This is a genomic window from Megasphaera lornae, assembly GCF_000214495.1.
Taxonomy (GTDB): Bacteria; Bacillota; Negativicutes; order Veillonellales; family Megasphaeraceae; genus Megasphaera; species Megasphaera lornae.
In genome coordinates this window covers 57672-104968 of sequence record NZ_AFIJ01000029.1, presented here as the reverse complement: position 1 = coordinate 104968, position 47297 = coordinate 57672, and the positions used below count along the sequence as shown (strand labels likewise).

At 51.6% G+C, this 47297-nt stretch carries 45 protein-coding genes, 1 tRNA gene and 1 riboswitch (1 of these 47 only partly in view); of the genes, 42 read left to right on the top strand and 4 right to left on the bottom strand.

Annotated elements, in window-relative coordinates; all coding sequences use genetic code 11:
* The first annotated feature begins 103 nt into the window (after positions 1 to 103).
* The 7 genes from HMPREF1039_RS04425 (at position 104) to HMPREF1039_RS07995 (ending at position 2906) form a co-directional block, all read left to right on the top strand.
* Positions 104 to 352, top strand: a complete 249-nt coding sequence (locus HMPREF1039_RS04425) for a hypothetical protein (protein ID WP_007391182.1) — start codon at positions 104 to 106, stop codon at positions 350 to 352.
* Complete coding sequence (locus HMPREF1039_RS04420) at positions 324 to 857, top strand: N-acetylmuramoyl-L-alanine amidase family protein (RefSeq protein ID WP_007391190.1); 534 nt, start codon at positions 324 to 326, stop codon at positions 855 to 857. The genes HMPREF1039_RS04425 and HMPREF1039_RS04420 overlap by 29 nt, the downstream gene beginning before the upstream one ends.
* Positions 858 to 881: 24 nt before the next feature.
* The gene (locus tag HMPREF1039_RS04415; RefSeq protein ID WP_007391114.1) at positions 882 to 1079 is read left to right on the top strand and encodes a DUF1659 domain-containing protein; all 198 of its coding nucleotides are present in this window, start codon (positions 882 to 884) and stop codon (positions 1077 to 1079) included.
* A 32-nt stretch (positions 1080 to 1111) separates the two neighbouring features.
* On the top strand, positions 1112 to 1345 hold the full coding sequence (locus HMPREF1039_RS04410; protein WP_007391194.1) for a DUF2922 domain-containing protein: 234 nt from the start codon (positions 1112 to 1114) through the stop codon (positions 1343 to 1345).
* A gap of 188 nt (positions 1346 to 1533) precedes the next feature.
* Entirely contained in the window at positions 1534 to 2082 is a 549-nt protein-coding gene (locus tag HMPREF1039_RS04405) for an RNA polymerase sigma factor (protein ID WP_232217218.1), read from the top strand.
* A 213-nt stretch (positions 2083 to 2295) separates the two neighbouring features.
* Positions 2296 to 2733: a very short patch repair endonuclease gene (locus tag HMPREF1039_RS04400; protein WP_007391191.1), complete on the top strand. Its 438-nt coding sequence runs from the start codon at positions 2296 to 2298 to the stop codon at positions 2731 to 2733.
* Entirely contained in the window at positions 2733 to 2906 is a 174-nt protein-coding gene (locus HMPREF1039_RS07995) for a hypothetical protein (protein WP_007391172.1), read from the top strand. Before HMPREF1039_RS04400 ends, HMPREF1039_RS07995 begins: the two co-directional genes overlap by 1 nt.
* A 260-nt stretch (positions 2907 to 3166) precedes the next feature.
* Here the strand turns inward: HMPREF1039_RS07995 and HMPREF1039_RS04395 are convergent, their stop codons facing one another.
* Positions 3167 to 3598: a YbjN domain-containing protein gene (locus HMPREF1039_RS04395; RefSeq protein ID WP_007391148.1), complete on the bottom strand. Its 432-nt coding sequence runs from the start codon at positions 3596 to 3598 to the stop codon at positions 3167 to 3169.
* Between the two features lie 242 nt (positions 3599 to 3840).
* Between HMPREF1039_RS04395 and HMPREF1039_RS04390 the strand changes: the two genes are divergently transcribed.
* From HMPREF1039_RS04390 to HMPREF1039_RS04260, 24 genes are all read left to right on the top strand, one after another.
* Positions 3841 to 4806 carry an ABC transporter substrate-binding protein gene (locus tag HMPREF1039_RS04390; protein WP_007391139.1) on the top strand — a complete coding sequence of 322 codons (966 nt, stop codon included), beginning with the start codon at positions 3841 to 3843 and terminating at the stop codon, positions 4804 to 4806.
* On the top strand, positions 4803 to 5816 hold the full coding sequence (locus HMPREF1039_RS04385; RefSeq protein WP_007391155.1) for a FecCD family ABC transporter permease: 1014 nt from the start codon (positions 4803 to 4805) through the stop codon (positions 5814 to 5816). The genes HMPREF1039_RS04390 and HMPREF1039_RS04385 overlap by 4 nt, the downstream gene beginning before the upstream one ends.
* Entirely contained in the window at positions 5809 to 6597 is a 789-nt protein-coding gene (locus tag HMPREF1039_RS04380; protein WP_007391161.1) for an ABC transporter ATP-binding protein, read from the top strand. The genes HMPREF1039_RS04385 and HMPREF1039_RS04380 overlap by 8 nt, the downstream gene beginning before the upstream one ends.
* 36 nt (positions 6598 to 6633) lie before the next feature.
* Positions 6634 to 9153: a TonB-dependent receptor plug domain-containing protein gene (locus tag HMPREF1039_RS07675; RefSeq protein ID WP_007391141.1), complete on the top strand. Its 2520-nt coding sequence runs from the start codon at positions 6634 to 6636 to the stop codon at positions 9151 to 9153.
* A 124-nt stretch (positions 9154 to 9277) separates the two neighbouring features.
* Complete coding sequence (locus HMPREF1039_RS04365) at positions 9278 to 10993, top strand: ABC transporter ATP-binding protein (RefSeq protein ID WP_007391145.1); 1716 nt, start codon at positions 9278 to 9280, stop codon at positions 10991 to 10993.
* A 438-nt stretch (positions 10994 to 11431) separates the two neighbouring features.
* The gene (locus HMPREF1039_RS04355) at positions 11432 to 11737 is read left to right on the top strand and encodes a DUF2325 domain-containing protein (protein ID WP_007391156.1); all 306 of its coding nucleotides are present in this window, start codon (positions 11432 to 11434) and stop codon (positions 11735 to 11737) included.
* A gap of 351 nt (positions 11738 to 12088) precedes the next feature.
* Positions 12089 to 12877 (top strand): electron transfer flavoprotein subunit beta/FixA family protein, encoded by a 789-nt coding sequence (locus HMPREF1039_RS04350; RefSeq protein ID WP_007391186.1) that lies wholly within the window; start codon positions 12089 to 12091, stop codon positions 12875 to 12877.
* Positions 12878 to 12889: 12 nt separating this feature from the next.
* Positions 12890 to 13891, top strand: coding sequence for an electron transfer flavoprotein subunit alpha/FixB family protein (locus tag HMPREF1039_RS04345; RefSeq protein WP_007391124.1), 1002 nt, complete (start codon positions 12890 to 12892; stop codon positions 13889 to 13891).
* A gap of 186 nt (positions 13892 to 14077) precedes the next feature.
* Positions 14078 to 14473 (top strand): hypothetical protein, encoded by a 396-nt coding sequence (locus HMPREF1039_RS04335; protein WP_007391198.1) that lies wholly within the window; start codon positions 14078 to 14080, stop codon positions 14471 to 14473.
* A gap of 11 nt (positions 14474 to 14484) precedes the next feature.
* The gene (gene polA, locus HMPREF1039_RS04330) at positions 14485 to 17058 is read left to right on the top strand and encodes a DNA polymerase I (RefSeq protein WP_007391125.1); all 2574 of its coding nucleotides are present in this window, start codon (positions 14485 to 14487) and stop codon (positions 17056 to 17058) included.
* 10 nt (positions 17059 to 17068) lie between these two features.
* Positions 17069 to 17911, top strand: a complete 843-nt coding sequence (mutM, locus tag HMPREF1039_RS04325; protein ID WP_007391135.1) for a bifunctional DNA-formamidopyrimidine glycosylase/DNA-(apurinic or apyrimidinic site) lyase — start codon at positions 17069 to 17071, stop codon at positions 17909 to 17911.
* Positions 17904 to 18524, top strand: a complete 621-nt coding sequence (coaE, locus tag HMPREF1039_RS04320) for a dephospho-CoA kinase (RefSeq protein ID WP_007391119.1) — start codon at positions 17904 to 17906, stop codon at positions 18522 to 18524. Before mutM ends, coaE begins: the two co-directional genes overlap by 8 nt.
* Positions 18521 to 19102, top strand: a complete 582-nt coding sequence (locus HMPREF1039_RS04315) for a lytic transglycosylase domain-containing protein (RefSeq protein ID WP_007391149.1) — start codon at positions 18521 to 18523, stop codon at positions 19100 to 19102. Before coaE ends, HMPREF1039_RS04315 begins: the two co-directional genes overlap by 4 nt.
* A gap of 16 nt (positions 19103 to 19118) precedes the next feature.
* A tRNA-Leu gene (locus tag HMPREF1039_RS04310) sits at positions 19119 to 19203 on the top strand.
* Between the two features lie 9 nt (positions 19204 to 19212).
* A complete protein-coding gene (locus HMPREF1039_RS04305) occupies positions 19213 to 19938 on the top strand; it encodes a hypothetical protein (RefSeq protein WP_232217216.1) in 726 nt (241 codons plus the stop codon).
* An 84-nt stretch (positions 19939 to 20022) separates the two neighbouring features.
* Positions 20023 to 20481 (top strand): ribosome maturation factor RimP, encoded by a 459-nt coding sequence (locus HMPREF1039_RS04300; RefSeq protein ID WP_039891797.1) that lies wholly within the window; start codon positions 20023 to 20025, stop codon positions 20479 to 20481.
* Between the two features lie 14 nt (positions 20482 to 20495).
* Positions 20496 to 21614 (top strand): transcription termination factor NusA, encoded by a 1119-nt coding sequence (gene nusA, locus HMPREF1039_RS04295; RefSeq protein WP_007391175.1) that lies wholly within the window; start codon positions 20496 to 20498, stop codon positions 21612 to 21614.
* A 75-nt stretch (positions 21615 to 21689) separates the two neighbouring features.
* Entirely contained in the window at positions 21690 to 21884 is a 195-nt protein-coding gene (gene rnpM / locus HMPREF1039_RS04290) for an RNase P modulator RnpM (protein ID WP_176603344.1), read from the top strand.
* Entirely contained in the window at positions 21881 to 22195 is a 315-nt protein-coding gene (locus HMPREF1039_RS04285; RefSeq protein WP_007391121.1) for a L7Ae/L30e/S12e/Gadd45 family ribosomal protein, read from the top strand. The genes rnpM and HMPREF1039_RS04285 overlap by 4 nt, the downstream gene beginning before the upstream one ends.
* Positions 22196 to 22208: 13 nt before the next feature.
* Complete coding sequence (gene infB / locus HMPREF1039_RS04280; protein WP_007391128.1) at positions 22209 to 24635, top strand: translation initiation factor IF-2; 2427 nt, start codon at positions 22209 to 22211, stop codon at positions 24633 to 24635.
* A 14-nt stretch (positions 24636 to 24649) separates the two neighbouring features.
* The gene (gene rbfA / locus HMPREF1039_RS04275) at positions 24650 to 24997 is read left to right on the top strand and encodes a 30S ribosome-binding factor RbfA (protein WP_007391195.1); all 348 of its coding nucleotides are present in this window, start codon (positions 24650 to 24652) and stop codon (positions 24995 to 24997) included.
* Between the two features lie 3 nt (positions 24998 to 25000).
* Positions 25001 to 25945: a DHH family phosphoesterase gene (locus HMPREF1039_RS04270; protein ID WP_007391204.1), complete on the top strand. Its 945-nt coding sequence runs from the start codon at positions 25001 to 25003 to the stop codon at positions 25943 to 25945.
* Entirely contained in the window at positions 25942 to 26820 is an 879-nt protein-coding gene (gene truB / locus HMPREF1039_RS04265) for a tRNA pseudouridine(55) synthase TruB (RefSeq protein ID WP_007391142.1), read from the top strand. Before HMPREF1039_RS04270 ends, truB begins: the two co-directional genes overlap by 4 nt.
* 13 nt (positions 26821 to 26833) lie before the next feature.
* Positions 26834 to 27796 carry a bifunctional riboflavin kinase/FAD synthetase gene (locus HMPREF1039_RS04260; RefSeq protein WP_007391136.1) on the top strand — a complete coding sequence of 321 codons (963 nt, stop codon included), beginning with the start codon at positions 26834 to 26836 and terminating at the stop codon, positions 27794 to 27796.
* 81 nt (positions 27797 to 27877) lie between these two features.
* Here the strand turns inward: HMPREF1039_RS04260 and HMPREF1039_RS04255 are convergent, their stop codons facing one another.
* Positions 27878 to 33376, bottom strand: a complete 5499-nt coding sequence (locus HMPREF1039_RS04255; RefSeq protein WP_007391151.1) for a TonB-dependent receptor plug domain-containing protein — start codon at positions 33374 to 33376, stop codon at positions 27878 to 27880.
* 297 nt (positions 33377 to 33673) lie between these two features.
* Positions 33674 to 33751: riboswitch (ZMP/ZTP riboswitch) on the top strand.
* 51 nt (positions 33752 to 33802) lie between these two features.
* On the opposite strand from HMPREF1039_RS04255, the gene HMPREF1039_RS04250 reads away from it, so the two are divergent.
* A complete protein-coding gene (locus HMPREF1039_RS04250) occupies positions 33803 to 34978 on the top strand; it encodes a phosphoribosylaminoimidazolecarboxamide formyltransferase (RefSeq protein WP_007391130.1) in 1176 nt (391 codons plus the stop codon).
* Positions 34979 to 35169: 191 nt separating this feature from the next.
* Here HMPREF1039_RS04250 and yfcE read toward each other — a convergent pair whose 3' ends face one another.
* The gene (yfcE, locus tag HMPREF1039_RS04245; protein ID WP_007391107.1) at positions 35170 to 35721 is read right to left on the bottom strand and encodes a phosphodiesterase; all 552 of its coding nucleotides are present in this window, start codon (positions 35719 to 35721) and stop codon (positions 35170 to 35172) included.
* 88 nt (positions 35722 to 35809) lie between these two features.
* Complete coding sequence (locus HMPREF1039_RS04240; protein WP_007391196.1) at positions 35810 to 36328, bottom strand: DUF4231 domain-containing protein; 519 nt, start codon at positions 36326 to 36328, stop codon at positions 35810 to 35812.
* A 220-nt stretch (positions 36329 to 36548) separates the two neighbouring features.
* On the opposite strand from HMPREF1039_RS04240, the gene HMPREF1039_RS04235 reads away from it, so the two are divergent.
* From HMPREF1039_RS04235 to murD, 10 genes are all read left to right on the top strand, one after another.
* The gene (locus HMPREF1039_RS04235) at positions 36549 to 37220 is read left to right on the top strand and encodes an HAD hydrolase-like protein (RefSeq protein ID WP_007391126.1); all 672 of its coding nucleotides are present in this window, start codon (positions 36549 to 36551) and stop codon (positions 37218 to 37220) included.
* Complete coding sequence (locus tag HMPREF1039_RS04230) at positions 37220 to 40141, top strand: insulinase family protein (RefSeq protein ID WP_007391205.1); 2922 nt, start codon at positions 37220 to 37222, stop codon at positions 40139 to 40141. Before HMPREF1039_RS04235 ends, HMPREF1039_RS04230 begins: the two co-directional genes overlap by 1 nt.
* Positions 40142 to 40154: 13 nt before the next feature.
* Positions 40155 to 41105, top strand: a complete 951-nt coding sequence (gene gluQRS / locus HMPREF1039_RS04225) for a tRNA glutamyl-Q(34) synthetase GluQRS (RefSeq protein WP_007391168.1) — start codon at positions 40155 to 40157, stop codon at positions 41103 to 41105.
* Positions 41106 to 41265: 160 nt separating this feature from the next.
* On the top strand, positions 41266 to 41706 hold the full coding sequence (mraZ, locus tag HMPREF1039_RS04220; RefSeq protein WP_007391188.1) for a division/cell wall cluster transcriptional repressor MraZ: 441 nt from the start codon (positions 41266 to 41268) through the stop codon (positions 41704 to 41706).
* A gap of 8 nt (positions 41707 to 41714) precedes the next feature.
* A complete protein-coding gene (gene rsmH, locus HMPREF1039_RS04215; RefSeq protein WP_007391167.1) occupies positions 41715 to 42647 on the top strand; it encodes a 16S rRNA (cytosine(1402)-N(4))-methyltransferase RsmH in 933 nt (310 codons plus the stop codon).
* Between the two features lie 39 nt (positions 42648 to 42686).
* A complete protein-coding gene (locus HMPREF1039_RS04210) occupies positions 42687 to 43070 on the top strand; it encodes a septum formation initiator family protein (RefSeq protein WP_007391166.1) in 384 nt (127 codons plus the stop codon).
* Positions 43071 to 43168: 98 nt separating this feature from the next.
* Positions 43169 to 44668 carry a UDP-N-acetylmuramoyl-L-alanyl-D-glutamate--2,6-diaminopimelate ligase gene (locus tag HMPREF1039_RS04205; RefSeq protein ID WP_007391108.1) on the top strand — a complete coding sequence of 500 codons (1500 nt, stop codon included), beginning with the start codon at positions 43169 to 43171 and terminating at the stop codon, positions 44666 to 44668.
* A gap of 2 nt (positions 44669 to 44670) precedes the next feature.
* Entirely contained in the window at positions 44671 to 46047 is a 1377-nt protein-coding gene (locus HMPREF1039_RS04200; protein ID WP_007391165.1) for a UDP-N-acetylmuramoyl-tripeptide--D-alanyl-D-alanine ligase, read from the top strand.
* A 5-nt stretch (positions 46048 to 46052) separates the two neighbouring features.
* Positions 46053 to 47030 carry a phospho-N-acetylmuramoyl-pentapeptide-transferase gene (gene mraY, locus HMPREF1039_RS04195; RefSeq protein ID WP_007391137.1) on the top strand — a complete coding sequence of 326 codons (978 nt, stop codon included), beginning with the start codon at positions 46053 to 46055 and terminating at the stop codon, positions 47028 to 47030.
* A 28-nt stretch (positions 47031 to 47058) separates the two neighbouring features.
* Positions 47059 to 47297 carry the start of a UDP-N-acetylmuramoyl-L-alanine--D-glutamate ligase gene (gene murD, locus HMPREF1039_RS04190; protein WP_083811856.1) on the top strand. 1126 nt of this gene lie beyond the right edge of the window, so 239 of the gene's 1365 nt are visible here — the first part of the coding sequence; its start codon is at positions 47059 to 47061; the stop codon falls past the right edge of the window.

Genomic DNA, 47297 nt, shown 5'->3' with positions numbered 1-47297 from the left:
TTCGGGGCCTGTCCTATCGTCCGACCGGAACGGCTTCCTGCCGCCTGTAATGCGGACCGGTTCGTAGACCGGAAATCTGATGTAGTCACAGAAAGGAGAAGGAATGAACAAATTTTTTGAATTTTTACGTACGCCTTTGGCGGGAGCCGTGATTTTTCTGCTCCAACGGCTCTTGGGCAGTATGGCCGAAGCCGGACAACGTGCCGGCAGACGGCCGGAAAATTCTCGGGAAGGGGATGTCACGGGCATTGCCGTAGGCGGCTCGGAAGCCGCCGTGCATATGGCGGTGCAACAAACCCGGCAGGAAGAGAAAGGAGCGGCGCATGAAAATATTTCTGAACCCCGGGCATGATCGCCGCCTGGATTCCGGCGCCGTCCATCCCACGCGCGGCCTGCGGGAATGCGACTTGGCGTACGCGTTGGGAGAACGGGTAAAACACTATTTGGAAGCGCGGCGAATGACGGTGCTGACGGAACAGCAACATAATTTGCAGGCCGTTTGTGCCCACGCCAACGAAAGCGGCGCGCATATCTTTGTTTCCCTGCATTTTAACGCCTTTAACGGCCGGGCCGGCGGGACGGAAACCTTGGTGGGCCGTTCGGCGGCGGCCGTCCTGTTGGGACATGCCGTGCAAGCCCGGGTGCAACAGGTATTACAATTGCCCGATCGGGGTATTAAAGAACGGCCGGACTTATACGTCCTGCGGGCCACCCGCATGCCGGCTATTTTAGTGGAAACTTGTTTTATTGACAACGATGCGGATCTGCGGCGGTACGAAGGGCGGGAAGACGCCTGTGCGCGCGCCGTTGCCGACGGCATTTGTCAATATGGGGACGCGGCGGGGTTCCGCGTCTAAGCGACGATGAAAGGAGGTGATAGGATGCGTACACAACAGGTGAGCGCCAAAATGAAGGTCATCATGAATCGGGACGGCAAATCCCGGACGTTTACGATGAGCAAACTTCGCAGCGGCGCCGAGGCTGCCAACGTGTACACGGCGGCCAAAGCGGTGAGTGCCTTGCAAAAAGGCGACTTGGCCGCCGTACACATGGTAGTGGACACAAAAATTGAAGCGTAAGTCATGACGCGTACAGGAAAGGAGGTGAGACCATGGAAGAAAAAACCGTAACGACGCTGGCTCTGTCCTTTGTGACGGAACAGGGGAAAATCGCGCGCTACAGTCTGCGCGAACCGAAAGACGGCTTGTCCCGTGCCGACGTGGACGCCGGCATCAAGGTGTTGTTGTCGGCCGATATTTTCGCCGTCGGCGAGGATCGCTTTCGGGCGTTGAAAGACGCGGCCATTGTGCAGCGCAGCGTACGTAAGCTGACGACACAGGCGTAAGCCGTACGGACGGCAGGACGGGCGCCCGCCCTCGGGGGAACGGGCCCGTCTTTGTCCGTGTTCGTACCGGTATGACGCGTGCCGGGAAGCGGCCGTACGGATCTGCCGTAAGGCGACCGCGACGGCATACATGGCAACGAAACAAACGGCCCGACCGGCCGGACAACTATATTGAAGAGGTGAATATTATGAAATCGTTACGAGATGATATTATGGCGTATCGTCAGGGAAATCGGCAAATTGCCGCGGACCTGATACAACAAGTGGCTCCTTATATCCATAAATTGCAACGAAGATATACGTATTGTATGGAACGGGACGAAATTTTTAATATTTGTTTCGATGCCATGCATACGTTTTTACAAACGGCGGATTTGCAACACGCGGACTGTACGGTACGGCAAGTCCTGGCGGCTCTGCACAATGCCGTACGGCGGGAAGGCTATCAGGTGCGTCTTATGCAAAGCAAATTGCGGGACAACTTTGCCGCCGTCTGTTCGGCGTACGGCGCTGTCGTTTCGCCGGATACGTATACGGTGTTGCGGCTGCACTTGCAGGACCTTTTGCGGCAGGAACCGCCGCTTACGAGGAGGCTGTTGTCGGATCGGTATAGTTGGCAAATGAACTATGCCGAATTGAGCCGCAAATACGGCATGAGCGAACGGCGTATTCGGTATATGATACGGCGGCATGAAGCGCGCTTGCGCGAACAATTGCGGGAATGGCAAGAATCGTAGGTCCTTGCGGCGTCGCCGCTTTCGGAGCGGCGGACCGGCGCGGGTAGGTAGGAAACAGGCCGACGGCTCTCGTAGGCGAGGGTCGTTCGGCCTTTCTTTATGACCGTCGTCGTCCGTACCATTTTCTTTCCCCGGGACCTGTGCTAGAATAGGAACCGGAAGGCCGCAGCCGCACGACGGCAAGCGGCAGGGCGCACAGGAAAGAGGCGGATCATGAAGCGTAAGAGACCCATGACCAGAAGTGAAAACATGGCAAGAGTTAAAAGTAAAAATACGAAACCGGAGATTTTTCTGCGCAAACGCTTGTGGCATCAAGGTTTGCGTTATCGCTTACATGAGAAGAACCTTCCCGGCACTCCCGATCTGTATATTCCCAAATACCGAGCGGCCGTCTTTGTGAACGGCTGTTTTTGGCATCGGCATGAACATTGCCGGTATGCTTCTCTTCCTAAACACCATCACGCGTTTTGGCAAGAAAAATTGACGGGCAATGTCATTCGGGATCAACACAACTACCGTCGATTGGCAGACATGGGCATTCGCGTCATCGTCGTTTGGGGCTGTACGATCAAGCAAATGATGAAAGACGAAACAACGGCGGACCGGACGGTGGCGCGGCTTATGGACGAAATTACCCGGCAGGGCGAATAGTGTCGGCAGTAAAAAAACGCTTATGCGTACAAAACAACTACCGCCGCCCGGCGGACCCGGGCATTCATGTCATCGTCGTTTGGGGCTGTACGATCAGGCAAATGATGAAAGACGAAACAACGGCGGACCGGACGGTGGCGCGGCTTATGGACGAAATTACCCGGCAGGGCTGAGCGATGCTGCCGTAAAAAAATCCCCCGCCTATGCGTACAAAACAACTACCGTCGCCCGGCAGACCCGGGCATTCGCGTCATCGTCGTTTGGGGCTGTACGATCAGGCAAATGATGAAAGACGAAACAACGGCGGCACGGACGGTGGCGCGGCTTATGGACGAGATTACCCGGCAGGGCTGAGCGGTGCTGCCGTAAAAAAATCCCCCGCCTATGCGTACATAGGCGGGGGATGGTGCAGGTCGGCCTGCAAAGCCGGCGATTATTCCAAAATAATTTTCATCAAATCTTTATACGCCGTTTCCAAATGGTCGCTAATGGTTTGATACAACGCATATACGAGTTCTCCGTCTACCGTGTCGCCCGTATTTACCATGCAAAGATCCAAAATCAAGTTGCCGTCCGTATCGGTAAAGTACTTGAACGCTTTGTAGGTCATGTTGTATTCATTGATTAATTTTGTCAAGGCGTCGCGATTCTTTTCGGTTTGCGCCTGCGGGGCGACAAATACGCGAATCATGCTGTACACACTGTCGTCCAAGACCAAAATGGTATTCAGATTGTTGCCGGTTACGGTTAAATACGAACGAAAGACGACGGCATGCAAGTCATCTTCTTTCATTTCTTCAACGACAAAGTCGTTGATTTTTTTTTCATCCAAAAACTTTTTAAATGATTCGGCTTTTTTGTTCATTGTAAAAACTCCTTTATTATATGATAGTTTCAGTATAGCACATATTTATAAAATGAAAAAGTGATAGTGACTATTAAATTACGTATTCGGCATTGTCGGTGTTGTCGGCAGGCGGATTTTTTTTGAAAAAAATTTGTTCGGCCTACGTATTTTTTGTAAGGAAAGACCGGATTTTATCGGTTCATATGTGCTATACTATGTGATAGTGATTACCATTATCTATAATAAAAAGGAGGGCTATAGTGAAAAAAGTCATTTTGGGTATCGTCGTGATTGTTTTAGTATGCGTCATAGGCGGGGCGGTATATCGGCAGCAGGGCGTGACACAGGCGTCTACTGCGGCCATGCGTACGGTGACGGACAGTACGGGGACGAAGGTGCAAATTCCGATGCATCCGAAACGGGTGGTATTTTTAAATGTATCGAATATGGATTTGTATGTGACTGCCGGGGGAACCGCGGCGATTGCGGGCAAACCGACCTCGCATGCGATGTCGCCGGAATTACAAAAAGCAGTGGCGCAGGTTCCGGAAGTGGGGATTATTCATTCGCCTAATGTGGAAAAAATTATTTCTTTAAAACCGGACTTGGTCGTAGGGATTAATGTACCTTTTCATAATCAGATTCGCAAGACGTTGCAGGATAACGGGATTCCTTTATATATTAATTCCTTGGACAATTATGAAGATACGATAAAAACTTTACAGTTTTTCGGTTCCTTAACCGGTGATGAAAAGGGCACACAAGAAAAAATCAAAGCTATAGATGCCAAATGTCATGCCGTGGAAACCTTGAAGAACGGCCGGGCAAGTCCCAAAACGTTGATTATTTTCAGTTCTCCCGCAAGTAATAATATGGCTACGGCAAACAGTTTTTCCGGCGATGTGTTGCGGCGTATGGGCGGCACGAATATTGCCGATTTTGACGCCTCCTTATCGGCCCCTTATGTGCCGTTGAGTATGGAGTATGTGGTGAAACAAAATCCGGATATTATTTTTATCATTTCTATGGGCACTTCGGCGCAGATGAACGACGAATTCCGCCATCAAATGCAGGTTGCTTCTTCGTGGCGGCAAGTGAAGGCGGTGCGGGACCATCGCATTTATGAGTTGCCGATGGATTTGTTTACGGTCAATCCGGGAAGTCGCATCGGCGATGCTATGTTGTATATGGCGCATTGTTTGTACGGTCGGGGGGAATCGTCGTGATAGCGGGACAAAGCCGGGAAAGGCGGGAAGCGATTCGTGTCGGTACGCTTTGTGCGGGTATTGTTCTGTTGTTGGGCGTTATGGTAACGGCTTTGGCGATCGGGGCGGTGCCGATTCCGTTACGGGAGGTGTTGCGCCTGTTCCTCTTTTCCGGGGATGCCGATACGGTGCGCATTATTTATACTTTGCGGTTACCTCGGGTTATTTGCGCTTCGTTGGCCGGTGCCGATTTAGCGCTGTCCGGATGTATTTTGCAGGGAATTTTACGTAATCCCTTAGCGGATCCGGGGATTATCGGCATCTCCGCCGGTGCCGGGTTGGCGGCTATGCTGCTCATGTTAACCGCGCCGACTTGGACGGCGTTTGTACCTATGGCGGCGTTTGTCGGGGGGATAGCCGCCGCCGTTATTGTGTTTGCGCTTTCCTGGCATCGCGGTATTCAACCGTTACGGTTAGTATTGGCCGGCGTTGCGGTGGCCGCTTTTTTCGGCGGCGGTATGACGGCTTTGTCCGTGTTTTTTTCCGATAAAATTCAAGGCACGGTCGCGTGGATGGCCGGCGGCTTTGCCGGCAGCAGTTGGGAGTATGTGCGGATGATTTTGCCGTACAGCCTCATCGGTATCGGCGGCACGTGCTGTTGCTTTCGGCAATTGAATGCGTTGCAGTTGGGCGATGAAGTAGCCAAGACATTGGGCGTACATGCCGCACGGACCCGGACGATTCTGATTATTTTTGCGGCTTTATTGGCGGCGGCGGCCGTGAGCGTCGCCGGCTTATTAGGCTTTGTGGGACTGATTATTCCGCATGTCATGCGATTGATTGTCGGTTCCGATTTTGAAACGCTGTTACCGGCTTCGGCCATTTTCGGCGCCGTGCTGGTGGTGGCGGCGGATATTGCGGCCCGTACGGTGTTAAGTCCTATGGAAATTCCGGTCGGCATATTTATGTCTTTTGTAGGCGCCCCGTTTTTTCTCTATTTATTACAGCGGAGGATGCGGCACTATGAATAAGCTTTCTGCGCTTCATTTGCGATTGCAGTATGGAGAGCGTGTGATTATTAAGGATTTGACCCTTGCCTTTGATAAGCCGGAAGTAATTTCCATTATCGGTCCTAACGGCTCGGGAAAGTCGACCTTGCTGAAAGCGTTGGCCAAGTTGCTGATCCCGACAGCGGGAGCGGTATATCTGAACGGCGGGGATATGCGGCATATGTCGTTAACATCGTTGGCCAAAGTGTTGTCCGTATTGCCGCAATCGGTGCAGGCGCCCGGAGATATGACCGTAACCGACCTGGTCTGCTTCGGTCGTATGCCGTATCGGGGCCGATTTTCTTCCCTGACGAAGGCGGATTGGCGGAGTATAGAGGAGGCGTTGGCGGCGACGGAACTGTGCGCGTTGCGCGATCAACCGCTTACGGCGTTATCCGGCGGAGAACGGCAGCGGGCGTGGCTGGCCATGGCCTTGGCGAAAGAACCGAAGATTTTGTTGTTGGATGAACCGACGACGTATTTAGATATTCGGCATCAGTTGGATATTATGGAATTGGTCGTCCGCTTACATCGGGAATTGGGCATTACGGTTATTATGGTAATGCATGATTTGAACCATGCCGCACGATACAGTCAACGGCTGATTGCGTTGAAACAGGGAGAAATCGTGGCGGACGGAACGGTGGAAACCGTGTTCCGGGAAGACGTGTTGGCATCGTTGTACGGTATTCGCGCCATGGTTACGACGGTGGGACGGGGCACGGAGAAGCAACGGATTTGTCTGCCCTATGCAACGATATAATATATTCATGATGACAGGAGAGGGGATGTAGTATGTATGAAGTATCATAAATTTTGGCAAAACACAGGATTCATATCGGCAGCGGTACTGCTTTCGCTGACATCTTCCCCGGCGGCGGGCGCAACGCCCGTGCAGACGCGGGACGTAGTGGTTACGGCGTCGAAAACGGCAACGGAAGTACGGACGGTGCCGCAGGCCGTAGAAGTGATTACGGCCAAGGATATTCAATTGTTGGGATGTAATGATTTGCGATCCGTATTGGCGTATGCCGCCAATCTGAATCTTTCCCGGGCGGTTATGACGGGTAATGCCGTGTCCCTTCGCGGGATGAACACGGATCATACGTTGATTTTGGTAGACGGACGGCGTATTGTCGGGGAAGATACGAAAGAAACACAGAATGTGTATGCGTTTCAACGCTTGAGTCCGAATGATGTGGCGCGGATTGAAATTGTTCGCGGTCCTTCCTCTTCGTTGTACGGTTCGGAGGCTATCGGCGGGGTTATTAATATTATTACTAAGGCGCCGCAGAAAGAGGGCGTTACGGTCGGGGTGAATACGGGTACCGATAATACGGCCGTTTTTGTGCACGCCGATTCGGGAAAACACGGCAAATGGTCCTCCTCCGTGGATGTACGCTTGGACCGGATTAGAAAACAAACCCGTCATGTGTATGAACGGGTAGAAGAAGGGCAAGGCGGTATGTCGGGACATGGCGATATGCAAGGACATGGCGATATGCCGGGACATGGCGATATGCCGGGACACGGCGGTATGCAAGGACATGGCGATATGCAAGGACATGGCGATATGCCGGGACATGGCGATATGCAAGGACATGGCGATATGCCGGGACATGGCGGTATGCACGGGCACGGCGATATGCCGGGACATGGCGATATGCCGGGGCAAGGCGGTATGCAAGGGCAAGGCGGTATGCCGGGACACGGCGGTATGCAAGGACATGGCGATATGCCGGGACAAGGCGGTATGCCGGGACAAGGCGGTATGCCGGGACATGGCGATATGCCGGGGCAAGGCGATATGCCGGGGCAAGGCGGTATGCCGGAACATGGCGGTATGCAAGGACATGGCGATATGCACGGGCACGGCGGTATGCCGCCTATGCGTAGAGGGCATATTACGGACGGCGAAGCTTCCAACATGTACGGCATGCATCGACGCATCCATGTGACTGCCGTCTATGATTTTGAAAATAAGGAGCATAATAAGTTCCGCGTGGATCTGGGGCATATGAATGATGATTTTCATGCCCAATATCCGTATACAACGGGATTGGAACCGTTGCGTTTGGTGTATAATAAAGATAAAGAAGAATGGTATCATAATACGCAGAATGATATCAGTGCGGAATACACCGGGCGAACGGCGGCTCATGATTATCAAATTCGTACGTACTACACCACATTAAAGAAAGAATCGTATTTAGTGAATCGCAGACCGTTGCTCCCGAAATTCGGCCCCATGGATTTTGAACGCATGTTGGGCATGATGCATCCTAAAGTAGATGTGGATGCGGCGGATTATCATACGTGGGTAGTGGAAGGAAAAAATACCCGGTATATAGGCAATGCGCATAATGTGACGTATGGCGGGGAATACAAAAATGTATTTTATGAAGGCACCCGGTTGGGCGGTTCGCAGGCCGGCGCGCAGAAAGTGAAAAAAGCGCATGCCGTAAGTTCCTATGCCGGGTTTATAGAAGATTTGTGGCAAGTCAATGAGAAACTCCTGGTAGTGCCTTCGCTTCGCTATGAACATAACAGCCGCTTCGGGTCCGTCGTTACGCCGAAAATAGGCTTGACGTATGAAGCGACACCGCATATTCGGTTTAAAGCGAATTACGGCAAAGGGTATAAGGCGCCGACCATCAGTGAATTATATATGAATATGAACCATGCCATGGGACCGTATGTGGTCAGCATTATAGGGAATCCCGCGTTACAGCCGGAACATGCGAACTGCTATGATGTGAGCGTAGAAGGAGAAGACGGCAAGCTCTTTATGAAAGCGACGTACTTTACCAATCGGGTCCATAATCTGATTGAAGGCAGAACGGTGGAATGGTATCAGAATCAGAAGACACACGAAAATATCATGCCTAAGCGGATTCAATATGATAATATCGGCGAAGCGCAAATTAACGGTACGGAATTCATGATCGGCGCGCATCTTACGCCGGCTTGGACCGTGAAAGCGCAATATAATTATCTTGATGCGGAAGACGTGGGCGACGGCAGTCGTTTGAGCAGGCGACCGGAAACGACAACGACCGTACAAGTTCGGTATGATGATCGGCGAGCCGACGGCATAGCTGCCGTTTTGTCGGGACGGTTTATCGGCAATTACGGACAAGCGGTCGGCAGAGGGAGCATAAAAAATTATTCGTACCATATATGGGATATTATGATGCAGAAAAAATGGCGCAGCGGCGTTACGCTTACGTTCGGCATTGACAATTTGGCCAATATGAAGAATGATAATTTGTCTATCGGCGGTAGAGCGTGGCGGCTTGCGGGGCAGTGGAAACTGTAAGCGGGCAAGCGCGGCGGCAGAGAAGGGACGGTACTTCGCAGGAAGGGCGGTCCCTTCTTTTTTACGTAGGCGCCGTATGATATACTGGGATATATAGAATGCGGCAAGGGGAAAGGAGCGGACAATGAGAAAGTTATGGGCCTGTTATCGTTCGTATTACACACAGGTGCTGTATATTCTGCTCGGGTCGTGTGTGACGGCCGGGTTGGATATTACGTTTCCCATGGTAGTACGGAATATTTTGTCCACCGTGTTGCCGGCGGCGGATATGGCGCGGCTTTGGCGGTTGGGCGGTATCTTGTTGGGATTGTATGCGATTTCGTTTGTCGTGTCTTGGGGCGTGTACTATGGGGGAAAGAGTATGGGCGCCGCCATTGAGCACGAGTTGCGCAGTCGTTTATTTCTGCATTTGGAAACGATGGATTTTTCTTTTTTCGACAATGTGCAAACCGGGCAATTGTTGTCGCGGCTTACCAACGATATTTCGGAAATCGGCGATTTGCTGTTTCAATTGCCGAATTTATTGGTCGTCTGTTGTATTACCATGGTAGGCAGTGCGGGGCTGCTGTTTTATATTAACGGCACGCTGGCCGCTTCGGTTCTGGCGTTATTGGGAATTAAAACGGCGGCTACGATTTATTTTAACGGGCAGTTGAAAGTTACGTATCAGGAAACGCGCACGATTACCGGCGCCCTCAGCGCGCAGGCCGGGGAAAGTTTACAGGCTGTACGCCTGGTACAGGCTTTTGCCCGGGAAGCGACGGAGTACGGCAAATTTGTCCGCCTCAGTCGGGAGTTGCGGCGGGCCAAGCAACGGACGTTCCGCATGGGCGCTTCCATGATGAGCAGTGTGCTGCTGTTTTCCAATTTGATCAACCTGGTCATTATCGCTATCGGCGCGTGGCTGATTTTGCAGGGGCGTATGCAGATCGGGGATTTAGTGGCTTTTTTAATGTATTTATTGGTGTTTATTAAACCGATTTTTCAATTGACCGCGTTGACCGAACAATACCAACGCGGTTTGGCGGGGTATAGGCGCTATGAAGAAATGATGGCGTTGACGCCGCGGATTACGGATCGGCGGGATGCGCGCAGGATGCCGGCACACAGCGGGACGATTCGTTTTTCCCATATTTGCTTTTCTTACGTCGCCGGCGAACCGGTATTGCAGGATGTGTCGTTTTCGGTAGAGGCCGGGAAAACCGTCGCCATTGTCGGGGAAACGGGCAGCGGGAAATCCAGTTTGGTGAATTTGCTGCTGCGGTTTTATGAACCGCAACACGGTACGATTTATATAGACGACGTGCCGATTCAGGACTATACGTTGGCGTCGCTGCGGCAACATATAGGGATCGTACAGCAGGACGTGTTTCTGTTTTCCGGTTCCGTGCGGGATAATATTGCGTACGGGTGTGACGGGGCCTCGCCGGAGGCGATTGAACGGGCCGCCGTTGCGGCCGAGGCGCAGGCGTTTATTACGGCGTTGCCCCGGGGCTATGACAGTACGGTGGGAGAGCGGGGCGTGAAATTATCGGGCGGTCAAAAACAACGGCTGGCCATTGCCCGGGTCTTTTTAAAAAATCCGCCCGTGCTGATTTTGGATGAAGCTACGTCGGCCCTGGACAGTGCCACGGAACGTCATATTCAAGCGGCGTTGCAACGGTTGACCCGAAACCGGACGACGCTGATTATTGCCCACCGTTTAGGAACGATACGCCGGGCGGATCGGATTTTGGTGCTGCACAAGGGGCAAATTGCGGAAAGCGGCACGCATGAAGAGCTGCTGGCGAAAAAGGGAAAATATTATATGTTATATATGTCGCAGTTTAAGAAACCATAAGGGGTGGCGGTAATTCGGGTGCCGGTTTCCCCGATTCGGTCCCGGCGTAACGGGATGCCGGCCGGTTGTTCGGGGGACTGTCGTTTTTTTAGGGTACCCGCCTATAGGGGAAAATAGGCGGGTACTGTTTTTTTTACGACAGATGATGTTGAGAATAACGAGTGTGTTTTTTTTTAACGACAAAAGTAACAAAATATATTGAAATTATTTTCAGCACAAACGTTACGCCTGCATGTATACAAAACGGTAAAAATAAAGGATTTTTCTATGCCGACGGAATGACAATCGGTAAAATTACGGTTTATATTAGAGAATTTGTTAAAAAAGCATTGACAATGTTTATAACATCTTCTATAATGTAATCAAGTTAATGAATGTGAGTTTCAAAATCAAATAACGGCACATTTCATATAGAGGAAGAGAAAAGGGGAGAGGGACATGAGTGTTGTTATTGTAGGCGGTAATGACTGTATGGTTTGCCAGTACAAGACAATTTGTAAAAAGTATTCGTATAAAGCGAAGGTATTTACACAGGTACCGAGTGATTTTAAATCCAAAATCGGGTCGCCCGATTTGGTCGTGTTGTTTACCAGCACGGTCAGTCACAGCATGGTACGGTGTGCGTTAAAAGAAGCGCAACGCAAGAATGTGGAAGTGGTTCGTTCGCATACGAGCAGTTCCAATGCGTTGAAGTGTATTTTGGAAGCACGGCATACGTGCGGCGCTTGTGCGGTGCAGGCGTGAAGCAGGTGTTTCGGGACCGCATATAAGAAGGGGAATCTTATAGACGGTCCGGAGGGTTGAGGAGAATAGAAAGAAAGTTGCGTATACGCAACTTTCTTTTTTTTTGTGTGCACCCGGGCCGGACGGGGGCTCCGTACGGCTTGTCCGGCGTGCAGGGGAACTACGCGGCAGGGGGGAAGGAAAAAAAGCCGGATTTTTTACGGCCGGCGACGTATAATAAGAGGCGATTTTAGAGGGTGTATGCCCTCAAATAAAAATCATTACTAATAAAAAAGAATAGTTGATAAAAAAATAAAAATGTGACATAATAAAGAAGATATTTATAGTCAACTATTAAAGGAGGTCGGGAGTATGAATATCGTGGTTTTAGTAAAACAAGTACCGGCGATTTCAGATATCCGGTTAGATGCTGATGATAATAATTTGGTGCGTACAGGGGCTCCGTCCATGTTGAATCCTGTAGACAGGAACGCCGTGGAAGCGGCCTTGGCCGTAAAAGATGAACAGCCCGAGGCGACGGTTACGTTAGTGACCATGGGGCCGGCGACGGCGGGCGATGCCCTGCGTGAAGGGATTGCTGTCGGCGCGGATCGGGGGATCCTGATTTCGGATGAACGCATGACCGGTTCCGATACGGTGGTTACGGCGCGTATTTTGTCCAAAGCTGTAGAAAAATTGGGCGGTGCCGATTTGATCTTTACGGGCCATCGTTCGACCGACGGCGATACGGGGCAGATTCCTCCGGCTATGGCGGAAAATTTGGGCATGGCGTTGGTATCGTATGCCGATTCGGTCGTGTTGCAGGGCAAGGTCCTGAAAGCGACCCGGGCCAATCATGGCGGCATAGAAGAAGTGGAAGTGCCGTTGCCGGCCGTATGTTCGGTTACGGAAAAAGCGAATGCGCCCCGGCAGCCGCGCATCAAAGGAAAGATGGCCGCCAAAAAAGCGGTGTTCGATGTATGGCGTACGGAAACGTTGGGATTGACTCCGGACGAAGTGGGCGTGGCCGGTTCGGCAACCGCAGTTACGGCGTTATTTGCGCCGGAAGCTCATGCGGTCGGTAAAATGGAACAGGGAGAAACGGTACCCGTAGCGGTAGATCATCTTATAGACGACTTGGTTGCGGAAAAGTTGATGTAAGGAGGCCTTACGATGGAATTAAAACAGAGTATTTTTGTTTATACGGAAGTAGAAGAAGGAACACTGACTAAACTCAGTGTGGAACTATTGGGAAAAGCGCGGGAATTGGCGCAATCCTGTTCTAAAGCGGTCATTGCGTTGGTTATCGGGGAACACGTGCGGGAAGCGGCCGGACAGGCGATCGGCTATGGTGCCGATGCGGCGGTAGTGGCGGAAGGACCGCAGTTTGCCGGGTTCGATTCTATTTTGTATGCCCGGGCGGTGCAGCAGGTGATTGCCGCGTATACGCCGTCCGTATTTTTGTTGGGCGCCACGAAGGACAGCCGCGATATAGGCGGTCGCGTATCGGCGGCGCTGCAACTGGGATTGGTGGCGGATGTGACGGGCGCCGAAATGAAAGACGGCGATGATACGGTAACGTGGATTCGTCCGGCCTATACGGGCAAAGTGTTTGCCGCTATTCGTACGAAAACCCGGCCCCAATTGGCCACTGTCGGGGAAGGCATTTTTCTTCACAATGCGTCGGATCCGTCGCGGAAGGGAGAAATTATTACGGCGCCGCTCTCGCTTGACGGCGTGACCGGAAAGCGGCGGCGTACCGGATTTACGGCGGTGGCGCCGGAAAAGATGGCCCTGTCTTTGGAAAATGCGGAAATTATTGTCGGCGCCGGCAAGGGCGTAGGCGACAAAGCGGGCATGGAACAGGTGCAAGCCTTTGCGGAACGTATCGGCGCCGGTTTCGGCGTTACCAAACCGTTGGTGGACGACGGGTGGATTTCTCACGATTCGCAGATCGGGATTACCGGGAAAAAGGTAGCGCCCAAAATTTATATTGCCTTGGGTATTTCCGGCGCTTTACAGCATAAGTTGGGCATTAAAGACGCGAAGATTATTGTAGCCGTCAATAAAGATCCGGATGCGCCGATCTTTAAATTTGCCCATTTCGGCATTGTAGGCGATTTGTTTGAAGCCATGCCGGCTTTGGAAAAACGGATAAAAGCGTTGCAGGCATAAGGGTGACAGTACCTGCACATATAGACCTTATACGGTTCGTTGCGGCAGCGGCAACGAACCGTATTTTTTTGCATAGCCGCCGGCGTGTTGCCGGAACGGGAACAAAGCCGACCGTGACGGGTCCCGGCGTTTCATGGTATAATACAGATAATAGGTAATGGGGGTTTCCGGTAAGGAGGAATTCGGATGAAATGTCGTTTTTGTAATCACGACGCCATATATACGGACGGCTTATGTCGCGCGTGTCATGAAAAATATCATCTGCACGACGCCAAGATTATGTCGCAGGAAGAACGGGACGGCTTTTGCGGACAAACGATCAATGAAGACGGGTCCGTCCATGAAGAGAAGGGGCGCACGTCGTATGAGCAAACGGCGACCGGACCGGGGATTCATTTGTATTCCCGCGGTCTTTCGTGGCGTGCCAAACTGGCGCTCGGCTTTATTTTGTTTTGTGTGGCGGCCGTCATTATCGGCATTTTGGGGCTGATTGTGCAGGGGATTCCGTTTTTGGCGGCCTTGTTGGCGCTCTACATCCTGTATACGATATTGAAAGCGGTTGTACGCCATTGGCGCAGTTAGGAGCGGGACGAATGAAAGAAAAATTAGTGATTATTGACGGCAGCAGTTTGTTATATCGGGCGTTTTATGCGATTCCCACGTTGACCGACAGTCAGGGACGGTATACGAATGCCGTGTACGGTTTTTTGAATATGCTGTTGAAATTATATGAAGAATTGGATCCGCACTATGTAGCCGTAGCGTTCGATAAAGATAAGCATACCTTTCGCCATACGTTGTACACCGACTATAAAGCGACGAGAAAACCGGCGCCGGAAGAATTGCGGCCGCAGTTCGCTCTTATTCGGGAGGTCCTGGAGTGCTTGGGCATTCACGTGTTGGAAAAAGAAGGGTATGAAGGGGACGATATTCTCGGGACGGTGGCCCGACAAAGTCAGGCGGCGGGCCTGGAGGTCGCCGTCGTAACGGGCGATCGGGATGCCCTGCAGTTGGCGGATCGGGCGATTACCGTGTATTTGACGAAAAAGGGGATTACGCACATGCAGGCCGTCACGCCGGAAGTGATGGCGCGGGAATACGGGTATACGCCGGCGCAGGTCATTGATATGAAGGCGCTCATGGGCGATACGGCGGATAATATTCCCGGCGTTCCCGGGGTAGGGGAAAAAACGGCGTTAAAGTTGATTCAGGAATTCGGCGGCGTCGACGGCGTGTATGCACGACTGTCGGAAGTGAAAGGCGTGAAGTTGCGGGAAAAATTGCAACAGTATCGGGAGTCGGCCATGCTGTCCAAACAGTTGGCCGCCATTTGTTGCGACGTGCCGCTGACGTATACGAAAGAAACCTTTTTACCGCAACCGCGGGAAGAAGAAGTGCGCGCCTTATTTCAGCAGTTGGGATTTCGGCAGTTGTTGACGCGGTTTGCCGCCTTCGCCCGGTTTGCACCGTGCGCGCCGGCGGCGGCCGTCGCCCCCGTGCTTCGGGAAGCGGGGACCGATGACATTCCCCCGGCCGCGCTGGTCGGCGCCCGGGTGGCGGTAGCGGCCGTGTATGATGAGCAGGTGCCGGTACCGCAAATCCGGGATATGGCGGTGGCCGTAGACGGGCAGGTCGTGCATCTTTCGGCGACCCATATTCCCGCGTATTTGGAACGGTTGCCGCAGGCCGCGCAGATTATTACTGCCGACGGCAAACGGCTGTATAAAGTGTTGCGGACGGGGAAGCGCCCCGCACCCTTTCCGGCGGATGTGGTTCTGGGGGCGTACTTGTTGGACCCGACGCGTACGTCGTACGCGTTGTCGTATTTAGCGACCCGGTTCGAGGTGCCGCTGCCGGAAGGCGCGGCCGCTTCGGTGTGTGACGAGGCGCTGTTTGCGGCGCAAGTGTGGGAAAAAGAAGAAGCCGCATTACAACAATTCGGCCTGACGGATCTGTATGAACGGATAGAAGCGCCGCTGCTGTATACGTTGAGCGTGATGGAAACGAACGGCTTTACGGTGGACACGGCGCGGTTGCAAGCTATGAAAACGGCGTTGACGGCACAAGCGGCGGCGCTGGAAAAAGAAATTTATGAAGCGGCCGGCGCCGCGTTCAATATTAATTCTCCCAAACAGTTGGGGCATATGTTATTTGACGTACTGCACCTGCCGGTCCGTAAAAAGACGAAAACCGGCTATTCTACCGATGCGGAAGTGTTGGAGTCGTTGCGGGATACCCATCCGGCGGTGGAGAAAATTGTGCGGTTTCGCGCTTTGAAAAAGTTGATTTCCACGTATTTGGACGGGTTGGAACCGTTGATCGTGCCGGCTACCGGCAGGGTGTACACTTCGTTTCATCAGACCGTGACGGCCACCGGGCGCCTGAGCAGTTCCGATCCCAATTTGCAGAATATTCCCATTCGCACGGAACAGGGGAAAAAAATTCGCTCCTTATTCGTGCCGGGAAAAGGGTATGATTATATTCTTTCCGGCGACTATTCGCAGATTGAATTGCGGTTATTGGCTCATTTATCACAAGATCCGACGATGATCGACGGGTTTAAAAAAAATCAGGATATTCATCGGCGCACGGCGTCGGAAGTGTTTCATATTCCCTGGGAACAGGTGACTCCGGAAGAGCGGTCGCATGCCAAAGCGGTTAATTTCGGCATTATTTACGGTATCAGCGATTTCGGGTTGGCGCGCAATATCGGCATTAGCCGCGCGCAGGCCAAACAATATATTGAATTGTATTTTGCACGGTACAGCACGATTCACGGCTATATGGAAGAATTGGTGCGGCAGGCGAAGGAAACCGGCATTACGCGCACCATGTTCGGGCGCATGCGGACGCTTACGGATATTAACAGCAAGAATTTTACGCGTCGCTCGTTAGCGGAACGCATGGCCATGAATACGCCCATTCAGGGCAGTGCCGCGGATATTATCAAATTGGCCATGAACGCCGTGCAACGGGAGTTGGAACAGCGGCAATTACGGAGTCGTTTGTTGGTACAGGTGCATGATGAATTGGTGCTGGAAGTGCCGGCGGATGAATTGGAGCTTGTAAAAACGCTGCTGAAACGGACCATGGAAGAAGCGGTTACGCTGTCGGTGCCGTTAATTGCGGATCTGCATTACGGTAAAAATTGGGAAGAAGCAAAGTAGGTGACGCACGATGCCGGAATTGCCGGAAGTGGAAACCGTTCGCACGCACTTGGCCCCGTATGTGGTGGGAAAACGTATTGTGCAGGTCGAAGTGAACGCGCCGAACGTATTGAAAAATACTACGGTTCCCGGGTTTCGGAACCGGGTGGTCGGGAAGCGGATTGAAGGGCTCGTTCGCCGCGGCAAGTATTTGCAATTTTTGCTTTCCGGGGAACAGGCTGTGTTGGTGCATTTGCGAATGACGGGAAAATTATTGTATCGGCCGGCGTTGCAGGAAGAACCGCGGGCGCGGTTGCGGCTGCACTTACAGAAAGGCCTGTTGGTATATGAAGATGTGCGGACGTTCGGCGGCTTTTGGCTGGTGCCGAAAACCGGTCCTACCGGCGTGCCCGGGTATGATACGCTGGGACCGGATGCGGCGGGCGAAGCGTTTACGGCGGCGTATTTGCGGCAGTGTCTGGCGGGAAAAAAGCGGATGATTAAAGCGCTGCTGTTGGATCAGCACGTGGTGGCGGGACTGGGCAATATTTATGTCGATGAAGCGCTGTTTGCCGCGCATATCCGCCCCGATCGGCAGGCCGCGACGATTAGCCGGACGGAAGTCGGCAAGCTGCATGCGGCGATCGGCCGGGTGCTGGCGCAAGGGTTGGCGCACGGCGGCACGACGATTCGGGATTTTGTCGACAGCAACGGTCGGGAAGGTACGAATCAATCGTTTTTACAAGTGTACGGTCGCGAAGGCATGCCGTGTCCGCATTGCGGCACCCGGCTGGTATATACGAAGGTGAGCGGTCGCGGCACGCGGTATTGTCCGCATTGTCAGCGCAAAAGGAGACGAACGCAACATGTATAAAATCGGGTTGACCGGCGGTATCGCCACGGGGAAAAGTACGGTAGTCAAGATGCTTCGCACGTACGGGGCCGCCATTATCGACTGTGATGTGTTGGCGCGGGAAGCGGTAGCGCCGGGCTCGCCCGGGCTCGCCCGGGTGGCGGCCGTTTTCGGCAACGAGTATGTGGACGAAACGGGCGCGTTACGGCGGGAGAAGCTGGGGAAAGCGGTGTTTGCCGAGGCGGCGAAAAAGCAACAATTGGAACGTATTTTATTTCCTTATATATATGAGGCGATTGCCGTCGCCGTACGGCAGTGGGAAGCACGCGGCGCGGCGGTGGCGGTTCTTGACATGCCGCTTTTATTTGAGGTAGAATATCAAAAGTATGTCGATGAAGTATGGCTGGTGTATGTGACGCCGGATATACAGTTGCGGCGGCTGATGGCGCGCAACGGCTACGATCGGCATACGGCGGAAGCCAGAATTCACGCCCAGTTGCCGATTGACGATAAAAAAAAGGCGGCTCGAGTCGTGATCGATAATACGGGAACGTTGGCGGCTACGGCGCGTCAAGTCGTCGCGCAGTGGCGGCTGCTGCAAGCGCGCACGGCAATGTTCGGGAGGTCGGTTTGAGCAGAACAACAGGAAGCGGTGCAGGGATCAAAATAGGCATTGCCGTGCTTATTCTTTGTCTGTGCCTGACGTATTTTCAGACGTGGAAAAAGGATTTGATGCGGCAATTCGTATATCCTCTGCAGTATGATTATATGGTGCGGCAATACGCGCATGCCGACGGCGTGGATCCGGCGTTGGTGGCGGCCGTTATTTTGGCGGAAAGTAAGTTTAATGAAACGGCCGCTTCGCATCGGGGCGCGCAAGGCTTAATGCAGATTATGCCGGAAACGGGGACCTGGATTGCCGAAAAAATGAAATGGCGGGACTTTACGCCGGCGCAGCTGGCCGATGTACGGACGAACATTCGTATGGGTACCTGGTATTTGGCGTACTTACTGAAGGTATATCAAGGCAATACCGTGTTGGCCCTGGCTGCGTATAATGCCGGGAGAGGTACGGTGGACGGATGGCGGGAAACATACGGTTGGCCGAAAGATTTTTCAAAAATTGAGGAAATTCCCTTTTCAGAAACGCGGGAATATGTTAAAATGGTATTGCTGAATGAGCAGCAGTACAAAGCGTTGTACGATTTTTAGTTTTTTATTTTTTTTTGCGGTTGTGGCGGAACGGCAGACGCGCTGTCTTCAGGCGGCAGTGATCTTTGATCGTGTGGGTTCAAATCCCACCAACCGCACCATTACTAATTATGGATAAGACATTGATTGAAACCCTCAAACAATGGAATATCACTTCTGTTCTCCCACCCTCCGTGGGAGCTTTTCAATTATCGGCAGAATTTCAGACCGTATACCGGGAGGGCGATGAAGAGGAGTTTTGTCTTTTTCGCTATCGGTTGGCGGCGAAGCCGTGGTCCGTACGGGCCGTATACACGCCGTCGGCGGCGGAATTTTCCGTGCGCACGGATTTGGGTATGCTGGAATTTGCCTTAATTGATTTTATTACGGACGATTGGGAGCGGTTCCGACACTTGGTGGCAACCCGGTTGGTGCGGATCATGACGGATTATTATGTGCATTGCGAACATAATTTTACGGCAATTGTCAAGGAAAAAGGCTTGCCGGAGGTACGGTGGGACAGTTTTTTGCCGTCCACGTATGAAGGATTTATACGCTATTTGCAGCCGTGCGAAGCGGTGCGGATTGTGAACGGGTCGTATATGATTCTTTCCTATTATGAGGCGGCCACCGAGAGCGGCTTGTCGCTGATGTATAATGTATTGCGCGATGATTTTTTTGCGGAGCAGCGGGTATATAATTTTCCCCATTCGGTACATGATTTTGACAGTACTTCGGTGGCGGATTTGCAGGACGCGCTGCAAACACGGCTACTGCCCGTATTGACACGGATACGGCGGGAGGTGGAAGAAAAACGGGCGGCAATACGTACGACAAAGACAACGGATGTGATATAAATGGCGGCGATTGCCGGGATCGGAGAGTGGGGTGTACCCACTCTTATCTTTTACACGGTGTATGGGAGATGTAAGATGGGGCAAATGAAACGGGAACAGATTGAAACATGGGTCACGGAAAAGGCGGAACAGCTGTTGGCTTCCACGTCGCTGGAGTTGGTGGATGTGGAATATGTACGGGAAAAAGATTGGTATTTGCGGGTTTTCATCGACAAAGAAGGCGGCGTCGATTTGGAAGACTGTCAGCAAGTTAGTGAAAAATTGAGCAAAGTGTTGGATCGGGAAGACCCGATTCGGGATAATTATTTATTGGAAGCGTCCTCGCCGGGATTGGATCGGATTTTGAAAAAAGATAAAGATTTTCTCCGGTATGCCGGCAGAACGGTGGACATTCATTTTTTTGCTCCCCGGGAAGGCAAAAAAGATTGGGTAGGCGAATTGGTAAAAAAAGACGGGCCATGTCTGGTGGTGCGTATAAACGGCACGGAAACGCCGCTGGATTATACACAAATCGCGCAAGTTCGGTTGCATATTGATTTTTAATGGAGGTTGTACACGTGAATAAAGAATTGCTGAACGCCATCGCGTTTTTATCGAAAGAAAAAGGAGTTTCTCCCGATGTGATTTGCGATTCGCTGGAAGCTGTATTAATAACGGCATACAAAAAAGAACCGGAAGCGAATCCTATGGCGGATGTGGAACTCAATCGTGAAACCGGCGACTATCGGATTGTCGCGGCGAAGACGGTGGTTGCCGAAGTGACGAATGAAAATGAAGAAATTGTCTTGGCCGAGGCGAGAAAACAGAATGCCGCGTATGAAATCGGCGACATGGTGAAGGTGGATGTGACGCCTCATAATTTCGGCCGTATTGCGGCGCAGGCGGCCAAACAGGTGATGATTCAGCGTTTGCGGGAAGCGGAACGCAGCATTGTGTATGACGAGTTTTATAATCGCACGGACGATATTATTACCGGGTTGGTACAACGCATTGAAAATAAAATCGTGTATGTCGATTTAGGGAAGGCGGAAGCGGTGTTACCGGTGTCGGAACAAATTGCGGAGGAACAGTATTATGTCGGGCAGCGCCTGAAATGTTATGTCGTGGAAGTGCGAAAAACGACCAAGGGCGCGCAAATTTTAGTGTCCCGCACGCATCCGGGATTGTTGAAACGGCTGTTTGAACTGGAAGTGCCGGAAATTTATGACGGCGTGGTGGAATTGAAGTCGGTAGCGCGGGAACCGGGACGGCGTTCCAAAATTGCCGTATTTTCCCGGGATACGAATGTCGATTGTGTAGGCGCCTGTGTAGGACCGAAAGGCGTACGCGTACAAAATATTGTCACCGAATTGCAGAATGAAAAAATTGATATTGTCAAGTGGGATGAAGATCCGGCAGTATATATTGCCAATGCGTTGAGTCCGGCGCAAGTGGTTTCCGTCACCATTGACGAAGAAAATAAAATGTCCGCCGTGATTGTTCCGGATTATCAGCTTTCGTTGGCCATCGGCAAGGCCGGGCAGAATGCACGGTTGGCGGCAAAATTGACGAATTGGAAAATCGATATTAAGAGTGAAAGTCAGGCGAAAGACGGGAATAGCAAGGACAATGAGGGGGAACCGGATATTTTAAGTGAATTATCCGTGCCCGTTTCCCCCGCAGGAGATACGGAATAGGAGGTTTTTTATGAAACCGAGAAAGTTACCGCTCCGGGTATGTGCCGGCTGTCAGGAACAAAAAGTAAAAAAGAAATGATCCGGGTTGTTCGTACGCCCGAAGGCGAAGTGGTCATAGACGACACGGGGAGAAAAGCCGGGCGGGGCGTGTACTTGTGTCGCCGGTTGTCGTGCCTGGAAAAGGCCTATAAAGAACATCGGTTGGAACGTTCTCTGAAGACGGACGTAGCGGCGGAAATTTATGAAAAATTGCGGCATGCGTTGCTATGACGGGACGGGAAAAGATTTTAAACCTGTTGGGCATCGCCTATCGGGCAAGAAAAGTGTTGTGCGGCGATTTCGCCGTGTCCGCATATGTGCAAAAGAGCAAGGTGCCGCTTTTATTTTTGGCGTCGGACAGCGGCAAGGATAATAGGGAAAAGTATCGGCATTGGTGTGCACAAAAAAATATTACGATTATTGACATATATACGAAAGAAGAATTGGGACGAGCGGCAGGCAACAAGTATCATGTAGTCATCGGCGTGACGGATGCGGGTTTGGCACGGGCGATGCGGAAAGAGCGGCAAGCGATGGTATAAAGGGGGTAAGCAGATGAGCAAACGAGTATATGAAGCGGCTAAGGACTACAATGTACCGGTAAAAAAAGTGCTGGATGTATTAAAGCAACATAATATTAAGGCGACTAATTTTTCCGGTGTAGATGCCCATATGGAAGCGATCCTTACTAAAAATTTTTCACCTACAGGACAAGCGAAAAAAAAAGCAGGAAAAATAGAGACGGAAGGAACCGGTCATCACGTGAAGGCGAGTCAACATAAACAAGAAACGGTACAACCCATAAAAAAGAAACCGCATACGGGGACGATGTCCGCCAAGGCGGCAAGCGGCGACGGCAAACCGGGATCACCGCAACGGAGTGGCGAACAAAAGCACCGGGAACAGCATAACGGAGCCAATCGGCAACAGGGAAAACAGCAGGCGGAGACGGCGCAGCGGAAGCAGGCCGAAACGGCATCCCCGCAAGGGAAGCAGGGCGAAGGCAAACGGACCAAGTTTTTCGGCCATTCCCGGGGGGAAGGCGCGCAGAAAAACGACGGCAGGAAAAAGCGCGGGCAAGGCGGCAATCAAAACGGGAAAAATAATCGCAACGGCAATGCCCGTCCGCATACGTTGTTGTCCAATGTTTTGGGAAAAGGTAAGCATAAGAATCGGCATGCCTCCAAAAATGCGCATCCTGTAGAAGGAAACGCGCCGGCAACGAAGAAGAAAACGTATCCTACGGAAGTGTCCGTTCCGGAAACGATTATTGTGAAAGAGTTTGCCGAACGGTTAGGCCGGGAAGTGGGCGAAGTCATCAAAAAATTATTGCTCGGCGGTATTATGGCGACGATTAATCAGGAAATCGACTTTGATACGGCCGCGTTAATTGCCGATGAATTCGGGGTTACGGTGACGCCGGAAGAGGCGCCGGCGGATCCGACGGAAATTGAAGAAATTGTGGACGCGCCGGAAACGTTGAAAGTGCGGCCGCCGGTGGTGACGATCATGGGCCATGTCGACCACGGTAAAACCAGTCTGTTGGATGCCATTCGGCAAACCAATGTTACGAGTCATGAAGCCGGCGGGATTACCCAACATATCGGGGCGTATCAGGTCAGCTATAACGGCAAAAAAATTGTCTTTATGGATACGCCGGGGCACGAAGCTTTTACGGCCATGCGGGCGCGCGGCGCGCAAGTCACGGATATTGCCGTCCTGGTGGTGGCCGCCGATGACGGCGTGATGCCGCAGACCGTCGAATCCATTAACCATGCCAAGTCGGCAGGCGTGCCGATTATTGTGGCCATCAATAAGATTGATAAAGAAGGCGCAAATCCGGAATATGTCATGCAACAATTGACGGAATACGGACTGGTCGGCGAAGCGTGGGGCGGCGACACGATTATGGTGCCGGTGTCGGCGCATAAAAAAATCGGCTTGGACGAATTGTTGGAAAACATTTTGGTCCTGGCGGAAGTGTCCGAATTAAAAGCCAATCCCGATCGGCCGGCGCAAGGGGTGGTTATTGAAGCGAAGTTGGATAAGGGCCGCGGCCCGGTGGCTTCCGTATTGGTACAAAAGGGCACGTTACATGTCGGCGATACGATTATTGTCGGCCCTTGTTTCGGCAAAGTGCGGGCCATGACCAATGAACGGGGCGAACGGATGAAGAAGGCGGCACCGTCCATTCCGGTAGAGATTCTGGGCTTAAACGATGTGCCGGAAGCCGGCGATATTTTGGATGTGACCGATGAAAAAACGGCTCGTTCCGTGGCGGAAAAGCGGCTGGAAAAGAAACGGTCGTCGGCTTTGCGTGCCAATGCCAAGGTGACGTTGGATGATTTGTTCAGTCAAATTCAGCAGGGCGAGTTGAAAGAATTGCCGATTATTATTAAAGGGGATGTGCAAGGCTCGGTGGAAGCGTTGCGGCAATCGTTATTGGGCATTAAGAGTGAAGAAGTGCGGATTGCCATTGTACATGCCGGCGTCGGCGCTATTTCGGAATCGGACATTATGCTGGCTTCCGCTTCCAATGCCCTGGTTATCGGTTTTAATGTGCGCCCCGATGCGGCGGCCCGCAAGGCGGCGGAACATGAAAATGTGGATATGCGTATGTATCGCGTGATTTATGATGCCATAAACGACGTGGAAGCGGCGATTAAAGGCATGTTGGAAAAGAAGTATGAAGAAAAAGTAATCGGCCGTGCCGAAGTGCGGAAAGTTATTTCCACTCCGAAAGTTATTGTCGGCGGTTCGTATGTAAAAGAAGGAAAACTTACCAAAACCGCCAAAGTTCGCCTGATTCGCAACGGTATTGTCGTGTATGAAGGGGAAATCGACAGTCTTCGCCGGTTTAAAGATGATGTCAAAGAAGTGGCGGAAGGCTATGAATGCGGTGTTACGTTGGATAAATATCGGGATATTAAAGAAGGCGATGAAATAGAGGCCTACGAAATGGTGGAAATTGCTCCGGAATAAGGGAGGAATACCCTATGGGGGAAGTACGTGTACGAAAAATTCAGGAATTTATAAAACAGGAAGTATCGGCCATGTTGTTGCGGGAAATAAAAGATCCGCGGGTCGGTTTTGTGACGGTCACGGATGCCAAAATTACCGGGGATTTGCGGGAAGCTACGGTGTATGTCAGTCTGTACGGCAGTCCCGAAGAAAAACGGGCAACGTTACAGGTATTGCGGCAGTCGGCGGGATATTTCCGGACGGCTGTGGGCAAGCGGTTGGGAATTCGCTATGCACCGTCGATTACCTTTGCGGAAGATACATCGCTGGATTACGGCATGAAAATTGATCGCCTGCTTCGGGATGTGGAAAAAAAGGAGTAACGTATGCAAATACATCCGCAGGATATAAAAAAAATTTTACAAACCTATGACCATATTCTGCTGACGGCACATGTCAGCCCCGACGGCGATGCCGTCGGCAGTGTGCTGGCCTTGTACGGTTGTCTTTGTCAATGGGGCAAACACCCGGTTCTTGTGATTGATGACGAAATAGAAGAAAAATATAAGTATTTGCCGGCGGCGGCGCAGATTCGGAAACCGCAGGAGGTGCAGACCGACGCGTCGTGGCTGACGGTCATTTTAGATGCGACGGATACGGCGCGTATCGGGCGTACGGCGGCGTTAATTAAAGGCAAGGTCCTGAACATTGACCATCATATTTCCAATCGTCATTTTGCCGATTGGGAATATGTATTGCCTGCGTATGCCGCGGCGGGAGAAGTGCTGACCGAGCTTTTTTTACAGTGGTCCGTGTCGATTACGCCGGAAATGGCGGATGCTTTATATACGGCCATTGCTACGGATTGCGGCTTTTTCAAATTCGGCAATACGACGGCGCATACGTTGCGCATGGCCGCCGCGGCGGTAGCCGCCGGCGCGCGTCCCGCCCGGATCTCGGAATCGCTGGAAGCCCGCGATTTTGCGGACCTGACCGTCCTGTCGGAGGTGCTGCGACATATCGAACGCTTTGCGGACGGCCGTATGGCGGGGATTGTCTTTACGCCGGAATTATTGGCCCTTACGGGGGATCACACGGGGAGTTATATCGACTATGCCCGCATTATTAAGGGCGTAGACGTGGCCTTTACGGTTCGCTATGTGACGGCGACGGAAACGCGGCTCAGCCTGCGTTCCAAACACACGGATGTCAATGCGATTGCCGCCGTTTTCGGCGGCGGCGGGCATATACGGGCCGCCGGCGCTACCGTGTCGGGATCGTTGCAAGAGACAAAAGAAAAATTAATAAAGGAAATTATTAACGCCTTATGATGCGAGGAATTGTAAATGTTATTAAACCGACGGGTATGACCAGCCATGATGTGGTAGGGTGTTTGCGGCATCTTTACGGCATCAAAAAAGTGGGGCATGCCGGGACCTTGGACCCGTTGGCGGCCGGCGTATTGCCCGTGTATTTGGGAAATGCCACCCGCTTAATTGAATACGGCGACAGTGATTGCAAAACCTATCACGGTGAATTTATTTTGGGACTGGCGACGGATACGGAAGATATTACGGGCACGGTCATAGAAACGCGGCCGCTGCCGCCGTTGACCTTTGCGGACGTGGCGGCGGTCCTGCCCGCTTTTTCCGGGACCATCCGCCAACGCCCGTCCGTGTATTCGGCAATTACTATTGGCGGCGTCAAGGCCTATACGTTGGCCCGAAAACAAGTGCCGGTGGTCATGCCCGAACGACAGGTGACCATTCATGCGATTCGCTTACTGGCGTATGAAGGGGGACGGGGCCTGCTTGCCGTTACGTGTTCCAAGGGCACCTATATTCGTTCGTTAATCCGCGATATAGGCGAAGCGTTGGGCACGTGTGCCTGTATGTCCTATTTAGTGCGCGTACGCGCCGGAATGTTTCATATTGAAGATGCCGTTACATTGGAAGCCTTGGCGACAGCGCCGGAACACTATGTCTTACCGGCCGATCGGGCGATCGGCCATTTGCCGCCGGTGTATTTATCGGCCGCACAATGCCGGGACCTGCGTTGCGGTCGTGCGGTTCCCGTGCCGGAAACCCGGGCAGTGGAGGAGACGGTTTTACGCGCGTACGGAGAAGACCGGCAGTTGATCGGCATTGTTCATTTTGATAAAAAACATCATCGTTTGCGACCCCATAAAATGTTTATGGAAGAATAGTTGAGGTTAGTATATGGAAGTATTTCATTCCTTTCAGGAAATTACCGGATGTCACGCCGCCGTAGTGGCGTTGGGCACCTTTGACGGTGTGCATATGGGCCATCGCGCCGTCATGCGGGCGGCTATGGCGGAAGCGAAAAAACTGCACAGGAAAGCGGCGGTGGTCACCTTTTCCGCCCATCCGCTGTCGGTGTTGCACCCCGAAAAGGAACCGCTGCGATTGGCGACTACGGCACAAAAAATTCAATATATTGCCGATGTGGGCGTTGATGTGTTGGTGCTGCTGCCGATGACGAAAGAACTTATGGCGGAAACGCCGACCGCATTTTGTCGGCAGTTGCAGGAAACGTTCTGTCCCGCGGCGATCGTCGTAGGAGAAAATTTTACGTATGGCGCCGGTGCCGGCGGCAATACGGAAACCTTGGCGGCGTATATGAAGAAGCATCGTACGCCGGTACAGGTGCTGCCCCTGGTGCCGGATCCGCAAGGCCTCGAACCGATTAGCAGTACAAAAATACGGCAGTTGATTGCCTGCGGCAACGTGGAAGAAGCCGGAAGATTGTTGGGGCGTCCGTTTGCCATGACCGGGACGGTGGCGGACGGCGATCGGCGCGGGCGTACCATCGGCTTTCCTACGGCCAATCTTCATTTAGCCCCGCATATGGCCGTACCGGCAGACGGCGTGTATATTACGGAAGTGAGTCGGCAGGGGCAATGGTTGCCGGCGATGACCAATGTAGGTGCCAATCCGACGTTTACCCGCCAGTATCGACGGGTGGAAACTCATATTTTGGATTGGCACGAGGATATATACGGCCAAGATATTACGGTGTCTTTTTTGCGGCGTATACGGGAAGAAAAACAGTTTCCTACGGTGGCAGCGTTGATTACGCAAATGCAACAAGATAAAGAAGTAGTGCGACAATATTTTCTCACTCGGCAGGCGTTACAGGATTTGGAAACGGTGAGTTTATAATTTCTGCAAAAGAACCGCCCCATGCGGTTGCGCATGGGGCGGTTCTTTTTGTATGTTGTAGAGAATAGAGAGAAAGCGGAATCAGAATTTATACGTAAGTTGCAGGCGGGTGTAATTGCCGAGTTTGAATTGTTCCGGCCCGTATAACGTATCCCGCTTGCCCGTACTTTGGGCATCAAACGTATAGTAAGCTTCTAAGAGCATATTCTTTCTCGGTACATAGGCACCGCCGAGCGTGAAGCTCTTGACGCCGTCCAAATAGCGATCCGGCAAGCCTTCCGTACCGTTGCCGCCGAAGAAGGCGCCGTGTTCAAAATACTTGTAGTCGCCGAAGGCGCTCCAGGAGCCCGGCAGACGGTAATCGTGGCGACCGAAGTCAAAACGAATATCGAAGAATTTGGGATTCTTGCCCAAGGTTCGACCGTTCATGAGGAACCGGGACGTATAAACGGAGCTGTTCGGATCGGAAATACTCGGATCGATATATTGTTCACTCTTGGTGTTCCCGTTGAGATACCGCCCCAACTCGGAGCGGTTTATTCCGAAATCGAAGGAAATAGAGGAGAGGGAGGTTACTTGATACTTCGCCCCGATAGCAAAGACATTGACCGCTTTGCGGAACACATGGGTATCGTTGCGATTATCGACAATTTTATGCCCCATTTTGTCATAGTCTTTGAGATCATAGTCGGCAATTTTGTATTGCTGTTCTTGATTGCCGACAGAGCGGAAAAACCATGCCGTAAGGCCGAGACGATTGGTCGCTTTACGACGATATTGGAAGAATATAGCCCGCTTAATCGGAGCAATCGTATCGCGGCGCAGCAGATTTCCCTTGGTCAATATGGGGCGACCTATTTCTTTTTCAAATGCTTCCCGAGGCAGCGTACTGTTTCCGTCCCCTTCGGTAAGGGCAGCCTGAATACCTTTAAAGTAATTGGCAATGACAGAAGAGTGCTCTCCGTCAAAAAGGCTATTATAGGAGGCTGTTTTTGTGAAATTTTCTTCGTATAATTTATCGACATAATGCATGTCATCGAGATCTTTTTCCGTCAGTTGCTTTATTGTTATGTTAGTATGATTATTGTCCGCGGCCTTACTTTCAGCGAGTTCCTTTATCTTGCTGTTATAGTACGTAAGGAGCTGCGTTTTGTGGGCTTGATACCATTCTTGTAAGTAGGCTTTTCCGTCCGTGAGCATGCGTGTTTCATCTAAAGACACTTCATACTTCTTTCTCATGGCGACATCTTCGGGGGCTGTGTTATTCGGCTTAGCATAGCCCGGAACGGTAAAGTTTTCCATATCATCATAGTCTTGGCCCGTATCCTCATCATGGGTCTTATGGGTATACGATGCCGTTAATTCAGGAGTTTCTATAAAATATTTTTTAGTATGCAATTCTTTGCTGTAGGTTTTTTTAGCCAAGGATTGCAAGCGTTGTACTACTTCGAGCCGGGTCGATAAATCATGCGGATATAATTCTTTTTCAGCCTGCTCTATTTTTGTCTTCAGTTCTTCTGCTTTGGCTAACTCTTTATTCATTTTTGCATCGTAGTCTATACATTCCGGATCCTTGCCAGCGTTGTTTAAACCTATTTTATCGGCACGTTCACTGTATTTTTTATACCACTCATTGGCTGAGTCCTCGGCCTGTTGTTTTTCGGCTTTTAATTGGTTTAAGGAAGAAGCTTCCGCATCTCGTATGTTGGCAAGTTGCCGATAGTAATTGAGTTTGTTCCCATAGGTTTCTTTAGACTCTGTAAGTTTAAGCTGTCCGCCCTCATAGTGCACACCCATTAATTCGTTAACTGTCGGTGTACGGTAAAATACATCGTATTCGGCATGCGTATAGGCGGAGTCCGTGACTCCCGTACTGTGGGAAAAGTCGCCGAACCCGACACGGAATTGCGAATTTTTGTCGGTGTATAGTAGGCGGGCACCGTCGAAAGATTGATTAAACCAGTACCCGGTGATGCCCATTTTTTCGTTCAGCCGTCCGAGGGATACATCCCAAGCAGCCGTATGGCGGGTAATATCGGCTTTTTCAATCCGTACTTTGTTGATACTGCGGTTATCGACGGCGGTTTGGGCCGTATCCGTTTCTTTTACTGCGGCAGCACTGCCGACAAGTGTCAGGTGCGTATGGGCAGCTACTTTTGCGTGGAGACCTAAGCGTATCCGCTGAGAGAAACCGTGGTCCGCTTTATTTTGCAGGGCTTTTACGGCGCCGTCGTCAATGGAACTGGATTCGGTAACGCGTACGGCAGGACGGTTTTCCCCGAGGTGGCTGTCCATACGGGCACGATAGTCGCCGAAGATGCGGATAGCAGTCGTTTGACCGGCATCAAACGGACGATCTAAAAATCCGGCGAGCAGTAAGGGAGAAATCTTTCCTTTTAATTCTTTCGGTATGAAATCTTCCAATTTTTGCTTCGCACTTAAGTCCAGTTTGAAGTTGGCGCCGAAACGGAAGGTGCGAGCGGAAAAGGCACGGTCATCGTCACGATGGTTAAAGAGGTTGTCAATACCGAAGTAGACGAGGGAATCTTTATTTATTTTCTTTTGGATCATAATATTCCATATGCCGTAGGTTTTCCGTTGATACATGTCGACGGTTTTTTTGTCGAGAATGTCATAATGCAGTTTAGCTTTATCAAAAAGAGAATCCCCGGTTTGTTTGGGATTTTTTATGCGTTCCGTCGTTAGCGTATTTTTATTGCCCGCCACGGAATTGCTGTCGAGCATGTTAATATAGTATTCTCCCCAGATACTGCCGCTCCAACCGGTTTTTTTATTTTCATAATCCAAGCCTATATTGATTTTATGTTTGGGTTTATCTAATAATTGACGAGGCATGGTAGGATCGCTGGTGTTAATGGCATGAAGCCAGGTATAGCCGATACGACCTTTGAGGGAAGTGTTAAATTGATGTTTGATTTCCAGTTCGGCACCGGTAATTTCGGCACGACCGATGTTTTTGAAACTGTAAATACGATCGGGTGCATGGAAATATTTGAAAATACCGAGAATGGTCGATTCATCCGCTTCGGGATTAAAATCGATTAATTTGCCCGTATTATAGAGGGTTAAATAATTATCAATCTTGTTGTGGAACAGGGTCAGTTTCGTGTAGGTTTTCGCATTTTCTCCTTCAATGGAAACATCCACATTAAAGCCTTTTTCCGGTTTTAAGTCGGGATTTCCCTGCCAATACCAACCGAGACGAGCCGTACCGCTGCCGTCGGGATTGGCTTTTAACACATGCGGCCCGAACATTTCCCAACAATAGTATAATTCGCCCAACCCGGGAGCCGTGTAGGAGGTGCCGACATTGGCTTTAAAGCGACGATGCACATTACCGCCGAGAGTATGGGTCACGCCCATAGTAAAGGATACATTATTGCCGAAAAGGTTCGTGTGATCCAAACGGATAATGGGGTATAAAATGGTATTTTCATTGAGTTGCCACGTATCTTGCAGGAAGACGTGCGCTTTATTGAGTGCCGCTTTGCCGACGAGTTGTTTATTTTGATTTTGATTATATTCTTCCCGGAAAATTTTACCGTTGGCCTTCATGAATGCCGAAGGGAAGTTCCACGTCGTGCCGTAGTACAAGAGGGCGTAATAATCTTTCAGATCATTTGTGCCGTAATTATCGGTGAGATCTTTAGCATTCCCGTAGGTTGTCCCATAATCTTTCATAGTGGGCTTATAATTTTCAGGAAATGCATTATGTTTTTTGACATAATTGAGGATATATGTTTCGTATTTTTTTTCGTTGCCGCCGAATTCCGTGTCTATAATATATTTATTATAGGCTTGGCGTGCTGTTTCCAGATTTTTTAGCGTTTCATTAAAGGCTTTGTACCGATAGTAGGCGTCGGGATTGCGGGAAAATAAAGAACGCCGTTCTTTATCCGTATTTGTACCGTCACCGCCGGTGAGTGTCAGATGAGAAGAGGAACCTTTACCGGCAAAAGAGGGATCTAAGTATTGTTTCCATTCTTCATAGGTAAACTGGGGTAAAAACTTACGTTCCGTATCATAGCCCCACGGTTTGGTAGTATCTACAAAGGAATAGGCTTTATAGCGATCGGGATTTTGGGCGAGCATTTGTTTGGTTTCCGCCGCATTGCCGATGGGCTCCCCCCAATTGTCCGGCACTCCCATATTCCGCTCCTCTTTGGCGGTCATTTCGGGTTTGTAGCTTTCATCATAAGGGGGCTGTTCTTCCCCGTGATATCCATAATATTCGGATTCTTTATCCCAGATGAGAGAACCGTTTTTATCAATTTTTAAATTATGCTTATGTATTTTAGAAGACGCTTCGCCATGATGTACATACAAACTTTTATCGTAGTCATACGGGTTGATGGAACGAAGGTAGGTTTCAGGCGCCATTTTTACACGGCTGCCTTCGCCGTCTTCATGGGCATAGCCGAAGCCGTAGGACAGAAGATGCTTGTCGTTGACTTGGCGATTCATGGTAAATTCGCCCTTCCATTCACCGTGATTGACTTCATCGACCGCATCCAAGGTGTTTTTTCCTTCGTAGGTGCTTTTGCCGTAATCACTGGTTAAGGTAATATCGGTTTCTTTCGTACGAGTATAGTTAAATTCTACTTTCCAATCACTGGTATCATTTTTTCCGGTATAGGCAATATTCCCCGTATTTCGTTTCAGATCACGCTTATAATGTACTTGCGGTTCCAAGTAGGAAGTGGTTCGTTTGATGAAACGTTCGAGCGACTCCTGATAGTGATCCGCCCGTGTATCCAACGTATGATTAGCATCTATATCATAATGAGCGGATATGCCGGCATTGGCATTGGTGCCGTAAAAACGGAGGGAGTTTTTTTCATAGGCATTGGCGTCCGCTTCTTCTTGGGTGGCCAATACTTCCCGGCGTATGCGGTTGGAGTAAATGGGCAGGAGATCCCGCTTATTGCCGTAAAGGGCAAAGCTGATTTTGCCGATTTTTCCCGAGTCGGCCCGGAGATAGGCGTTGGTGCCCGGCGTGGATTGGGCCGTATCGCGATCGCGGCGCCCTTCTACATTAAATTTCAGACCGGCTTTTTTCGTAGGTTTGGTCGTAATGACGTTGATGACCCCGCCCATGGCGCCGGAACCGTATTTGGCACTCGCCGCACCTTGGATGATTTCAATGTGATCCACGTTTTCCGTGCCGATACGTTGTAATTCGTCGCCGGCACCGCTGTATTTGGCCAAGCCTCCCAAGGCTTCCTGTCCGTCCACGAGAATGAGAGTATGCCGCGGTTCGGCACCGCGAATGGAAACGCCCACATTACCCATGCTGTCGACCGTACGGGTTACGCCGGTTTCCTGAAAGACAATATCTTCCGCCGATTTGGCCTGTTTTTTTTCAATGTCTTTTTTGGTAATGATCGTTTTTTGTTGTGATTCAAATTTCGCTTCTTCTTCCGCCGCCGTGGCTTTTACATAGACATCCTTTGTGGATACGGTAGCGGCGTGTACTGCCGGCGGCGCGGTCAGCCATGTCAGCACGGCGCAGGACAACAAAAACGCGTAGCGCGATGTGTTTCCTTTGAGCAAGTTCATAACAAAACATCCCCTTTAATGAAAAGATAAATAATTTTCTTTATCAATCATACCGTTAAAATAAAATACATTCTACTCCGAAACGATTAAAAATAATCCATTCAGACATATATTTTACGACAGTTGACATGAAAAACATTGCAGTCCGGGAGGAGAAAGAAAAGCGGTAAGTGTGCCATGTATTAAAAATAACAATCATAACCGATAATAAAACAATACGGAACAGTCGTTTTCAACGTATGCCGCAGTGCGGCGGGCCGGCGGTATTGACAGGAAAAGCGGGAGTGGTATAATGAAAGAGAATCATGCGACTGACGGAAGTGGAGTTACCACAGGGAACATGGTTGTCGATAGCCGACCGTCTGGGCAAAGTGTCCGGAAGTGTCGGTATTTTTTTGTCCTTTTATTTATTCGGGAGGGATAGGAATGCAAGAATTGCCTTTGAAATACGGGTGTAATCCGCATCAGGCGGCGGCTCGCGTGTATCGAAAAGACGGCGGCGAATTGCCGTTTGTTGTGCGTAACGGCAATCCCGGTTATATTAATTTGTTGGATGCGTTCAACAGTTTTCAACTGGTACGGGAATTGGCAACGGTAACGGGACAGCCGGCGGCCGCTTCCTTTAAGCATGTCAGTCCGGCCGGGGCGGCGGTGGCGACGGCGATGAGCGATACGTTGAAAAAAATATACTATGTCGAGGATCTGCCTTTAACCCCGTTGGCGACGGCGTATGCGTGTGCGCGCGGCGCGGATCGGCTGAGTTCATACGGTGATTTTGCGGCCCTGTCGGCGTGTTGCGATGCGGCAACGGCCAAGCTTTTGCAGCGGGAAGTTTCGGACGGCGTGATTGCTCCCGATTATACGGAGGAAGCGTTGGCGATTTTAAAAACGAAAAAAGGCGGTCGCTATTGTATTTTGCAAATGGATCCGACGTATGTGCCGGCGCCTGTGGAGAGCAAAGACGTGTTCGGCATTACGTTTGCGCAGGAACGCAATACGGTAGCGCTGACGCCTTCCGTACTGACGCGGATACCGACGCGGCAGAAGGAAATTCCCGCGGCGGCGCAACGGGATTTGCTCATTGCCTTAATTACGCTGAAGTATACTCAATCCAATTCGGTTTGCTATGTCAAGGACGGCATGACGATCGGCGTCGGTGCCGGTCAGCAGTCGCGTATCCATTGCACGCGGTTGGCGGGTCATAAGGCGGATGTGTGGTGGTTACGGCAACATCCGCAAGTATTGGCGTTGCCGTTTCGCGCGGATCTGCGGCGTCCGGAGCGGGACAATGCGATTGATGTGTATGTTTCCGACGAGCAGGAAGAGGTGCGGGCGGACGGTGTGTGGCAACGGCTGTTTACGACGCGGCCGCCCGTTTTGTCGGCAGCGGATAAAAAAGCCTGGATACAACAATTACAGGGAGTGTCGTTAGGCAGCGACGCCTTTTTCCCGTTCGGCGATAATATTGAACGGGCGCATCGCAGCGGTGTGGCGTATATTGCGCAAACGGGCGGTTCCGTGCGTGACGATCATGTGATTGCCGCCTGTGATCGCTACGGCATTGCCATGGCCATGACGGGCATTCGTTTATTTCATCATTAAGTTTCTTGCAACCGGTGAAACGGTCGGAAAGTTTGTCGTTGACCGTATAGATAAGGTCGTATTTTCCCCTTGAACCGACGCTTTTCGTACCGAAAAAAACGGGCACTCGTTTACGAGAACGTGCCGGTTGCAAGGATATAAAAATAACGCAGACCGAGTAAGCGGTTTGCGTTATTTTTATAGGCCGCAGTTTATAAGCACAACGTATGGTAGGGTTGCCCGTCGGTTATGTCCAGCCAAACAAAGGTATGCCCGTCAAAGGTCATGAAACTGTGCGGGCTTTCTTCTTTCGGCAAGGAAACGGAGCCGGGATTCAGGTAGTAGTTGCGGTTTCCGAACGCTTGCCAGGCCGGTACATGCGTATGGCCGTGCAGGAGAAGATCGCCGGGGTGTAAAGACGGCGGCAGGCGGCGGAGATTATACCGGTGGCCGTGGGTAAGGAAGATTTGGCGGTCGCCCGTATAGAAAAAGGCATAGTCGGCCAATACGGCAAAATTCAGAACCATTTGATCGACTTCCGCTTCGCAGTTGCCGCGTACGCACAGTTTGCGTACCGGGCAGTCATTGAGCATCCGGATGACTTCTTTCGGAGCGTATTCACGCGGTAAATCGTTACGCGGACCGTGGTATAATAAATCGCCCAGCAGTAACAGTGTATCCGGCCGTTCTTCCTGCAGTCGCGTCAGCAACAGGCGACAGTAATAGGCGGAGCCGTGTATATCGGAGGCAATAAGCAGTTTCATCAGTTTTCTCCTTACGGGACGGCGTATTGTCACAAAAATAACGCAGCGTAGTCGTCTGCGTTATTTTTATACCGTCCTGTACGTTTTTTTAAGGAATAAATTTCCGGTAATTTTCCAAATGCGCCAATTTGGCATGCGACGAATGTTGCAAGTGATTCCAACAGGTAGCCAAAGAAACGGCAAGGGGATGCGCGCCCGCGGTTTGCGGATAGGTCGGAGCGATCAGCGCATTGACCCGTGCCTGTAAGCAGGCCGAAGGATTATCCGCATGCGCATAAATGGAGGCATGCATTTGATAACATCGTTTTTCACGTCGCAGGGCTTCGGCGGTTTGGCTGTAATCGCGCCAGTTTTCATGTACTTCGGACAGACCGTGCACCGAGGCGATCAAGGTGACAATGCTGCTCATGACGGCACTGCAAAGATTGCTGTAGACATTGATAAATTGCAAATAAGAAGCCGTAAAGGTGAGCAGAGGCAACAGTGCGGAAAGCATTCGTTCCGTGCGTTTTAATCCTATATAATATAAGCGGTTACGCGTGCTTCGACTCGCGTACCAAGCTATTTTTTTATCGATGTTTACTTTTTTATATTCCTCTTCTTGCATAAGCGCTTCCTTTCCGGGCGTCGGTTTAGGGAATAATTCTCTATTTTTCGTCTATATAATACTACAATATGTAAAAAAAATCTACATACTTTGTGCAGTTTATAGAAAGTTTTTCTCAAGGTTGCCCGTACAGGGGTATCAGAAAAAGAGGATGACTAGCCGAAAAAAGACAAAGATGGTATGATTAGACGGTACGGAAATTTTGTTCTCGGAGGCGCGTATGAGTACACAGGTTATTTTTGATTTGGACGGCACGCTGACCGATTCCCGCGAAGGGATTATTCGCTCCGTTGCCTATGCCCTGACCAAAGAAGGCGAGACCACGGCAGGGCGGTTGGCGGCGGAAACGATTATCGGCCCGCCGTTATGGGAGACGTTTTGCGGCACGTACGGTTTTTCGGAAGCCAAAGCGCGGCGCGTATATGCGTTTTTTCAAGAACGGTACAGTACTATCGGCAAGTATGAAAATAAGCCGTTTGCGCAGGTTCCGGAAATGTTGGCGACGTTGACCCGGGCGGGTCTTGCCGTATATGTGGCGACGTCGAAGCCGGAAGTGCATGCGCGAGATATTTGTGAACATTTTCATTTGCTTCCGTATATTCGGGAGATTGCCGGCCCGCAAGTCGGCGGGACGGATACGAAGGCGGATTGTATACGCCGTATTTTGCGGAGCATCGGCCCGCAGGCACACCGGACGGCGGTCATGGTGGGCGATCGGCGGTTTGATGTCGAGGGCGCGCGCAGCAACCGCATTCCGGTGATCGCCGCGGCCTACGGCTACGGCAGTGAAGAAGAACGCCGCGCCTATCCGCCGGATCGGACGGTGGACAGTGTGGCGGCATTGACGCAGGTGTTACTGCAATGGCAGGATAAAGAAAAGAGGGAGATATAATGGCGGATATAGTAGGAAAACAGATACACGGGTTTCGTGTACAGCGCGCGGAAACGGTGCGGGAAATCGGCGGTAAGGCTTATGAATTGCGTCACGAGCAATCGGGGGCGCGCGTGTTATATATACAGACGGAAGATGATAATAAGGTGTTTTCCATTTCTTTTCGGACCACGCCGAAAGACAGTACGGGCGTGCCGCATATTTGTGAACATTCCACCTTATGCGGTTCCCGGAAGTTTCCGTTAAAAGAACCGTTTGTCGAGTTGGTCAAAGGATCTTTGAACACGTTTTTAAATGCCATGACCTTTCCCGACAAGACCATGTATCCTGTAGCCAGTCGCAATGATCGGGATTTTAAAAATTTAATGGACGTGTATTTGGATGCCGTATTTTTTCCCGCCATGCTCAAGGATCGACAGGTTCTCATGCAGGAAGGGTGGCATTATGAAATGGCGGACGAGGACAGCCCCATGTCGTACAGCGGGGTGGTCTACAATGAAATGAAAGGCGTATTTTCGTCACCGGATGCGCAGCTGGAACGGCATGTCATGTCCCTGCTTTTCCCGCAGACGACGTACGGTGTGGAATCGGGCGGCGATCCGGATGTGATTCCGACGTTGACGTTTGAAGATTTTACCGCCTTTTATCGTACGTATTATCATCCGTCCAACAGCTATATTTTTTTGTACGGCAATATGGATATGGAAGCGACGTTGGCCTTTATCGACGAAGAATATTTGCGGCATTTTACGTATACGTCGACGGATTCCGCCATTGCCCGGCAAACGTGCCCGGGAAGTATAGTGAAAACCTTCCCGTACGGCGTGGCGTCGGACGAAAAAACGGCGGGAAAAACCTTGCACAGTTTGACGTATGTCGTGGATGATGCGGCGGATCCCACGTTGGGATTGGCGTTTAAAGTATTGACGTATGTCTTGGTTACGTCGCCGGCGGCGGTGTTGAAAAAAGCTCTGTCGGATGCGGGCGTGGGCAAAGATATTACGGCCGATTTTCAGGACGGCTTGCTGCAACCGTTGTGGTCTCTTTCCATTAACGGCTCGGAACCTTCGGCGCAGGCGAAAATTTTACCGATCGTACGGCAAACGTTGACCGACCTGGTGCACAACGGCATAGATCGGCAAGCCTTGGAAGGTGCCCTGAATCGGGTGGAATTTACGTTGCGGGAAGCGGATTTCGCCGGGCGACCCAAGGGGTTGATTTATGGCATTCGTTGTATGGATACGTGGCTGTATGACAAGGATCCGTTGGCGGCGCTGCGCTATGAAGAATCGTTGCGGATATTGCGGCAAGGATTGCAAACGAAGTATTATGAAGATATTTTACAAACGTATCTTTTACAAAATCCGTACTATGCTCTGGTATCGTTAGTGCCGGAACGGGGCGGGACCGAACAACACGACAGGAAGCAGGCGGAAACCTTGGCGGCGTATAAAAAAACGTTGTCGGCGGCGGAAATTAAAGATATTGTTGCCTCGACAAAAGCCTTGAAAAAACGGCAGGAAACGCCGGATACGGCGGCTGCGCTGGCGACGATTCCCGTTCTTTCCCGCCGGGATTTGGCGTCGCAGGCGGAAGCGGTGGAAATGCACAAAGAAACTGTTGCGGGTGTAACGGTGGTTCGGGTGCCGGACCGCACCAACGGGATTACGTATATTGATGCGTATTTTGATTTACACGGGATTACGGCGGCAGAATTGCCGTATGTGTATTTGTTGAGCGACGTGTTGGGCGATATGGACACGCGGCGGCGGACGTATGCGGAGTTGGCGTCGCAAATCGATTTGTATACGGGCGGGTTGGATGTTTCCGTGGCCGCATTTTCCGATTATCAAGATGCGACCGCCTATACGCCGGTATTTAAAGTAAAAGTCAAGAGTTTGAACGGGAATGTTGCACAAACTGCGGCGTTGTTACAGGAAATTACTACGGCCTCGGTGTTTACGAAGCGGGAACGGCTCATTGAACTGGTAGAAGAATTAAAAGCCGGCTGGGATATGGACGCCTTTCGGCGGGGCCATACGCTGGTCATGCATCGGCTGTTGTCGTATGTATCGCCGGTGGAAGCCTTTTCGGACGGCGGCGAATTTTCGTACTATCGTTTTCTTACGAAGCTTGCCGCCACTATACGGGAACGGGCGGACGAAGTGGCGAAAACGTTACAGACGTTGTTGGAAAAGATTATGACTAAAGCCGCGCTGACCGTCGCCGTAACCGGCGAAGGGGCTGCTTATGAAGCGACCGCACAGGCGCTGTCTTCCTGGTTCGGGGCGTTGCCGCAGGGACGGCGGCAGACGGCTTTATGCCGGTTTACGCTGCAACGCAAAAATGAAGGGATTATGACCGGCGGTAAGGTGCAGTATGTCGCCAAGGGCGGTAATTTCCGACAGCACGGCTTTGCCTATACGGGGGCGCTGGCCGTATTGGATACGATTTTGCAGTACGGGTACTTGTGGACGAAAATTCGTGTGCAGGGCGGTGCGTACGGGGCGATGACCCGGTTTTGCGGCAATGGCGATATGGTGCTGTGCTCGTATCGAGATCCCAATTTGCGCAGCAGTATTGAAGCGTATGACGCGTTGCCCGATTATTTGGCGACCTTTGATGTGTCGGACCGGGAAATGACGAAGTATGTAATCGGTACGCTCAGTCGCATAGATATTCCGCTGACGCCTTCGTTGCGCGGCGCGAAAGCCATGAGTCGGTATTTTACCGGCTTGACGGCGGAAGCGGAACAACGGCGGCGGGATCAAGTGTTGCAAGCGACTGTACAGGATATACGGGATTTGGCGCCGCTGCTGCGGGCGGTAATGGCGGATAACAATCTTTGCGTCATGGGCAGTGAAGGAATCATTCGCCGGGAAAAAGAATTATTCACGTCCTTACTTCCGTTGACGGAGTAAGGCGGTGACCGGTATGCGCGGTCGCTTTGCGCCCGGGCCGACAGGGTACCTGCATCTCGGCAATGTGTGGACCGCGCTGCTGAGCTGGTTGCAGGTGCGACAGCAGGGCGGTACTTGGGTGCTGCGATTGGAAGATGTTGATGAGCAGCGTTCCCGCGCCGTGTTTGCCCGCAGCATTTTACGGGATATAACGTGGCTCGGCCTTACGTGGGATGAAGGCCCCCGTATAGGCGGCCCGTATGCGCCGTATATACAGCAACAGCGGTATGGGCTGTATATGCGGGCCTTGCAGCTCTTACAGCGACAAGGCCTGCTATATCCCTGCTATTGCAATCGGGCCCGCCTGCAGACGTTGGGGGCACCGCATGCGGGGGAACGGCACGTGTATGACGGCTGTTGTTATAAGCGGTTTAAAAAAAATATGGCGCCTCCCGGGGATAAGCCGCCGTCCCGGCGCGTGCATGTGCCGCCGGACACCCTGGTGTTTGCGGATCTGCAATACGGCCGGCAGGAAACCGCGTTGCGCCGGGACGGCGGCGATTTTGTGGTGCGCCGGGCGGACGGCTTGTTTACGTATGCGCTGGCGGCGGTCGTGGACGACGGCGCCATGGCGATTACGCATGTCGTGCGGGGGCGCGATTTATTGCCGGTTACGGCGCAACAAATCTGGCTGCTGCAGGTGTTGGGATATGACGTACCGCAGTATCTGCATGTGCCGCTGTTGGTGGATGCCGGGGCTCACCGGTTGTCCAAGCGGCAACACGGAATCACGGTTGCCGCCTTGCGGGACGCCGGGGCGGATCCCTGTCAAATTTTATCGTATTTGGCCTGGCGCGGCGATCTGGTACGGGAAAAACGTCGCTATACCTTGGCGGAATTGGTGCAACAAAGCGAGTTGTCCCGCCTGTCCGGGGAGGATATATGCGTGGCGGCGCCGGAGCGGGAAATTTGTTCGCTTCTATAGCCGAAATGAATAAAAATGACATAAGCTATTCTAATTCAGAATCACTACATAGTTTGTAGTGATTCTGTTTTTTGTTTTTTAGGAATTGATTATGTTTTTATTGTCACAATGTGCAAAAATGTGGTAAAATGTGGTGGAAAGTGAAGGAGGTGACAGCTGTATGTTCATGGGTGAATTTACACATAGTATCGACGCCAAAGGGCGTGTGATTTTACCGGCTAAATTCCGTGAGGAATTGGGCCTTCATTGTGTTGTCACGCGTGGACTGGAAGGCTGTTTATCTGTATATACGGCGGAAAATTGGCTGTCCTTGGCCAACAGTATGAAAAAATTGAAGGCATCGAAAGAAAATGTCCGTGCGTTTAAGCGGTTTTTATTCGGCAGTGCGGCGGAAGTCGAATTTGACCGGCAGGGCAGAATTTTGATTCCTGCCGCCTTACGGGAGTATGCAAAGTTGACAAAAGATGTGACGGTTTTGGGAACGGGCGACAAAATTGAAATTTGGGATAAAGGCGCGTATGAAACGTATGCGGCCGCGATCGTTCCGGATATGGAAGAAATTGCCGAAAGTTTGCATGAAACCTTGGATGTGGATTTCTAGGAGGAAGTATGGACTTTCATCATGTCAGTGTGTTGCGGGAAGAAACGGTGGCCGCCGTTTTGGGACCGAAAAACGGCATATATGTGGATTGTACCCTCGGCGGCGGCGGTCATGCGGCGACGTTGGCGGCGCAGTTGCAGGAAGAAGCGCTGGTCATCGGTCTGGACCGGGACCGGGACGCGTTGCGGGCGGCGGCGGCGCGGTTGCAAGACGTGCCTTGTCGGACGCGGTTGGTACAACGTAATTTTCAATATTTGGCGGATGTGTTACAGGAATTGCACCTGCCGTATGTAGACGGTATTATGTTTGATTTGGGCGTCTCCGGGTATCAGTTGGATACGCCGGAACGGGGATTTTCCTATATGCAGGACGGGCCGCTGGATATGCGGATGGATCAACGGTGTGCCGTGCCCGCCTCGACGGTGGTGAATACGTACAGTGAAGAAGCGTTGTATTCGCTGATTAAAGCCTATGGCGAAGAACGTTGGGCCAAACGGATTGCCGCCTTTATCGTTCGGGCGCGGCGACAAAAACCGTTTTCCCGTACGGCCGAATTGGTACACGTCATTAAGCAGGCGATTCCGGCGGGGGCCAGAAGGGACGGACCGCATCCGGCGAAACGCACCTTTCAGGCCTTGCGCATTGAAGTGAATAATGAATTGGGAATTTTACATGACGCGTTGACAACTGCCGTACAGCATTTGAAGCCGGGCGGGAAAATCGGAGTGATTACTTTTCATTCGTTGGAAGATCGCATTACGAAACAAACCTTTAAAGAATTGGCGACCGATTGTATCTGTCCTCCCGATTTGCCCGTTTGCACGTGTCATCACCGGGCGAGTATTCGCGTACGGCGGCAGGTGGTGACGCCTTCGCCGCAGGAAGTGGCGGACAATCCGCGGGCACGCAGCGCTAAATTGCGGGTAGCGGAGCGAAAATAAGAGGGGTGTATTTTTTGTTCAGATAGGATGTGTTATAATATGTTGGCCAGAAATCCCGAATATACGGGTTATCATGTGGGAAAACCGTCTTTTACGGTCACGGAATTGCGTGCGGCGGAAAGCTGTTTTACAGGAAAAGGCAAGTTAATCGTCAAGTTAATCGGCTTGGTGACGCTGTTTTTGTTGGCGTATGTCGGATTATCCGCCATTAAGACGGCGCAGTCGTATGAGTTGGCGAATGCCAAATTGCAAGCGAAACAATTGCAACAGGAAAACGATAACTTGCGGATTGATATTGCCCGCTTAGATGCACCGGAACGGATTTATACGATGGCCACTGCGCAACTGGGAATGGTAGCGCCGTCCCGGGTATTATACGGCACCCCGGATACCGCCGTCGGACGGACGACGGACAATCAGTGAGATCATGAGGAGCAGCCTTGCAGCAAGGCTGCTATTGTTGTTTGTTTTTCAGCCCGCGGCGACGGGGTAATACGCAAGGCGACAGGGAGGATGGAACAATGAAAACAATAGAGGAACTTTGCGGACAAGTATCCGCCACGCATGAAGTTCGCGGGGATGCCCGAGTGCAGGTGCGGGGCATTACGGCGGATTCGCGGGACGTACAGCCCGGTGATTTGTTTGTATGTGTGGCGGGAGCCCATGTGGACGGCAAAACGTTTGCCGCCCAAGCGGCGGCCAAAGGAGCGGTAGCCGTGTTGACGACGGAGCCGTTGCCCTTGCCGGACGGGACCGTGCAAATTATCGTACCGGACATTCATGCGGCCGTAGAGGAAATGGTACCGTTTTTTTATGACTATCCCGGTAAAAAAATGCGCATGATCGGCGTTACCGGGACGAACGGCAAGACGACTACGACGCATATTATTGCTCATATTTTGCGGACCGCCGGCTATCATGTGGGCGTGTTGGGAACCATTCATGCGTTAATGGACGATTTGGAATTGCCGATTCACAATACTACGCCCGATGTGGTGGAATTACAGCGATTTTTGGCACAAATGTATGCCCGCGGCATTACGCATGTCGTGATGGAAGTATCCAGCCATGCGTTGGCCTTGCAGCGCGTCGCCGGCATCGAGTACGATACGGCGGTGTTTACCAATTTAACGCAAGATCATTTGGATTTTCATAAGACTATGGAAAATTATGCGGCGGCCAAGGCGAAATTATTTCGCGGTCTGACGGCCGGCACGCCTGTTAAGAAAGGGAAGACGGCAGTGCTCAACCGGGACGATCCGTGGTCCGTATTGATGCGGAAAGCCTGCGGTACGGCCGAGGTTTTGACATACGGTACGGAACGGGAAGCGTCGCTGCGCGGTACGCATTTGCAGGTGGCTCTGAAACATTCGGTTTTTGATGTGACGGGGCCGTTCGGGGATATGCATTTGCAAATGAATATTACCGGTTTATTTAATGTGTACAACACGTTGGCGGCGATCGGCGCGGCCTATGCGGAAGGCGTGGACCCGGAAACCATCGGCAAGGCCATGCAAACATTTCATGCCGTGCCGGGGCGCTTTGAGTTGGTGGAAGCCGGGCAGGACTTCGCTATTGTCGTGGATTATTCACATACGCCCGACAGTTTGGAGAAAGCGCTGACGACGGCCCGGGCGATGAACCCGCATAAAATTATTGTCGTGTTCGGTTGCGGCGGTGATCGGGATCGCACCAAACGGCCGATTATGGGACGGATTGCGGCAACGCATGCCGATATTCCGGTGGTCACGTCGGACAATCCGCGTTCGGAAAATCCGGAAGCGATTGTGGCGGAAGTGGCGGCCGGCGTAAAAGAAGCCCTGCAGCCGGGACAGCAGTATGAAGTACTGACGGATCGGCGCCGCGCGATTCGACGGGCCGTGGCGTTGGCGAATACCGGAGATATGGTGCTTATTGCCGGTAAAGGCCATGAAACGTATCAGATTTTAAAAGATAAGACGATTCATTTTGATGATCGGGAAGAAGCGCGAAATGCTGTAGCGGCATTAAAGAGGGAATAAGTATGGCGACGTTTACGGTAAAGGAAGTGGAACAGGCGACCGGCGCCCGTTTACTTGCGCCGGTGACCGGAGGGAACCGCACGTTTTTACAAGTATATACGGATACGCGTTCGCTGCAAAAAGGGGGACTTTTTGTCGCCCTTAAAGGAGAACGGTTTGACGGGCATGATTTTGTCCTGCAGGCTGTGGCAAAGGGGGCTGCGGGCGTTGTCGTAGCGGCCCGCGAAGAAACGTTTGCCGCCTTGCCCGTGCCGGTGTTCGCAGTCCCCGATACGCTGCGGGCGTATCAAGCATTGGCGCGGTTTCATCGCCGACGCTTTGCCTTGCCGGTGATTGCCGTTACGGGGTCGGTAGGAAAAACGTCGACGCGACAAATGATTGCGTCCGTGTTGTCGCAAAAGTTGCGCGTATGGCAGACGGAAAAGAATTTTAATAATGAAATCGGTTTGCCGAAAACCTTATTGGGATTAACCGCCGAACATGAGGCCTGCGTCGTGGAAATGGGCATGCGCGGCCCGGGACAGATTGCGGAACTTGCGGCCATTGCCGAACCGACAATCGGCGTCGTGACGAATGTCGGTAAAAGTCACATTGAGCTGTTGGGGTCGCAGGAAAATATTGCCAAGGCTAAAGGCGAATTGCCGGCGGCTTTGCCGGCGACCGGTACGGCCGTTTTAAATCAGGATGATTGGCGGGTGGCGGCCATGGCGAAGCTCTGCCGCGGCAAGGTCATCGGGTACGGTACGTCCGTCGGAGCGGCGGTTCGGGCCGGCGAGATACAGACGGATGACAAGGGGTTGTCGTTCATTTGCCGGTGCTTTGATCAAACCTTCCGAGCGACGGTGCCCGTTTTGGGCAAACATCATGTGTATAATGCGTTGGCCGCCGTGGCGACGGCGCGGCTTCTCGGCTTGAGTGAAACGCAGATGTGTAAGGGGTTGGCGGCGTATGCGGGGGTGCCGATGCGGGAAGAATTGGTGCATGTAGGACCCTATACGTTTATTAATGATGCGTATAATGCCAATCCGGCTTCTATGGAAGAAGCCGTACAAACTTTGGCGGCCGTTAAAAAAGAACAAAAAATTGCCGTGTTGGGAGGCATGTTGGAATTGGGCGATTGGACCGTTCGCGAACATGAACTGTTGGGGAAAAAAATCGCCGCCGCTTCTATTACGGCCCTGATTACGTTGGGGACGCCGGCTTCTTATATTGCCGAGGCCGCTGAAAAAGCGGGGATGAAAGCGGTATATCGAGTTTCGGATCATCAAGCGGGGGCGGCCGTATTGCGGGACCTGCTGGAACCCGGGGCGGTCGTTTTGTTGAAAGGATCGCGCGGTTTTACCATGGAAAAGATACTGACGTATTTTGAAGGGATGTAGAAAGTATGGTATATACGTTGTGGTGGGGGTTTTTCATCAGTTTGGCCGTGTCTTTGGCGGCCGGAAAGCCCCTGATCGGCGCGTTGAAAAAATTTCGCGCTCGCCAGTCGGAACGTCCGGAAGGACCGGCCGGTCATAAAAGTAAGGAAGGTACGCCCACCATGGGGGGACTCCTTATTTTGGGCGCCGTGGTCCTTGCCATGGCGCTGTGCCGGGTGTTGTTCGGCGAGGGCGATTGGCGTCAGGGTTCGGTATTGTTTTTGTTTTTAGGCCATGGGGCCATCGGCTTTTTGGATGACCGCATAAAAGCGGTGAAAAAGAGAAATTTGGGATTGACGGCACTGCAAAAGATTGTGTGTCAAATTATTATGGCCGTTATTTTTTGTTTCTTATTGCACACGGTCCTGCATGTTCCCACGACCCTGTGGATTCCCGGGACGACGCTGCATGTGAATTTGGGATATGCGTATTATGTGGTGGTCTTTTTAATGCTCGTAGGTACGGGCAACGCCGTGAATTTGACGGACGGGTTGGACGGTCTGGCGGCCGGTTCCTGCGCGATTACTTTTGCGGCGTACGGGGTCATTGCCATTGCTTTGGGGTATATTCATTTTTCTCTTCTCAGTGCCGTGTTGACCGGCGCCTGCCTGGGCTTTCTTTTCTTTAATCAACATCCCGCCCGCATGTTCATGGGCGATACGGGATCGTTGGCGTTGGGCGGCGCCTTGGCGGGGATGGCGATTTTGACCAAAACCGAGTTGTTGCTGCTGCTCATCGGCGCCTTATATGTAATAGAAACGTTGTCGGTTATTTTACAGGTGCTTTCGTTTAAAACGAGAGGCGTGCGAATTTTTAAAATGAGTCCGATTCATCACCATTTTGAACTGTCCGGTTGGAGTGAAGTGAAAGTGGTGACGGTTTTTTGGATCTTTTCCGCTATTATGGCGGTATTGTCAATTTTTGTCGTGTGGAGTTGTCGATAGGCATAGGAAGTAAAGCGGGTGCAGACAGATGAGTATCATGGATTTTTCAGGAAAACGTGCGGTAGTTATAGGCGGCGGCATTAGCGGACGTTCCGCCGCGATGGCCTTGGTAAAACATGGCGGTACGGTCGTGCTGGCCGATACGCAGCCGCGGGATGTGACGCAAACGCCGTTTGCGGAGTTGCGTGCCGCAGGGGTCGAGTTTTTATTCGGAGCGCAGGATAGCGGCTTGTTGGACGGGGCGGACATCATTGTGCCGTCGCCGGC

Excerpts from the sequence above, each read along its gene's own strand:
- HMPREF1039_RS04425 (WP_007391182.1), top strand. The coding sequence starts at position 104 with ATGAACAAATTTTTTGAATTTTTACGTACGCCTTTGGCGGGAGCCGTG.
- HMPREF1039_RS04420 (WP_007391190.1), top strand. The coding sequence starts at position 324 with ATGAAAATATTTCTGAACCCCGGGCATGATCGCCGCCTGGATTCCGGC.
- HMPREF1039_RS04415 (WP_007391114.1), top strand. The coding sequence starts at position 882 with ATGCGTACACAACAGGTGAGCGCCAAAATGAAGGTCATCATGAATCGG.
- HMPREF1039_RS04410 (WP_007391194.1), top strand. The coding sequence starts at position 1,112 with ATGGAAGAAAAAACCGTAACGACGCTGGCTCTGTCCTTTGTGACGGAA.
- HMPREF1039_RS04405 (WP_232217218.1), top strand. The coding sequence starts at position 1,534 with ATGAAATCGTTACGAGATGATATTATGGCGTATCGTCAGGGAAATCGG.
- HMPREF1039_RS04400 (WP_007391191.1), top strand. The coding sequence starts at position 2,296 with ATGAAGCGTAAGAGACCCATGACCAGAAGTGAAAACATGGCAAGAGTT.
- HMPREF1039_RS04395 (WP_007391148.1), bottom strand. The coding sequence starts at position 3,598 with ATGAACAAAAAAGCCGAATCATTTAAAAAGTTTTTGGATGAAAAAAAA.
- HMPREF1039_RS04380 (WP_007391161.1), top strand. The coding sequence starts at position 5,809 with ATGAATAAGCTTTCTGCGCTTCATTTGCGATTGCAGTATGGAGAGCGT.
- HMPREF1039_RS07675 (WP_007391141.1), top strand. The coding sequence starts at position 6,634 with ATGAAGTATCATAAATTTTGGCAAAACACAGGATTCATATCGGCAGCG.
- HMPREF1039_RS04365 (WP_007391145.1), top strand. The coding sequence starts at position 9,278 with ATGAGAAAGTTATGGGCCTGTTATCGTTCGTATTACACACAGGTGCTG.
- HMPREF1039_RS04355 (WP_007391156.1), top strand. The coding sequence starts at position 11,432 with ATGAGTGTTGTTATTGTAGGCGGTAATGACTGTATGGTTTGCCAGTAC.
- HMPREF1039_RS04350 (WP_007391186.1), top strand. The coding sequence starts at position 12,089 with ATGAATATCGTGGTTTTAGTAAAACAAGTACCGGCGATTTCAGATATC.
- HMPREF1039_RS04345 (WP_007391124.1), top strand. The coding sequence starts at position 12,890 with ATGGAATTAAAACAGAGTATTTTTGTTTATACGGAAGTAGAAGAAGGA.
- HMPREF1039_RS04335 (WP_007391198.1), top strand. The coding sequence starts at position 14,078 with ATGAAATGTCGTTTTTGTAATCACGACGCCATATATACGGACGGCTTA.
- polA (WP_007391125.1), top strand. The coding sequence starts at position 14,485 with ATGAAAGAAAAATTAGTGATTATTGACGGCAGCAGTTTGTTATATCGG.
- mutM (WP_007391135.1), top strand. The coding sequence starts at position 17,069 with ATGCCGGAATTGCCGGAAGTGGAAACCGTTCGCACGCACTTGGCCCCG.
- coaE (WP_007391119.1), top strand. The coding sequence starts at position 17,904 with ATGTATAAAATCGGGTTGACCGGCGGTATCGCCACGGGGAAAAGTACG.
- HMPREF1039_RS04305 (WP_232217216.1), top strand. The coding sequence starts at position 19,213 with ATGGATAAGACATTGATTGAAACCCTCAAACAATGGAATATCACTTCT.
- HMPREF1039_RS04300 (WP_039891797.1), top strand. The coding sequence starts at position 20,023 with ATGAAACGGGAACAGATTGAAACATGGGTCACGGAAAAGGCGGAACAG.
- rnpM (WP_176603344.1), top strand. The coding sequence starts at position 21,690 with ATGATCCGGGTTGTTCGTACGCCCGAAGGCGAAGTGGTCATAGACGAC.
- HMPREF1039_RS04285 (WP_007391121.1), top strand. The coding sequence starts at position 21,881 with ATGACGGGACGGGAAAAGATTTTAAACCTGTTGGGCATCGCCTATCGG.
- infB (WP_007391128.1), top strand. The coding sequence starts at position 22,209 with ATGAGCAAACGAGTATATGAAGCGGCTAAGGACTACAATGTACCGGTA.
- rbfA (WP_007391195.1), top strand. The coding sequence starts at position 24,650 with ATGGGGGAAGTACGTGTACGAAAAATTCAGGAATTTATAAAACAGGAA.
- HMPREF1039_RS04270 (WP_007391204.1), top strand. The coding sequence starts at position 25,001 with ATGCAAATACATCCGCAGGATATAAAAAAAATTTTACAAACCTATGAC.
- truB (WP_007391142.1), top strand. The coding sequence starts at position 25,942 with ATGATGCGAGGAATTGTAAATGTTATTAAACCGACGGGTATGACCAGC.
- HMPREF1039_RS04260 (WP_007391136.1), top strand. The coding sequence starts at position 26,834 with ATGGAAGTATTTCATTCCTTTCAGGAAATTACCGGATGTCACGCCGCC.
- HMPREF1039_RS04255 (WP_007391151.1), bottom strand. The coding sequence starts at position 33,376 with ATGAACTTGCTCAAAGGAAACACATCGCGCTACGCGTTTTTGTTGTCC.
- HMPREF1039_RS04250 (WP_007391130.1), top strand. The coding sequence starts at position 33,803 with ATGCAAGAATTGCCTTTGAAATACGGGTGTAATCCGCATCAGGCGGCG.
- yfcE (WP_007391107.1), bottom strand. The coding sequence starts at position 35,721 with ATGAAACTGCTTATTGCCTCCGATATACACGGCTCCGCCTATTACTGT.
- HMPREF1039_RS04240 (WP_007391196.1), bottom strand. The coding sequence starts at position 36,328 with ATGCAAGAAGAGGAATATAAAAAAGTAAACATCGATAAAAAAATAGCT.
- HMPREF1039_RS04235 (WP_007391126.1), top strand. The coding sequence starts at position 36,549 with ATGAGTACACAGGTTATTTTTGATTTGGACGGCACGCTGACCGATTCC.
- HMPREF1039_RS04230 (WP_007391205.1), top strand. The coding sequence starts at position 37,220 with ATGGCGGATATAGTAGGAAAACAGATACACGGGTTTCGTGTACAGCGC.
- gluQRS (WP_007391168.1), top strand. The coding sequence starts at position 40,155 with ATGCGCGGTCGCTTTGCGCCCGGGCCGACAGGGTACCTGCATCTCGGC.
- mraZ (WP_007391188.1), top strand. The coding sequence starts at position 41,266 with ATGTTCATGGGTGAATTTACACATAGTATCGACGCCAAAGGGCGTGTG.
- rsmH (WP_007391167.1), top strand. The coding sequence starts at position 41,715 with ATGGACTTTCATCATGTCAGTGTGTTGCGGGAAGAAACGGTGGCCGCC.
- HMPREF1039_RS04210 (WP_007391166.1), top strand. The coding sequence starts at position 42,687 with ATGTTGGCCAGAAATCCCGAATATACGGGTTATCATGTGGGAAAACCG.
- HMPREF1039_RS04205 (WP_007391108.1), top strand. The coding sequence starts at position 43,169 with ATGAAAACAATAGAGGAACTTTGCGGACAAGTATCCGCCACGCATGAA.
- HMPREF1039_RS04200 (WP_007391165.1), top strand. The coding sequence starts at position 44,671 with ATGGCGACGTTTACGGTAAAGGAAGTGGAACAGGCGACCGGCGCCCGT.
- mraY (WP_007391137.1), top strand. The coding sequence starts at position 46,053 with ATGGTATATACGTTGTGGTGGGGGTTTTTCATCAGTTTGGCCGTGTCT.